This is a genomic window from Agromyces sp. Y782, from assembly GCF_059445405.1.
Genome location: NZ_JCAIUG010000001.1, coordinates 1,020,274 through 1,077,397, shown reverse-complemented (window position 1 = coordinate 1,077,397; position 57,124 = coordinate 1,020,274). Strand labels below are relative to the sequence as shown.

At 67.7% G+C, this 57,124-nt stretch carries 50 protein-coding genes and 1 pseudogene (2 of these 51 running past the window's edge); 35 read left to right on the top strand and 16 right to left on the bottom strand.

The annotated features are described in order from the left end of the window. Window positions 1–216: the 5' portion of a DUF5005 domain-containing protein gene (locus tag AC1C2S_RS05000; protein WP_495351431.1), read on the bottom strand. It extends 918 nt beyond the left edge of the window; only the first 216 of its 1,134 coding nucleotides appear in the window; it begins with the start codon at window positions 214–216; the stop codon falls past the left edge of the window. A gap of 291 nt (window positions 217–507) precedes the next feature. On the opposite strand from AC1C2S_RS05000, the gene AC1C2S_RS04995 reads away from it, so the two are divergent. The 5 genes from AC1C2S_RS04995 to AC1C2S_RS04975 are packed head-to-tail and all read left to right on the top strand — an operon-like array spanning window position 508 to window position 6,810. Continuing rightward, entirely contained in the window at window positions 508–1,761 is a 1,254-nt protein-coding gene (locus AC1C2S_RS04995) for an ABC transporter substrate-binding protein (protein WP_495351430.1), read from the top strand. 6 nt (window positions 1,762–1,767) lie between these two features. Next, window positions 1,768–2,643, top strand: a complete 876-nt coding sequence (locus AC1C2S_RS04990; protein ID WP_495351429.1) for a carbohydrate ABC transporter permease — start codon at window positions 1,768–1,770, stop codon at window positions 2,641–2,643. A gap of 2 nt (window positions 2,644–2,645) precedes the next feature. Next, a complete protein-coding gene (locus AC1C2S_RS04985) occupies window positions 2,646–3,458 on the top strand; it encodes a carbohydrate ABC transporter permease (protein ID WP_495351428.1) in 813 nt (270 codons plus the stop codon). An 8-nt stretch (window positions 3,459–3,466) separates the two neighbouring features. Continuing rightward, window positions 3,467–5,611, top strand: a complete 2,145-nt coding sequence (locus AC1C2S_RS04980) for a glucosidase family protein (protein WP_495351427.1) — start codon at window positions 3,467–3,469, stop codon at window positions 5,609–5,611. Next, entirely contained in the window at window positions 5,608–6,810 is a 1,203-nt protein-coding gene (locus tag AC1C2S_RS04975) for an SGNH/GDSL hydrolase family protein (RefSeq protein ID WP_495351426.1), read from the top strand. Before AC1C2S_RS04980 ends, AC1C2S_RS04975 begins: the two co-directional genes overlap by 4 nt. Before the next feature lie 25 nt (window positions 6,811–6,835). On the opposite strand, the gene AC1C2S_RS04970 is transcribed toward AC1C2S_RS04975, so the two are convergent. The 5 genes from AC1C2S_RS04970 to AC1C2S_RS04950 form a co-directional block, all read right to left on the bottom strand. Continuing rightward, on the bottom strand, window positions 6,836–8,035 hold the full coding sequence (locus tag AC1C2S_RS04970; RefSeq protein ID WP_495351425.1) for a Gfo/Idh/MocA family protein: 1,200 nt from the start codon (window positions 8,033–8,035) through the stop codon (window positions 6,836–6,838). Then, window positions 8,032–9,957, bottom strand: coding sequence for a DUF6807 family protein (locus tag AC1C2S_RS04965; RefSeq protein ID WP_495351424.1), 1,926 nt, complete (start codon window positions 9,955–9,957; stop codon window positions 8,032–8,034). Before AC1C2S_RS04965 ends, AC1C2S_RS04970 begins: the two co-directional genes overlap by 4 nt. A gap of 157 nt (window positions 9,958–10,114) precedes the next feature. Further along, window positions 10,115–11,446, bottom strand: coding sequence for an ABC transporter substrate-binding protein (locus AC1C2S_RS04960; RefSeq protein ID WP_495351423.1), 1,332 nt, complete (start codon window positions 11,444–11,446; stop codon window positions 10,115–10,117). Between the two features lie 87 nt (window positions 11,447–11,533). Then, the gene (locus AC1C2S_RS04955; protein WP_495353196.1) at window positions 11,534–12,304 is read right to left on the bottom strand and encodes a carbohydrate ABC transporter permease; all 771 of its coding nucleotides are present in this window, start codon (window positions 12,302–12,304) and stop codon (window positions 11,534–11,536) included. 151 nt (window positions 12,305–12,455) lie between these two features. Beyond that, the gene (locus tag AC1C2S_RS04950) at window positions 12,456–13,385 is read right to left on the bottom strand and encodes a carbohydrate ABC transporter permease (protein WP_495353195.1); all 930 of its coding nucleotides are present in this window, start codon (window positions 13,383–13,385) and stop codon (window positions 12,456–12,458) included. Window positions 13,386–13,626: 241 nt separating this feature from the next. Between AC1C2S_RS04950 and AC1C2S_RS04945 the strand changes: the two genes are divergently transcribed. Next, window positions 13,627–14,085, top strand: coding sequence for a MarR family winged helix-turn-helix transcriptional regulator (locus AC1C2S_RS04945; RefSeq protein ID WP_495351422.1), 459 nt, complete (start codon window positions 13,627–13,629; stop codon window positions 14,083–14,085). A gap of 25 nt (window positions 14,086–14,110) precedes the next feature. On the opposite strand, the gene AC1C2S_RS04940 is transcribed toward AC1C2S_RS04945, so the two are convergent. Next, on the bottom strand, window positions 14,111–14,233 hold the full coding sequence (locus AC1C2S_RS04940; RefSeq protein ID WP_495353259.1) for a hypothetical protein: 123 nt from the start codon (window positions 14,231–14,233) through the stop codon (window positions 14,111–14,113). Here AC1C2S_RS04940 and AC1C2S_RS04935 point away from each other — a divergent pair. Continuing rightward, window positions 14,175–15,130, top strand: a pseudogene (locus AC1C2S_RS04935) (MFS transporter). The gene AC1C2S_RS04940 and the pseudogene AC1C2S_RS04935 sit on opposite strands and share 59 nt — an antisense overlap. A gap of 27 nt (window positions 15,131–15,157) precedes the next feature. Here the strand turns inward: AC1C2S_RS04935 and AC1C2S_RS04930 are convergent. Beyond that, on the bottom strand, window positions 15,158–16,180 hold the full coding sequence (locus AC1C2S_RS04930) for a LacI family DNA-binding transcriptional regulator (RefSeq protein WP_495351421.1): 1,023 nt from the start codon (window positions 16,178–16,180) through the stop codon (window positions 15,158–15,160). Window positions 16,181–16,449: 269 nt separating this feature from the next. Here AC1C2S_RS04930 and AC1C2S_RS04925 point away from each other — a divergent pair, with 269 nt between their 5' ends. The 3 genes from AC1C2S_RS04925 to AC1C2S_RS04915 all read left to right on the top strand — a co-directional run bounded on the left by AC1C2S_RS04925 (window position 16,450) and on the right by AC1C2S_RS04915 (window position 19,877). After that, window positions 16,450–17,808: an ABC transporter substrate-binding protein gene (locus AC1C2S_RS04925; RefSeq protein ID WP_495351420.1), complete on the top strand. Its 1,359-nt coding sequence runs from the start codon at window positions 16,450–16,452 to the stop codon at window positions 17,806–17,808. 114 nt (window positions 17,809–17,922) lie between these two features. Continuing rightward, window positions 17,923–18,891 (top strand): carbohydrate ABC transporter permease, encoded by a 969-nt coding sequence (locus tag AC1C2S_RS04920; protein WP_495351419.1) that lies wholly within the window; start codon window positions 17,923–17,925, stop codon window positions 18,889–18,891. Further along, window positions 18,888–19,877: a carbohydrate ABC transporter permease gene (locus AC1C2S_RS04915; RefSeq protein WP_495351418.1), complete on the top strand. Its 990-nt coding sequence runs from the start codon at window positions 18,888–18,890 to the stop codon at window positions 19,875–19,877. Before AC1C2S_RS04920 ends, AC1C2S_RS04915 begins: the two co-directional genes overlap by 4 nt. A 357-nt stretch (window positions 19,878–20,234) precedes the next feature. Here AC1C2S_RS04915 and AC1C2S_RS04910 read toward each other — a convergent pair whose 3' ends face one another. Beyond that, window positions 20,235–21,089: an endonuclease domain-containing protein gene (locus AC1C2S_RS04910; protein ID WP_495351417.1), complete on the bottom strand. Its 855-nt coding sequence runs from the start codon at window positions 21,087–21,089 to the stop codon at window positions 20,235–20,237. Between the two features lie 335 nt (window positions 21,090–21,424). Between AC1C2S_RS04910 and AC1C2S_RS04905 the strand changes: the two genes are divergently transcribed. Further along, window positions 21,425–23,551 (top strand): ABC transporter ATP-binding protein, encoded by a 2,127-nt coding sequence (locus AC1C2S_RS04905; RefSeq protein ID WP_495353194.1) that lies wholly within the window; start codon window positions 21,425–21,427, stop codon window positions 23,549–23,551. 43 nt (window positions 23,552–23,594) lie between these two features. On the opposite strand, the gene AC1C2S_RS04900 is transcribed toward AC1C2S_RS04905, so the two are convergent. Then, a complete protein-coding gene (locus AC1C2S_RS04900) occupies window positions 23,595–24,191 on the bottom strand; it encodes a LysE family translocator (protein ID WP_495353193.1) in 597 nt (198 codons plus the stop codon). Between the two features lie 95 nt (window positions 24,192–24,286). On the opposite strand from AC1C2S_RS04900, the gene AC1C2S_RS04895 reads away from it, so the two are divergent. Continuing rightward, the gene (locus AC1C2S_RS04895) at window positions 24,287–24,841 is read left to right on the top strand and encodes a CGNR zinc finger domain-containing protein (protein WP_495351416.1); all 555 of its coding nucleotides are present in this window, start codon (window positions 24,287–24,289) and stop codon (window positions 24,839–24,841) included. Between the two features lie 37 nt (window positions 24,842–24,878). Here AC1C2S_RS04895 and AC1C2S_RS04890 read toward each other — a convergent pair whose 3' ends face one another. Beyond that, complete coding sequence (locus AC1C2S_RS04890) at window positions 24,879–25,592, bottom strand: DUF305 domain-containing protein (RefSeq protein ID WP_495351415.1); 714 nt, start codon at window positions 25,590–25,592, stop codon at window positions 24,879–24,881. Beyond that, on the bottom strand, window positions 25,589–26,272 hold the full coding sequence (locus AC1C2S_RS04885) for a thioredoxin-like domain-containing protein (protein ID WP_495351414.1): 684 nt from the start codon (window positions 26,270–26,272) through the stop codon (window positions 25,589–25,591). Before AC1C2S_RS04885 ends, AC1C2S_RS04890 begins: the two co-directional genes overlap by 4 nt. Before the next feature lie 237 nt (window positions 26,273–26,509). Here AC1C2S_RS04885 and AC1C2S_RS04880 point away from each other — a divergent pair, with 237 nt between their 5' ends. From AC1C2S_RS04880 to AC1C2S_RS04790, 19 genes are all read left to right on the top strand, one after another. Then, window positions 26,510–27,877, top strand: a complete 1,368-nt coding sequence (locus AC1C2S_RS04880; protein ID WP_495351413.1) for a cystathionine beta-synthase — start codon at window positions 26,510–26,512, stop codon at window positions 27,875–27,877. Window positions 27,878–27,929: 52 nt separating this feature from the next. Continuing rightward, window positions 27,930–29,111 (top strand): cystathionine gamma-synthase, encoded by a 1,182-nt coding sequence (locus AC1C2S_RS04875; protein ID WP_495351412.1) that lies wholly within the window; start codon window positions 27,930–27,932, stop codon window positions 29,109–29,111. A gap of 148 nt (window positions 29,112–29,259) precedes the next feature. Next, on the top strand, window positions 29,260–30,051 hold the full coding sequence (locus AC1C2S_RS04870; protein WP_495351411.1) for a slipin family protein: 792 nt from the start codon (window positions 29,260–29,262) through the stop codon (window positions 30,049–30,051). A gap of 177 nt (window positions 30,052–30,228) precedes the next feature. Beyond that, window positions 30,229–31,674: an APC family permease gene (locus AC1C2S_RS04865; RefSeq protein WP_495351410.1), complete on the top strand. Its 1,446-nt coding sequence runs from the start codon at window positions 30,229–30,231 to the stop codon at window positions 31,672–31,674. Then, window positions 31,671–32,627: a cyclase family protein gene (locus tag AC1C2S_RS04860; protein WP_495351409.1), complete on the top strand. Its 957-nt coding sequence runs from the start codon at window positions 31,671–31,673 to the stop codon at window positions 32,625–32,627. The genes AC1C2S_RS04865 and AC1C2S_RS04860 overlap by 4 nt, the downstream gene beginning before the upstream one ends. 109 nt (window positions 32,628–32,736) lie before the next feature. Then, window positions 32,737–33,567: an aldo/keto reductase gene (locus tag AC1C2S_RS04855; RefSeq protein WP_495351408.1), complete on the top strand. Its 831-nt coding sequence runs from the start codon at window positions 32,737–32,739 to the stop codon at window positions 33,565–33,567. A 79-nt stretch (window positions 33,568–33,646) separates the two neighbouring features. Beyond that, window positions 33,647–35,023 (top strand): phytase, encoded by a 1,377-nt coding sequence (locus AC1C2S_RS04850; RefSeq protein ID WP_495351407.1) that lies wholly within the window; start codon window positions 33,647–33,649, stop codon window positions 35,021–35,023. Between the two features lie 56 nt (window positions 35,024–35,079). Further along, entirely contained in the window at window positions 35,080–36,582 is a 1,503-nt protein-coding gene (locus tag AC1C2S_RS04845; RefSeq protein WP_495351406.1) for an MFS transporter, read from the top strand. Between the two features lie 129 nt (window positions 36,583–36,711). Beyond that, a complete protein-coding gene (locus AC1C2S_RS04840) occupies window positions 36,712–37,800 on the top strand; it encodes a LacI family DNA-binding transcriptional regulator (protein WP_495353192.1) in 1,089 nt (362 codons plus the stop codon). A 201-nt stretch (window positions 37,801–38,001) separates the two neighbouring features. Continuing rightward, a complete protein-coding gene (mmsA, locus tag AC1C2S_RS04835; RefSeq protein ID WP_495351405.1) occupies window positions 38,002–39,546 on the top strand; it encodes a multiple monosaccharide ABC transporter ATP-binding protein in 1,545 nt (514 codons plus the stop codon). Further along, window positions 39,543–40,898 (top strand): multiple monosaccharide ABC transporter permease, encoded by a 1,356-nt coding sequence (gene mmsB / locus AC1C2S_RS04830; protein ID WP_495351404.1) that lies wholly within the window; start codon window positions 39,543–39,545, stop codon window positions 40,896–40,898. The genes mmsA (AC1C2S_RS04835) and mmsB (AC1C2S_RS04830) overlap by 4 nt, the downstream gene beginning before the upstream one ends. 77 nt (window positions 40,899–40,975) lie before the next feature. Then, window positions 40,976–42,094 carry a substrate-binding domain-containing protein gene (locus tag AC1C2S_RS04825; RefSeq protein WP_495351403.1) on the top strand — a complete coding sequence of 373 codons (1,119 nt, stop codon included), beginning with the start codon at window positions 40,976–40,978 and terminating at the stop codon, window positions 42,092–42,094. 421 nt (window positions 42,095–42,515) lie between these two features. Next, window positions 42,516–43,322, top strand: coding sequence for an L-ribulose-5-phosphate 4-epimerase (locus AC1C2S_RS04820; protein ID WP_495351402.1), 807 nt, complete (start codon window positions 42,516–42,518; stop codon window positions 43,320–43,322). Next, window positions 43,322–44,938, top strand: a complete 1,617-nt coding sequence (locus AC1C2S_RS04815; protein ID WP_495351401.1) for a xylulokinase — start codon at window positions 43,322–43,324, stop codon at window positions 44,936–44,938. Before AC1C2S_RS04820 ends, AC1C2S_RS04815 begins: the two co-directional genes overlap by 1 nt. A gap of 44 nt (window positions 44,939–44,982) precedes the next feature. Continuing rightward, window positions 44,983–46,497 (top strand): L-arabinose isomerase, encoded by a 1,515-nt coding sequence (araA, locus tag AC1C2S_RS04810; RefSeq protein WP_495351400.1) that lies wholly within the window; start codon window positions 44,983–44,985, stop codon window positions 46,495–46,497. Between the two features lie 190 nt (window positions 46,498–46,687). Then, window positions 46,688–47,767 (top strand): multiple monosaccharide ABC transporter substrate-binding protein, encoded by a 1,080-nt coding sequence (chvE, locus tag AC1C2S_RS04805; protein WP_495353191.1) that lies wholly within the window; start codon window positions 46,688–46,690, stop codon window positions 47,765–47,767. 134 nt (window positions 47,768–47,901) lie between these two features. Next, window positions 47,902–49,428, top strand: coding sequence for a multiple monosaccharide ABC transporter ATP-binding protein (gene mmsA / locus AC1C2S_RS04800; RefSeq protein ID WP_495351399.1), 1,527 nt, complete (start codon window positions 47,902–47,904; stop codon window positions 49,426–49,428). Window positions 49,429–49,474: 46 nt separating this feature from the next. Next, on the top strand, window positions 49,475–50,719 hold the full coding sequence (mmsB, locus tag AC1C2S_RS04795) for a multiple monosaccharide ABC transporter permease (protein ID WP_495351398.1): 1,245 nt from the start codon (window positions 49,475–49,477) through the stop codon (window positions 50,717–50,719). Between the two features lie 27 nt (window positions 50,720–50,746). Next, window positions 50,747–51,802: a LacI family DNA-binding transcriptional regulator gene (locus AC1C2S_RS04790; protein WP_495351397.1), complete on the top strand. Its 1,056-nt coding sequence runs from the start codon at window positions 50,747–50,749 to the stop codon at window positions 51,800–51,802. Between the two features lie 8 nt (window positions 51,803–51,810). Here the strand turns inward: AC1C2S_RS04790 and AC1C2S_RS04785 are convergent, their stop codons facing one another. The 3 genes from AC1C2S_RS04785 to AC1C2S_RS04775 all read right to left on the bottom strand — a co-directional run bounded on the left by AC1C2S_RS04785 (window position 51,811) and on the right by AC1C2S_RS04775 (window position 53,516). Beyond that, the gene (locus AC1C2S_RS04785) at window positions 51,811–52,566 is read right to left on the bottom strand and encodes a hypothetical protein (RefSeq protein ID WP_495351396.1); all 756 of its coding nucleotides are present in this window, start codon (window positions 52,564–52,566) and stop codon (window positions 51,811–51,813) included. Window positions 52,567–52,890: 324 nt separating this feature from the next. Beyond that, complete coding sequence (locus AC1C2S_RS04780) at window positions 52,891–53,274, bottom strand: glyoxalase superfamily protein (RefSeq protein ID WP_495351395.1); 384 nt, start codon at window positions 53,272–53,274, stop codon at window positions 52,891–52,893. A gap of 50 nt (window positions 53,275–53,324) precedes the next feature. After that, a complete protein-coding gene (locus AC1C2S_RS04775; RefSeq protein WP_495351394.1) occupies window positions 53,325–53,516 on the bottom strand; it encodes a hypothetical protein in 192 nt (63 codons plus the stop codon). A gap of 50 nt (window positions 53,517–53,566) precedes the next feature. On the opposite strand from AC1C2S_RS04775, the gene AC1C2S_RS04770 reads away from it, so the two are divergent. Continuing rightward, window positions 53,567–54,142: an HhH-GPD-type base excision DNA repair protein gene (locus AC1C2S_RS04770; RefSeq protein WP_495351393.1), complete on the top strand. Its 576-nt coding sequence runs from the start codon at window positions 53,567–53,569 to the stop codon at window positions 54,140–54,142. A gap of 103 nt (window positions 54,143–54,245) precedes the next feature. Here the strand turns inward: AC1C2S_RS04770 and AC1C2S_RS04765 are convergent, their stop codons facing one another. Next, window positions 54,246–55,043, bottom strand: coding sequence for an alpha/beta fold hydrolase (locus AC1C2S_RS04765; RefSeq protein ID WP_495351392.1), 798 nt, complete (start codon window positions 55,041–55,043; stop codon window positions 54,246–54,248). A gap of 560 nt (window positions 55,044–55,603) precedes the next feature. Here AC1C2S_RS04765 and nrdH point away from each other — a divergent pair. The 3 genes from nrdH to nrdE all read left to right on the top strand — a co-directional run. Next, window positions 55,604–55,837, top strand: coding sequence for a glutaredoxin-like protein NrdH (gene nrdH / locus AC1C2S_RS04760; protein ID WP_056005481.1), 234 nt, complete (start codon window positions 55,604–55,606; stop codon window positions 55,835–55,837). 69 nt (window positions 55,838–55,906) lie between these two features. Next, complete coding sequence (nrdI, locus tag AC1C2S_RS04755) at window positions 55,907–56,329, top strand: class Ib ribonucleoside-diphosphate reductase assembly flavoprotein NrdI (RefSeq protein ID WP_495351391.1); 423 nt, start codon at window positions 55,907–55,909, stop codon at window positions 56,327–56,329. A 20-nt stretch (window positions 56,330–56,349) separates the two neighbouring features. Then, a protein-coding gene (gene nrdE, locus AC1C2S_RS04750; protein WP_495353190.1) for a class 1b ribonucleoside-diphosphate reductase subunit alpha crosses the window boundary here: on the top strand, window positions 56,350–57,124 show its 5' portion. It continues 1,331 nt past the right edge of the window; the window shows 775 of its 2,106 coding nt (coding positions 1–775); it begins with the start codon at window positions 56,350–56,352; the stop codon falls past the right edge of the window.

The following is a 57,124-nucleotide window of genomic DNA, read 5'->3' as shown; positions in this document are numbered from 1 at the left end:
CACGCTGTACGCCGAGTCGGCGCCGGTCCATCGCCCGGCGGTGTCACCGTAGTCGCCGAAGCGGTCGCGCAGTTCCTCGTTCACGGAGGCTGAAATGCGGGCGCACCCGTTGGCGGCGGTCGCGGTGAGCGGCGCCGCGGTGGCGGCGAGCACGATGGCTCCCGCCGCGGCGATCAGCCCGAGCCGACCCGCGCGCGGGGTGGTTCGTCGAAGCATGGTGGGGCTCCCTCCCGGCGTCGTCGCCGGATCTGGGGATCGGCTGCAGAACAACCGAATCCGTGTTAACGTTACCAATAGCGGAGCGTAGCAGCTCTGGTCCGCTTCCTTCCGGCCGAGATTCGTGACCCCGATGAGCGTGCGCTCTCGGTGCCGCGCGGGCTTGCACTTTCGATTCGCACAGCACCACACCACGAACCGTTGTCTTGCGGCGACTGGGCCAAAGTTGATACTTTGGCGAAGCGGTTGGTAACGATACCGAACCAGGGAGTTCCAGTGAATTCACGACGAATGAGAATCGCGGTCGGAGCGACCGCACTGGCCGCATCCGCGATGCTGCTCACCGCATGCTCGGGCGGCGCGGCCGATACCGGCGAGACGACCGGCACGCTCGACTTCTACACCAACAAGGCTGCGTGGGAGCCCGACTTCGACGAGCTCAACGGGGCCAGCGAGGCATCCGTCGACATCTCGCTCAACACGACCGGCTACTCGGATGCCGACCAGTACGACGCCTTCATCAAGCAGTCGTTTCGCACCTCGAAGAGTCCCGGGCTCTTCACCTGGCAGACCGGCAGCTCGCTCACCGAGCTCGTCGACGAAGGCCTCATCGCCGAGACGACCGACATCTGGTCGAACGCGGTGGACGAGGGCTGGGTCACCGAAGACCTGCGCGAGACGTACACGGTCGACGGCAAGCAGTACTGCGTGCCGATGAATATCGCCTACTGGGTCATGTACTACAACACGAAGATCTTCGAGGAGCAAGGCATCGAGGTGCCGGCGACCTGGGAGGAACTCGACGCCGCGGCCGAGAAGCTGACCTCGGCCGGCATCACGCCGTACTACCAGACGTCGACGCTCTTCACCTTCCAGTGGTTCCAGCAGATGGTCGCGGGCACCGATCCCGAACTCTACGAGGGTCTCTCCACGGGCGAGGTCAAGTACACCGACCCCGAGATCGTCGACATCATGAACCTCTGGCTCGAGCAGCAGGAGGCCGGCTGGTTCAGCGATGCGGGCAGTACGGTCGACCCCGCCGTCGGGCTCAAGCAGGGCGACTACGCCATGATCAACTTCGGCTCGTTCTTCAACGGATCCCTCGACGGGGCCGGCATGGTCTCGGGCGAGGACTACGACATGTTCGTGATCCCGAAGACGAACCCCGACCTCGAGCGCACCCCGGTCGCGGTCGAATCCGGACCGCTCTGCGTGGCCGAGAACTCCTCGCAGAAGGCGCTCGGCCTCGCATACTCCGAATGGTGGATGTCGGATGAGGCGCAGACCGCATGGAGCGAGGCACGCGGTGATGTGGCCTTCAATCCGAAGGCGACGGTCGCCGACCCGATGCTCGATGAGCTCGGCACCACGGTCGCCAGCGACGACTACCTCGTCTACGACCGCTACTTCGAGGCAACGCCCACGCCGATCCTCACGGTCGCACTCGAGCAATTCGGCGCCTTCATCGCCAACCCCGGCGACCCGCTGCCGTTCCTCGAGATCATCCAGGCCGAGGCCGACACGTACTGGGCCGACCAGGAGTAACGGCGTATGGCGACGCGCACAGCGCCGTACCAGTGGTCCGCCCGGGGCTTCATCGCCCCGGGCGTGATCATCATCGCGGTCCTCCTCTACCTTCCTTTACTCTGGACGACGTTCCTCAGCTTCACCGAGTACAACGGCCTCGGCGATCCCGACCTGATCGGATTCGGCAATTTCGTCGAGATGTTCGAGGACCCGGGCTTCATCGGTTCGCTCGCGAACACCGTGTTGTGGGTGGTCGGCACCCTGCTCATCCCGGTCGGCATCGGCCTCGCGCTCGCCCTCCTCACCTGGAACCTGCCGGGCGGCGTTTGGCTGCGGGTGCCGTTCCTCATTCCGTACGCGCTCTCGGGCATCGGCGTCGGCCTCATCTGGTCGTTCATCCTCTCGAGCAACGGCGCGCTCGATCAGGCACTCGGCGCGTTTGGCATCACCGACACCCCGCGGTGGCTCGTCGACGCGCCACTCAACACCGTGGTCATGATCATCGCTGCGTCGTGGCAAGGCGTGGGTGTGAACGCGCTGCTCTTCACGATCGGCCTCAACTCGATTCCGAAGGAGCCGCTCGAGGCCGCCCGCGTCGACGGTGCGACCGGCGTGCGCCTGTTCGGCAGCATCCTCTGGCCGATGCTGCGCCCGCTCACCGCGGTCGTGGTGGGACTCTCGATCGTTGCGAGCCTGAAGACCTTCGACCTCGTGCTGGGCATGACGAAGGGCGGTCCAGGCCGTGCATCGGAGACCCTCGCGCTCACGATGTACAAGGAGACCTTCGTGAACAGCGACTACGGTCTCGGTTCGGCGATCGCCGTGTTCCTGACGATCGTCACGATGATCGCCGCCATCCTGTACCTGCGCGAGCAGCTCTCGAAGAAACACGAGTTCTAGCCATGTCGAGAATCCTCCGCACCACCGTGCTCATCGTCTTCGGCGTGATCTGGCTGCTGCCGGTCTACCTGCTGCTCGTCAACGCGGCGAAGTCGCCCCTCACGTTCACCACGACCGAGTCGTGGATTCCGACCGATTTCTCGCTCTTCGGCAACATCGCCGAGGCGCTGCAGCTCTCGGGCCTCGGCGATAGCGTGCTGAGCACCCTGCTCTACGCGCTCGTGTCGCCGGCGATCGCCGTGCTCGTGGGCGCCGCCGCAGGGTTCGCGATCGTCGCGCTGCGCTTGAAGCATGGGTTCGCCTGGTTCGTCGTGATCTTCGGCGGCACGGTGTTCCCGCTGCAGATGGTGCTGCTGCCGCTCTTCGACGGCTACTCGCGGGTCGGTCTGTTCGACACGCAGTTCGGCATGATCCTCGTCTACACCGCGATCTCGATTCCGTTCTCGGCGTTCGTGATGCGCAACTTCTTCACAGGCGTCGCGCACAACGTATTCGAGGCGGCCGTGCTCGACGGTGCGACGACGTGGCGGATCTTCACTCGCCTCTACCTGCCGATGGCCTCGAGCGCGCTCGTCGCGATCTTCATCCTGCAGGCCACCTTCGTCTGGAACGACCTGCTGCTCGGCTTGACGCTCAGCCAGTCCGACAACGTGCGGCCGATCGTCACGACTCTCGCGGGCATGCAGAGCACCTACGGCGGCGCCCAGTTGTCGACGGTGCTCGCGGCGGGCGTGCTCGTCTCGCTGCCGACGGTCGTGCTGTTCCTCTTGACCCAGAAGTTCTTCGCCCGCGGCCTCGCGCTCGGGCAGTACTAGGAGACCGGATGTCCCTCATTCCCAAGGTTGTCGACCTCGCGGCCGACCCCGTCACGCACCACTACGACGACATGATCGCGCCGTCGGGCTTGACGAACTTCCTCGGCACGGTGCGCGTCGATCACGATCTCACCGCGGTGAGCGCGACGACGTACCCGCCCGTGTCGCAGGGCCTTGCGAAGACGGCGGTGCTCTTCGTCGACGGGCGCATCTTCGAGTCGTACGGCGCCCCGGTCACGCACGAATGGCGCGCAGATCGGGTCGTGCGGCGGGCGAGCCTGCCGGGGCTCGAACTCGAGACCGTCACGGTGTGCGCGCCCGGGCAGACCGCGCTGGCGATCGACGTGCGCATCACGAACACGGGTACGTCGCACCGCTCGCTGGAGTTGATGCTCACGCTCGCCGCGCGGGTCACTCGCGCGGCCGACGCCTGGCTCGACGCCGAGACGCCGAGCGAGCGCAATGCGGTCGAGACGGATGTCTCGCGCCTCGTGTTCTCGAACGATGCGGGCGATGCGTGGAGCGTGCAGGGCGTCGACGCCGAGGCATCCGTGCGACGGAGCGGGGTCGCTGAGACGCTCGACGAGTACGAGGTCGGAATCGGCGGCACCGGGCGGGGCGGCGACGTGACGGTCGTGCTCGAACTCGCCCCAGGGGAGACTGGCCGGTTCGGGTACGTGCACGCGATCGCGACGACTCGGGAGGCCGCGCTCGCCGCGTTCGACGCGACGGCGGCCGACGTGCCGGGCGTCGTGGCGGCATCCGAGCAATTCTGGAACACGCAGCTCGAGGCGGCCTTCACGCCCGGCAACGTCGAATTCTCGGGCCACCTGCCAGTGCTCGAGACCTCGTCTGAGCCGCTGCGCAAGCTCTATTGGTGGGGCGTACTCGGGGTCATCTGGTTCCGTCGCGACTTCGCCGGCAACGTGCTCGGCCGCAGCTACGACACGCTCATGCCGAACTACTGGGCGACGACGACGTTCATCTGGGACTACAGCTTGAGCTCGATCACGCACGCGCTGCTCGACCCCGAGCCGATGAAGCGGCAGCTCAGCCATTGGATCACGAGCGACACGCACTCGCACTTCGGCACCTCATCGCTGACCGGCGGGCCCGTCGGGCGCTGGTACTCGGTGAACGACTACGCGATGACCCGGCTCGTCAACGACTACGTGCGCTACACCGGCGATGCCGGTTACCTCGACGAGACGCCGGGGGAGGGGCAGCCGGTCGTCGACCACTTGCGGTACTGGTCACTCGCCTGGCAGCAACTCCGCGGCGACTCGCCCCTCGCCGACTACGGCGAAATCGACAACCTGCTCGAGTGCGTGAGCTCGTATACGCACGAGGTCGCGAGCTTCAACGCGGCCAACGTGTGGAACCTGCGCACGACGGCGGTGATCCTCGAGGCGCGCGGCGACGCGACGGGCGCCGCCGAGCTGCTCGCCGAGGCGGACGCGCTCGTGGAATTCGTCGTCGACCTGTACTTGCCGGGGCAGGGCTTCTTCGCGGCGCAGCAGCCCGACGGCTCGAGGCTGCCGGTGCGCCACTGCTACGACTTCAACATCGTCGGCACGACAATCGCGGGCGACCTCGACGAGACCACCCGGCGCGAGATGGTCTCGTTCTTCGAACGCGAGTTGCAGACTCCGTCGTGGCTGCGGTCGCTCTCCCCGTGGGATGCCGATGCGAGCTACAGCGTGCGGCCCGACCACCAGTGGAACGGTGCCTACCCGGCGTGGCCCGCGGATGCCGCGCGGTCGCTCGTCGCCCTCGGCGAACCGCAGCGCGCCCTCGACTGGCTGCCGGGCCTCGCCCGCTCGACGAACCAGGGGCCGCCCGCGCAGGCGCACTTCCAAGAGGAGGCGCAGCCGACGATCAACGGCGGTGCACGCAAGGCACCGCCTCAGCTGCCGTACATCATCGACTGGGCCTGTTCCTCGGCGGGCGCCTACGTCGCGCTCGTCATCGAGTCGCTCTTCGGTATCGACCCGTCGATCGGCGGACTCGGGACGGTGAACGGATGCGTCGGAGCGCTCGACCCCGATGCGGTGCTGCGCGGGCTCAGGGTCGGCGACCGGCTCGTCGACGTGCACGCGAGCGGCGACGTGGTCGTGGTCGCCGGGGCCGCCGGCGCGACTCGTCCGCGATGAACGAGATGAACGAGATGAACGAGGGTCGCCTGCACGACGTCTCACTCGACGACGTCGAGATCCGCGGCGCCATCACGGTCGAGCGAACCGACGGCGGGCTGTTGCCCAGGCGGCTTCCGGCGTGGGCGCGGGAGCAGATTCCCGACCCATTCATGGTGCAGACCACGGCGGAGAGTGCGGGCATCCGCCTCGCGATCCGCACCGCGGCATCCGTGCTCGAACTCGATGTGCGCGCGACCCGCATGGCTGCCGACGAGACGGTCGCTCTGCCGCCGAGCCACTACGACGTGACTTCGGACGGCATGCTGGTGGCGCGGGCTTCGGCCGTGGCCGGTTCACGGTACGTGTTCTCGTTCGAGCGGCCGCTCGGATACGTCGTCGGCGGGCCGGCGGCGACGGTGCGCATCGAGCTCGCAGGCACAGCCGCCGGCGGCGCGGCCGAGCGCGAACTCGAACTCTGGCTGCCGTTCACCGACGAGGTGGAGGTGCTTGCGTTGCGAGCGGATGCCCAGGTCTCGCGACCCGTGCCCACTCGTCGGCTGCGCTGGCTGCACCACGGAAGCTCGATCAGCCACGGCTACCGCGCCGACACCACGACCGGTACGTGGCCGGTGGTCGCGGCATTGCGCACCGGGGTCGACCTCACGAGCGTGGCCTTCTCGGGCAACGCGATGCTCGACCCCTTCACGGCGCGCACCATGCGCGACGCTTCGGCCGACCTCATCAGCCTGAAGATCGGCATCAACCTCGTGAACGGCGACGTCATGCGCATGCGGGCGTTCCGCCCCGCGGTGCACGGCTTCCTCGACACGATCCGCGACGGGCATCTTGAGACCCCGATCGTGGTCATCTCGCCGATCTGGTGCGCACCGGTCGAACACGCAGCCGGGCCGACCATGCAGGATCCGACGAAGGCGTACGAATGGTCGATCGCGGGCGGCACCCTCGAGGAGGTCGCGCAAGGCAAGCTCTCGCTCGCCGCGATCCGCGCCGAACTTCAGGACATCGTCACGCGACGTGCTGGGACCGACCCGAACCTGCACTACTTCGACGGCCTCGAACTCTATGGCGAGGCGGATGCCGCCGAGATGCCGCTACCCGACAACCTGCACCCTGGGGCCGACTCCCAGCGCCACATCGGCGAGCGGTTCGCCGCACTCGTACTCGAGCCGTTCGCCGTTCGCGCGACGACAGGCTGATCCGGCGTCAGGGGGCGGCGCCGTCTCAGGAGCCGCCGTTCGCCCAAGGCGCCCCGACTTCGGCGAACGTCCGGCCTTCGGTCACGACGCGTTCGCTCAACTGCTCGAGGTCGTGCACGACGAGGTGCTCGCCGTCATCATCGACGCGGCGATCGAAGTGGCGGGCATCGATCGGCGTCGCCGGCGGCCCCGTGCGCACCGCCTCCAACACCCGCATGAATGCGCCCGTCGACACCGCCGGCACGAGCAGTGGTGTGCCGTCGACGACGTGGTCGAGGAGGTTCGCCAGCAGCCCGCGCCGCGCATACGCGGTCGTTGTCGGAATGGCGGCGCCCGGTCGCATGAGCTGCACGATGTCGAGGGTGTACCAGAGCACGAGCCGGCCACGGGTGCCCTCGACGATGATGCTCGGCTCACTTCGCCGGGACGCGGTGAGGCTGAGCGCACTCGCCAGCCGGCGGCCGCCGATGAGATCGACCACGAGCGACGAGGTGTCGTCGGATTCGATGTCGTTGGCCCGGTACAGGTCGAGCTCGACGTTCGCGACGTCGGCCTCGAAAAGAGCCCCGGCGACAGCGAGCCCCGTCGCGACGGCATGGGCGAGCGGGTTCGTCACGACACCGTCGACCACGGGAACACCGTCGAGCGTGCGCCGACCCGCCCACGGCGCCCGACGCCAGTAGTCGACGGACCGCACCCACGTGCCGAGCGCACCGAACCTCAACGGCTCGCCGATCGCCCCGCCCTCGACGAGCTCGCGCATCGCCGGCACCGCTTCGGAGGCGAGACTCTGGAAACCGAGCTGCACGGCCCGCTCCGAGGCATCCGCTGCCTCGAGAAGTCGGTGGAAGTCGTCGAGGGTCGGAGTGGGCGGCTTCTCGAGCAGCACGTGCGCACCGGAGCCGAGCGCCTCGAGCGCGAGCGGCAGGTGGGTGTGCATCGGGGTGGAGAGCACGACGATGTCGAGGTCGGCGTTCGCGATCATCTCGCTCGCGTCGGCGAAGACCGCGACGTCGGCGGCGCCTGCGGCGCCTGCGGCGCCTGCAGCGCCTGAGGCGCCTGCGGCGCCTGAGGGGCCCGCGTGCCCGAGCGTCGGCGGCCGGTGATCGGCGAGCGCCACGAGCCGGGCTCGACCGTCGATTTCGAGCGCGCGGGCCGCCGCCACATGGCTCGCTCCATGCCCGTGCACCCCCGCGATGCCGATGCGCGGCACGGTCACGCTCATGCGCGTGGCTCGGGGTTCGCGAGCGCCGGGCGCACGTCGATGCCTTCGACGACGGCATTGGCGTTCGCGCCGAGCACGGCGGCGAGCCGCTCGAGTTCGTCGGGGTCGGTGACGGCCCGGTCGATCAGCAGCGCGTCGAGCCCGAGTTCGAGCGTGCCGCCCTCGGGCACCTCGACGAGTGCGTCCCAGGCGACGGCCGGGCCGATGCCGAGGTACTCGCCCACCCTGGCGAACCACGGCAACGGAGCGCGTTCACCGGGCTGGGCGAGCAGCACGGTCACGCGCCGTTCGGCGTCGGCGACCGCGAGCCACGGCGAGGTCGAGCCGTGCGCGACCGCTTCACCGACGCCATCGCGCGTGATGACCGTGGCATCCCACTTGGGGAAACGCCAGAACACGCCGCCGTACCCGGCGCCCTCGCGGCCGTTCGTCGCGGGCGAGCCGAAGGTGAGCGCGCCGAAGTTCGCGGCGAGCGTGGTGCGCCAGCCGAGCGTCCAGGCCTCGCGCTCGCCGATGCGGAGGGCGCGACCCGTGAGGACGCGCACCTCGCTGAGCTGGGCGACGTCTCGTTCGTCGATCCACGTGAGGCGCTCGACGAGCGCGTCGCCGTCGACGGAGAGCTCGTCGCGCCGCTGCCGGCCCTGGTTCTCGAGCATGATCGACCCGACGTCCTGCACGTAGGTGCGCCCGCCCCAGTACGAGGTGCCGTTCACGTCGGGCAGGGCCACGCCGATGCCGAAGTGGTGCAGATGGTCGGTCGGGTGGCTGTCGGTGACCCGCACCCCGGCGAGCGTCTCGACCGGGTGCAGGAACGGCCGCGGCGAGAGCACCGAGTCGATGCTCGTGCCCTCTTCGTAGCGTGCGACGACCCGGTCGCCGACGCGCAGCACGGGGCGGCCCGGGGAGAGCCAGCCTGCAGCTTCGGGGGCGGGGCCGGTACTGCCACGTGCTTCGAGGATGGCGCGATAGGAGAGCGGATGCGTCGCCGGCGTGCCGGCCATGGCATCACGGAGTCGGCGCCACGACTGCGCACCGAGCTCGACTCGCGGCACCGACATGGTCGTGAGCGTCGGAGCCGCGAAGCGGGCGAGCGGGATGTCGTCGATGCCGGTGACCGAGATCTCGCCGGGTACGTCGACGCCGAGTTCGCGCAGCCGGGCGAGGAGCCCGAGGGCGACGAGGTCGTTGAACGCGATGACCGCGGTCGACCCCGAGGAGAGAACATGTTCGGCCGCGCGATAGCCGTCTTCGACCTGCGAGCCGCCGGCGACGTCGTGCACGTCGAGGCCGTCGTGCCGAGCGACGAGCTCGGCGAGACCTCGACGACGCAGCCCGTCGGAGTATGCCTGGGGCGGTCCTGAAAGGTAGGCGATGCGCGAATGGCCGAGCGCGACGAGATGCTCGCCGAGCGTGCGCACCGCGTGCTCGTAGTCGACCGAGAGCTCGGCGGCGGGATCGCTCGCCACCGGGCGGTTCACGACGACGATCGGCCCCGAACGGGCGAGGAGCGCTTCGAGCCGTTCGGCGGGCATGCGGGGCGAGACCAGCACGAGCGCGTCGCACCGCGATCGGGCCTCGATCGCGATCTCCTCCTCGTCGGCGACGCGCTCGGCGGTGTCGGCCACGAGCACCCGGTACCCATCGCGAGCGGCCTCGCGGCTGAGTCCCTTCAGCACACCCTGGAACATCGGGTTCTCGAGATCGGGCACGACGAGCGCCACCGTGTTGCTGCGGCCCCGCACGAGATTCCGCGCCATCTGACTCGGCGAGTAGTTGAGTTTCTCGACGGCGTCGCGCACCTTCGCAGAGATGGCCGGGTCGACCGTCTGGATCCGGTTCAGCACCCGTGAGACCGACGCCTGCGAGACGCCGGCGTACTCGGCGACCTGGGCGATCGTGACCTGCCGGGGCGGGTTCTGCACGTGGACCTCCATCGAGAATGAATGCTGATTCCGACGCTACGCCGGGGCGGGCGGAACGTCGCGCCGACTCGGCGTCGGCGGAAGTTGAGCGGCTGCCACGCAGGCAATCGTGGCAGCCGCTCGGAGACGGGCCGGGAGGACCGTCGTTCGGGGTGGATCAGATGGCGGCGTCGTCGAGGGCCTGCTGCAGCTCCTCGATGAAGCTCGCAGCGGCCTCTTCGGGAGTCAGCTCGCCGAAGAGCACCAACTGGGTGTGCTGATCGATGATCGTCTCGATCATGCCGCCGCCCGGCGGGGTTGCCGGAGGTGCGTCGCCGACCTCGGGAGCGAGGTCGTCGAGGAATCCGACGACCGTCTGGTTGACCTCGTCGAGCTTCGGGGTGATGTACTCGCGGATCGCCTCGTTCGCCGGCACTCCGCGCTCGGCGAGCAGCAGATCGGCCGCATCCTCGCTGTTGGCGAGGTAGTCGAGGAAGAGTGCGACCTCTGCGGGGTGCTCGGTCTTCGCCGACGCCGACCAGAACATGGAGGGCTTGTAGTACGGCCAGCCCTCAGGGGCATCCGACGTCGACGGCACGCGAAGTGCGACGAGGTCTTGGCCGCTCGCGTCTCGCAGCGCCTGCACCTGGTTCGACCACCACGGGCCGAACGCCGACTGGTTCGTCGCGGTGAACGACTCGGCGAGTCCGCCCGATTCGCGCTCGATCGTGGCTGCCGGGTCGGGGGTCGCGCCGGCCTCGGTGGCGTCGAGCAGAAGCTGCCACCACGAAGCGAGGTCTTCCTCGGTCGCGGCGACCTCACCGTCGGTCGAGTAGAGCGAGCCGCCCTGTTGACGCAGCCAGTTGTTCAGGCCACCGTCTTCGAAGCCCCACGACTGCGAGCCGACGACGGTGCCGCCGCTCGCGGTCGAGACTTCTTCCGCTATCTCGAGGAAGTCGTCCCACGTCCACGTCTTGTCGTCGGGCAGGTCGATGCCGTACTGGTCGAGCAGATCGGCGTTGGCCATGATCGTGTACGAGTTGATGCCGACGGGAATGCCGTACTGAGTGCCGTCGAGCGCGCCGGTGCCGAGCACCGCTTCGGGGAACTCGCCGGTGTCGAGGTTCGTCGCGAGCGTGCCGAGGTCGAGCAGCACGCCGTTCGCGGCGTAGGTCGAGAGCTGCTTCTCGTCCATCTGGATCAGGTCGGGGGTGTCTCCCGCCGCAACCGTGGTCGAGAGCTTGTCCCAGTACCCCGCCCAGTCGGTGTACTGGGGCTCGATGGTGATGTTCGGGTTCTCCTCCTCGAAGGCCGCGATGAGCTCCTCCGTGATGGCGTGGCGGGTGTCGTTGCCCCACCAGGTGAACGAGAGCGTGACGGGCTCGTCGGAGAGCTCGAGCGTCTCAGGGGCCGCGGCCTCGCCGCCGCTTGCGCAGGCCGTGAGCGCGAGCATCGTCGCTGCGCCCAGGGCCGAGGCGACGCCGAGACGGCGTCGGAGTGTGCCTCGCATGGTGTTTCCTTCCTGCTGATGAAGTGGTGCTCGGGGTGGAACGGGTCGGGGACCGCAAGGTGCGCTCCCGGGACCGGCGGGGGCCGGTCACTTTCCTCCGGTGGTCGCGATGCCCTTGAGCAGGAATCGCTGGCCGAAGAGGAAGATGAGGAAGATGGGGATGAGCGAGACGACGCTCATTGCGAACATCTCTCCGTAGTCGGTGGCGCTCTGCGCGTCTTGGAACGCGTTCAGCGCCAGCGGCACCGTGTAGAGGTCGGGCTTCGTGAGGTAGATCAGCTGGCTGAAGAAGTCGTTCCACGTCCAGATGAAGGTGAAGATCGCCGTGGTCGCGAGCGCTGGCACCATGAGCGGCAGGATCACCTGCAGGAAGATGCGCGGATGCCCCGCACCGTCGATGCGGGCCGCCTCGTCGAGTTCGCGCGGGATGCCGCGGATGAACTGCACCATCAGGAAGATGAAGAACGCGTCGGTCGCGAGCAGCTTCGGCACGATCAGCGGCAGGAAGGTGTTCACCCAGCCGAGCGAGGAGAACATGACGTACTGCGGCACGATGATGACGTGGATCGGCAGCATGATGCTGAGCAGCATGATCGCGAACCAGAAGCGCTTGCCCGTGAACTCGAGCCTGGCGAACGCGTAGGCGGCGAGCGAGCACGACACGAGGTTGCCGACGATGCAGCCGAGCACGACGAGGCCCGAGTTCAGCAGGTAGACGTTGAACGGGTACGAGAGGGCGTTCCAGCCGTCGACGTAGTTCGCGACTTCGAAGCTGTCGAGCACGATGCCGGGTTCGCGGAAGATGAGCTCGTTCGGGCGCAACGAGCTGACGACCATCCAGATCACCGGGTACAGCATCAGCGCTGCGCTCACGATGAGGATGGCGTGCCGAATCAGGCTCGAGACGGGCTTTCGAAGCGGATGCCGCGTGCGGCGTGCGTTGCGGACCTGATCGTCGCCTGCTCCGGTCACGACCGACTCGGTGAGGGGCTCGCGGGTCACGGGGTCGTCAATCCTGGTCATCGTAGAACACCCAATACTTGGAGGCCCAGAAGTTCAGGGCGGTGAATGCGGCGATGATCACGAGCAGGAGCCAGGCCATCGCCGAGGCGTAGCCCATGTCGAGGTTCGCGAAGCCGCGTTGATACAGGTAGAGCGTGTAGAAGAGCGTCGAGTCGACCGGGCCGCCGGTGCCGCCCGAGACGATGAACGCCTGGGTGAACGACTGGAACGCGCCGATGATCTGCAGGATCAGGTTGAAGAAGATGATCGGCGTGAGCATCGGCAACGTGATGCGCCAGAACTGCTGCCACTTCGTGGCCCCGTCGACGGAGGCCGCCTCGTAGTACATCGCCGGGATCTGACGGAGCCCCGCGAGGAAGATCACCATGGGCGAGCCGAAGGTCCAGACGTTCAAAATCATGAGGGTGCCGAGCGCCGTATCGGGGTTGGAGATCCAGCCCTGCCCCTCGATGCCGAAGAAGCCGAGCACCTGGTTGATGAGCCCGTCGACGCCGAACAGCTGGCGCCACAGCATCGCGATCGCCACGCTCGCGCCGAGCAGCGACGGCAGGTAGAACGCGGAGCGGTAGAACGCGAGGCCCCGCAAGCCCCGGTCGAGGGCGATGGCGAGCACGAGGGCGAGACCGAGCTGCAGGGGCACCGAGATGAAGACGTACTGGAAGGTGACCCAGAGCGAGGTGTGGAGTCGTTCGTCTTCGAGCATGCGGGCGAAGTTGTCGAGACCGTTGAACTTCGGCGGGCTCAACAGGTTGTAGCGGGTGAACGAGAGCACGAGCGAGGCGACCATCGGCCCGACCGTGACGAGGGCGAGCCCGAGGAACCAGGGTGCGAGGAACAGGTACGCGGCGCGATTCTGCTTGCGTTGGGGTGCTGCGGCGCCCCCTTTGATGCGGCGCAGCTCGCCGAGGGCGCTCATCGCGGGCCTCGCCGGCGCCGCTGCGAGCGGGCCGCTCTTGCTGTGGGTGGTGCCACGTCGGTCTCCAGTCATCGTCGTTGATCACCGTCTGAGAAAGCGCTATCTCAGGTGCTGGAGACGTTTCTACCCCATGAGTTCAGCACCCCGCAAGCGTTTTCCGAGAATCTGTGCCGAAATCGCCCAATTGTTGAGAAAGGGCTTTCTCACCAATTTATATAGACCGGCTATGTATACTCGAGCTATGACGCAGCCCGACCTCCCTACGGTCATCGGAGATCTCGTCTCCGTGAACCACCGGCTCACCCGCCTCGCCGCGACCGTCACCGGCAGCACCGAATCACCCGCCGTCTGGCGCACCCTCAGCGTGCTCCGCGATCTCGGTCCGATGCGGCTGGGCGAACTCGCCCGAGTCAGCCGGGTCAGCCAGCCCACCATGACGAAGCTCGTGCACACCCTCGACGAGCGCGGCTGGATCCGCCGCATCGCCGACACGAGCGACGCCCGCGCCTGGCTCATCTCGGCCGATCCGCACGGCCTCGCTGCCCTCGACGCGTGGCGCGGTGCATTGGTCGACGCGCTCGCACCCACCTTCGCCGACCTCGACCCGGGCGAAGTCGACACGCTCGCCGCCGCCGTCGAGATCGTGCGCACGCGACTCGAGCGCGCGCGCGATGCCGCGAGCACCGGGGTCGTCGCGTGAGCGTCGACACCAGTGCCGTGCCCGTTCAGGCAGGCCACGAGGCATCCGCACCGTCGATGGCCACCGGGTACGGGGCATCCGGAGCCTCGATTCTGAAGCAGCCCAGGGCAGTCTGGGCCGTCGCGTTCGCCTGCGTCGTCGCGTTCATGGGCATCGGCCTCGTCGATCCGATCCTTCCCGCGATCGCCGCCGACCTGCAGGCGGCAGCAGCTCGGCGATCATCCTCTACGAGGCGGCCCTCGGCCTCGGCCTCGCGATCGGGCCGCTCGTCGGCGGAGTTCTCGGCTCGTGGAGCTGGCGCGGCCCGTTCTTCGGCACCGCGGCGCTCATGGCGGTCGGGTTCGTCGCGATCATCACGCTGCTGCGCACGAACGGGGTCGACAAGCCGGCCCCGACGAAGCTCTCGGCACCGTTCCGCGCGCTCGCCCGTCCCGCGCTCGGAATCCTCGCGGCTGTGGCCCTGTTCTACAACATCGGCTTCTTCGTGCTGCTCGCCTACACGCCGTTCGCACTCGTGCCGCTCGGCATCGACAGCGCCATCGCCCTCGGTTTCGTGTTCTTCGGATGGGGGCTCGCGGTCGCCGTGACCTCGGTCTGGGTCGCGCCGCTGCTCACTGCGCGCATGCGCCGTACCCGGGTGCTCTGGCTCGTGCTGCCGCTGCTCGCGCTCGATCTCGTCGCCCTCGCGATCTTCATCGACTCCGTCGTCGGGGTCGTGGTGTGCGTCGTGATCGGCGGACTCCTGCTCGGCGTGCTGAACACCGTGCTCACCGAATGCGTGATGGATGCGACCGACTTGCCCCGCTCGGTCGCGTCGAGCGCCTACTCGGGCGTGCGCTTCCTCGGCGGCGCGGTCGCCCCGCCCGCCGCAACCCTGCTCGCCGACACGGTGTCGCCGTCGAGCCCGTTCGTCGCGGGCGCGATCGCGGTGCTCATCGCCGCGGCGATCGTCGTGATCGGCCGCTCGAAGCTCGCGGCCGCCGACGGTGTCGCCGAGACTCCGACGGGCGAGGCGGAGGCGATCGGCCTCGGCGACGCCGCCTGAGCTGCGCGGCTGCGCGGCTGCGTCGGCTCAGCGCGGGGCCGCTGTCGAGCTCGCCCGCACGACGAGTCGGGTCGGCATCGGAGCACCGGAATCGGGTAGCGGGTCGGCCACGGTGCTGTCGCCGAGCAGCCGGAGCACGACGTCGACGACCGATCGGCCCTGCTCGCCGGGGTGCTGCTCGATGGTCGTCAGGTCGAACATCTCGGCGTACTCGTGCCCGTCGACGCCGACGATCGAGAGATCTCGAGGCACATCGATGCCGAGTCGTTCGGCGGCGCGCATGGCACCGAAGGCCACCTCGTCGGATGCCGCGAAGAGCGCTGTCGGGCGACGCCCGGGATGTCCGAGCAACTGCAGGGCGGCGCGGTAGCCGCCCGGCATGCTCATCTCGGTCTCGACGACATCGCCCGCCGACGGCGTCAGGCCCGCAGCGGTCATCGCCTCGAGGTATCCGTGCCGCCGAAGGCCCTGCACGCTCGAAGGGCGATCGATGGAGCCGCTACCGGCCAGGTGTGCGATGCGGGTGTGTCCCAGGTGCAGCAGGTGCTCGGTGGCGAGCATGCCGACTGCGCGGTCGTCGACCGAGAGTCGCGCCGCCGCTCCGCCAGTGCCGCCGAGGCAGGCCAGGGGCTTCTCGCGCCGGTCGAGCGACGACGCCTCGCGCTCGTCGAGGTCGACCCCCACGGCGATCACGGCATCGACCCGTTTGCGGGCGAGGAAGAAGTCGAAGACGCGATCGCGCTCGGGACCGGTGGCGGCGACGTTGTAGAGGGTGAGGTCATAGCCGGCGGCGAGCAGCGCGCGCTCGATGCCCTCGAGCACCTCGCCGAAGAACCACCGGTTGACGAACGGGATGACGACGCCGACGTTCTTCGTGCGCCCGGTGACGAGGCTGGCCGCGTCGGGAGAGACGATGTATCCGATCTTGCCCGCGGCCGCCTCGACGCGACGACGAGTGTCGTCGGCCACGTAGCCGCGGCCGCTGAGGGCCCGTGACGCCGTCGCCTTGGAGACGCCGGCGAGGCGCGCCACGTCGCCGATCACTGGCATCCGTGCCTCCCCTCCTCGGGCTGCTCCGCTGCAGAGTGTACTGCTCGAAGGAGCGAATGTGGAACCGTTTCCCGATAGCGCCGACACCGGTGAACGAACGTCGCGGGGCGCGTTGGGAGCGCTCTCTTCCAGTTTCGACGGCGTTCGGTCGTCAGTAGCCGAACCGTGACCTTCGATGACTTGTGAGGAGGGCGGCGGGTGACCTAGCGTGGAGGCTGGAACCGGTTCCCGGCTTCCCCTGCACCACACTCACTCAACGAGGAGATGACATGAGAATCAGACGGCATCGCCGTTGGATGGCCCCCGTGGTGGCGGCCGCAGCGGTCGGCCTCGCCCTGACGGGCTGTACTGGTGACATCGCGGACGAGGGTTCCGCCGACGTCGATTGCGGCCCTTACGAGGCGTACGGCACGTTCGAAGATGCCACGGTCACGGTCGCCGGTACGATCCTCGACCTCGAGGCGGATCGCCTCAATGAGTCGTGGGCCGACTTCGAGTCCTGCACGGGTATCGAGGTCGATTACCAGGGCTCCAGCGAGTTCGAGGCGCAGATCGCCGTGCTCGCCGAGGGCGGCAACGCCCCCGACGTGGGCATCGTTCCCCAGCCGGGCCTGCTCGCGCGTCTCGCTGCCGGTGGTTGGCTGATCCCGGCATCCCAGACCGTCGAAGACAACGTCGACGAATGGTGGTCCGAAGACTGGAAGCAGTACGGCAGCTTTGAAGACACCTTCTACGCCGCACCGCTCATGGCCAGCATCAAGGGCTACGTCTGGTACTCGCCGGCCGAGTTCGAGGAGAAGGGGTACGAGATCCCCAAGACCCTCGACGAGCTGACCGATCTCTCCGAGACGATCGCGGCTGAGGGCGACCACAAGCCGTGGTGCGTCGGCCTCGAGTCGGGCGACGCCACCGGCTGGCCGGGCACCGACTGGATCGAGGACTACATGCTGCGCCTGCACGGCGCCGACGTGTACGACCAGTGGGTCACGCACGGCATCCCGTTCAACGACCCGCAGGTCGCTGAGGCGTTCGACGCGGTCGGGGCGTACCTGAAGAACGAAGACATGGTCAACGGCGGCATCGGCAACGTGTCGACACAGGTCAGCGAAGCGTTCCAGACCGCCGGACTGCCGATCCTCGACGGGGAGTGCTCGCTGCACCACCAGGCGTCGTTCTACGAGACCTTCTGGAACCCCGAGGGAGGCGACGACGTGACGGTCGCGTCCGACGGCGACGTGTTCGCGTTCCTGCTTCCGCCGGTCAACGCCGACGACCCGCAAGCGGTCACCGGCGGCGGCGAGTTCCCGGTGGCGTTCCGCGACGCCGAAGAGGTCGAGGCGTTCCGCACGTACCTCTCGAGCGACACTTGGGCCAACAACCGGGTGAGTCTCGGCGGCGTGATCAGCGCGAACAAGGGGCTCGACCCCCAGGTCGCGTCGAGCGAGCTGCTGACGCAGTCGATCGAGATCCTCCAAGATCCCGAGACGACGTTCCGATTCGACGGTTCCGACCTGATGCCCGGCGCCGTGGGTGCCGACTCCTTCTGGAAGGGCATCGTCGCATGGGTCACGGGTGAAGACACCGTACAGGTGCTCGACACCATCGAGTCGAGCTGGCCCGCGAGCTAGCTGGCGCAACTCACGCCGATACCGGCATGATCGAGGGGCGGGGCTTTCAACCCCGCCCCTCGTCACCCGACTTCACGAACGACTCCGATTTCAACGAAGAACATGGGAGGCACCATGACCACGGCCGATCTGCTCGGCAAGCTCCTCCAGGTGGTGATGGGTCTCGCAATATTCGCCGCGGTGGTCGGTCTCCTCATCTTCTTCATCGACAAGGCCCCGAAGAAGGGCCGCGACTACTGGCAGCTCGTGTTGTTCCTGCTGCCGGCGATGCTCTTCATCGTGGTCGGGCTGGTGTATCCGGCGATCCGCACGAGCCTCTTGGCGTTCCAGGATTCGAGCGGCGACTGGACCTTCGACAACTTCGTCTGGACCTTCACGCAGCCCGCGGCCATCCGCACGCTGATCAATACGATCATCTGGGTGGCGCTCGTGCCGACGATCTCGACGGCCGTCGGCCTCGCGTACGCCGTATTCATCGACAAATCGCGGGGTGAGCGCTATTACAAGGTCATCCTGTTCATGCCGATCGCGATCTCCTTCGTCGGCGCGGGGGTCATCTGGCGCTTCGTCTACGAATACCGCGGGGGCGATCGTGAGCAGATCGGCCTGCTGAATGCGATCGTGACCGCCTTCGGTGGCGAACCGGTGCAGTGGTTGCAGTCCGACCCGATCAACACGATCCTGCTGATCGTCGTCATGATCTGGATCCAGACCGGGTTCGCCATGGTGCTCCTCAGCGCGGCTATCAAGGGCGTTCCGACCGAGCAGATCGAGGCGGCACAACTCGACGGCACGAACGGCTGGCAGCGTTTCTTGAACGTGACGGTGCCGGGCATCCGGGGCGCGCTCGTCGTGGTGCTCACGACGATCTCGATCGCCACGCTGAAGGTCTTCGACATCGTCCGCACGATGACCGCCGGAAACTTCAACACGAGCGTCATCGCGAACGAGATGTACACCCAGGCGTTCCGCGCGAGTGAAGTGGGTCGAGGTTCGGCGCTCGCGCTGATCCTGTTCGTGCTGGTGCTCCCGATCGTCATCTACAACGTCAATGTGCTTCGCAAGCAGAGGGAGATCCGATGAGCAGCGTCGCCCCCGCCGACCTCCCGACCGGCCAGAAGCTCGGCTCGATCGAGTCCGCGGAGGTGGCGGAGTACGGCACCAAGACCGCACGGGTCAAGAAGCGATTGACCTCCCGTACGGCGACGATCATCGCGCTCATCATCGCGGTGGTCTGGACGATCCCGACGTTCGGGCTGCTCGTCTCGTCGTTCCGGCCGGCTGAACTCATTCGCACCACCGGCTGGTGGACGATCTTCCAGAACCCGGGCTTCACGCTCGACAACTACGCCGACGTGCTCCTCTCGACGTCATCGTCGTCTCCGCAGCTCGGCGCGTACATCGTCAACTCGGTCGCGATCGCGCTGCTCGCCACGTTGATTCCGCTCGTGTTCGCATCGATGGCGGCGTATGCCTTCGCCTGGATCAGGTTCAAGTGGGTGAACTGGCTCTTCATCTTCGTGTTCGCGCTGCAGATCATCCCGCTGCAGATGGCGCTCGTGCCGCTGCTGCAGATCTTCTCGACCTGGCTTCGTCCGATGCAGGCGTGGCTGCACGACGTCGTGCCGATCATCCCCGAGCAGAACTACCTGCCGTTGTGGCTGGCGCACTCGATGTTCGCCCTGCCGCTCGCGATCTTCCTGCTGCACAACTTCATCTCCGAGATCCCGTCCGACGTCATCGAGGCGGCGCGGGTCGACGGCGCGACCCACGGGCAGATCTTCTTCCGCATCGTGCTGCCGCTCGCGACCCCGGCGCTCGCGTCGTTCGCGATCTTCCAGTTCATCTGGGTGTGGAACGACCTGCTCGTCGCCCTGATCTTCTCGGGCGGCACGCAAGACGTCGCACCACTCACCCAGCGATTGGCGGAGATGGTCGGCACGAGAGGTCAAGACTGGCAGCGGCTGACGGCCGCCGCGTTCATCTCGATCATCATCCCGCTTGGTGTGTTCTTCGGCCTGCAGCGTTACTTCGTGCGCGGCCTCCTGGCCGGCTCCACGAAGGGGTAGGCCCAGCGACGTCGCAGACGGGCAGGGGGCGACGGATGCCGCGGGCGGAGGCTCGCGGCATCCGTCGTGCCGACCGGCCTTCGCATCGCTCATGCTCCTCTGCTCCTCTGCTGCTCCTCTGTTCCTCTGTTCCTCTGTTCCTCTGTCCTCCTCCTCCTCATCTGCTCCTCACCTGCAGCAATTCAGGACGGGAGGTGTGTCGCGCTGTCCTGAGGCGTCCGCTGACGGGCGACACGCGCTCCCGGCCTGAATTGCTGCACGGCCCACGAGCAAGCAGGAACGCTGCGACGGCAGAGGTGGTGTTCGACTGCAGCTGGTGCGTGCGGCCGCAGGGCCCGCCTGAGGGCGGATCCCGGCTCAGAGCGCCGGGGCGGCGAGCGCGGCCCGCACGGCCGCGAGCACCACGTGCCAATCGTCCATGACAAGGCGATAGGAGAAACGCAGCGTGCGATAGCCCATGGTCGCGAGCAGGGCGTCTCTGCGGCAGTCCTCGTCTTGCTGCGCGGCAGTTCGGTGCGTACCGCCGTCCCATTCGATGACGAGCCGATCGCCGATGACGAGGTCGACCCGTCCGATGCCGGGGAAGTCGACCTGATGCTGGCCGGTGATACCGGCCTGTTCGAGCCTGATGCGCCCGATCGTCTCGAGAAAGCTGTGACAGAGCGCGTTTCTGGCGGGAAGCTCGCGAACCAGCCAGGCCGGCAAGGTGCTCAACCAGCTCTCGAGATCGCGGCTGCCGACGGGGTCGTCGTGCAGGAATGAGTCCAACGCGGCGATGGCGAACTCGGGCGGCAGGCAACTCACGATCTGGGTCACGGTCTCGAAGCGATCCGTCACGAGGCGCGGACGGGCGACAGCCGCCAGTGGAGACGTCCAATGCACCACGAGTGCGGGCGCGGCACTCGCGCCGATGCTCGCCGGCGATCTGAGCCTCGAACTGTTCTCGGGGACGCAGACGTGCAGCCCGTGGTGCTCCGGTGTCGCCCAGCCGTAGTGGGCCGCTGCCGAGACGCAGGCGAGCCTGCCACCGACCCGAATCGCCTGCCGGAGCTGGGTGTTCGTCTCGGGGAGCGCGTACCACCCACGACGCACACGCAGGAGACCGCCGCGGCGCACCGCCGCAGTCAGTGCGTGCGGCTCGATTCCGAGCGCGATGAGCTCGCGGGTTTCCGCGACACCGCCGAGCCGACGCACGAGTGGAATGGGATTCATCACTCTTGAGTAGCGCGGCGCCGAGGCATCCGTGGTTCGAAGACGGCGACCTGTGGATGTCTCGCCGCACGGCATCGCTGTGGAGGGCGGGTTGGCCGTCCTCCCCGCGCAGCAATCCCTCACTCCCACGCAGCAGTCCCTCACTCCCACGCAGCAATTCAGGACGGGAGGGCGTGTCGCTCGCCGAATCGGCGGTGGATGGCGCGCGACACCCCTCCCCTCCTGAATTGCTGAAGGGCGAGGGGGGAGGGAGGGCGAGGGGGAGAGGGCTCGAGTGCGAGGGGGAGGGGAGAGGGCTCGAGGGGGAGGGAGCGGAATAGGGTGAACAAATGAGTATGCACGGGGGAGCGCCTCGCGGCGGCGGCGGCGGAGGTCGCGGCGGCGGAGGTGGCGGCGGCGGAGGCGGAGGCGGCGGCTCGCGCCGCGTGTTCTCTGGCGATGAACAGGCCCAGCGCGTCGCGAATGCCGAGGCCCCGCGGGTGCCGCACCTGCTGCGCCGCATCTCCGAGTTGTTCGCCCCGCACAAACCCGCACTCATCACGACGGTCGTGCTCGTGCTCATCGGAGCGGGGCTCGCCATCATCCCGCCGCTGCTGACCCAGCGAGCGTTCGACGATGGACTGTTCCCGGTCGACGCGAGCGGCGAGGTATCCGGACCGAACCTGCCGGTGCTCATGTGGCTCGTCGTCGCGATGATCGCGGTGTACATCGTCTCGGCCCTGCTCGGGGTCTGGCAGACGTGGCTGACCGCGACGATCGGCAACAAGGTCATGGGTGCGCTGCGCGTGCGGCTCTTCACGCACCTGCAGGCGATGGAGCTCAGCTTCTTCACCCGCACGAAGACGGGCGTCATCCAGTCGCGGCTGCAGAACGATGTCGGCGGCGTCGCCGGCGTGCTGACGAACACCGTCTCGAGCGTGCTCGGCAACACGGTCACGGTGATCTCGGCGTTCATCGCGATGCTGATCCTCAACTGGCAGCTCACGATCATCGCGCTCGTGCTGATGCCGTTCATGGTCATCGCCCAGCGCCGAGTCGGCCAGGTGCGGGCGCGCATCGCGGGCAAGACGCAGGAGTCGCTGTCGGAGATGACGGCGATCACGCAAGAGACGCTATCGGTATCCGGCATCCTGCTGTCGAAGAGCTTCACTCGGCAGAAGAGCGAGATCGAGCGTTACGCCGACGAGAACCAGAACCAGATCCAGTTGCAGGTCAGGCAGCAGATGACGGGCCAGTGGTTCTTCGCGATGGTCAACATCTTCATGTCGTCGATTCCCGCGATCGTCTACCTGGTCGCGGGCTGGCTCGTCACCGGCGGCGTCGCGGATGTCACGGCGGGCACGATCGTCGCATTCACGACCGTGCAGGCGCGCCTGCTGTTCCCGCTCATGGGGCTCATGAGGGTCGCGCTCGACCTGCAGACCTCGAGTGCGCTGTTCGCCCGAATCTTCGAGTACCTCGACCTGAAGCCGGCGATCACCGACAAGCCCGATGCGATCGTGCTGTCGGCAGGGGGTCTCGATACGCGTCCTCCTTCGTCGGGCGCTACTCGACGGACGGATGCGGGTTCGTCGGGCGCTACTCGACCGACGGATGCGGGTTCGTCGGGCGCTACTCGACGGACGGATGCGGGTGCGTCGGGCGCTACTCGACCGACGGATGCGGGTGCGTCGGGCGCTACTCGACCGACGGATGCGGGCGGGATGCTCGGACGCGTGGAGTTCGACGAGGTCTCGTTCCGCTACCCCGACGCCGACGACGACTCCCGCCCCACGCTCGATCGGGTGAGCTTCACGATCGAGCCAGGCCAGTTCGCAGCATTCGTGGGTCCCTCGGGCGCGGGCAAGACGACGGTGTCGTATCTCGTGCCACGGCTGTACGAGGCATCCGCCGGTGCCGTGCGCTTCGCCGGTGTCGACGTGCGCGATCTCGTGCAGGAATCGCTCATCTCGCACATCGGCATCGTCAGTCAGGAGACCTACCTCTTCCACGCGACGATCGGCGAGAACCTGAGGTATGCGAAACCGGATGCTTCTGATGCCGAACTCGAGGCCGCGGCGCGCGCCGCGAACATCCACGAGACGATCGCCTCGTTCCCCGACGGCTATGACACCGTGGTGGGCGAACGCGGTTACCGCCTCTCCGGCGGCGAGAAGCAGCGCATCGCGATCGCGCGGGTGCTGCTGAAAGATCCGGCGGTGCTCGTGCTCGACGAGGCGACGAGCGCGCTCGACACGATCTCGGAGCGGGTCGTGCAGCAGGCGCTCGACGACGCCGCTCGCGGTCGAACGACCATCGCGATCGCCCACCGCCTCTCGACGGTGGTGGGCGCCGACGTGATTTTCGTGGTCGTCGCCGGCCGCATCGTCGAGCAGGGCACGCACGCCGAACTCGTCGGCGTCGAAGGCGTCTACGCCTCGCTGTACCGCCAGCAGGAGGAACGGCCGGTGCTGGAGAACTGAGTCGATCCGGCCGGCCGAAGCGAGCCGGCCGCCTCGGGCCGGGTCAGGCCTGTGCTCGCTCGGGTACTTCTCGCGCCAGGAGAACTGCCACTGCTCCGAGCATCGAGCCGGTGACGCGCCGTTGCCATTTCGTCCAGCTCGGCCGCCGGGAGAGGAAGCCCGAGATGGAGCCTGCGCCGAGGATGATCACTGCGTTCACCGCCATGCTCACGACGATCTGGATCGCACCGAGGATGAAGCCTTGCGCGGTCGTTCCGTCGTGACTCGGGTCGATGAACTGGGGGATGAGCGCGAGGTACATGACGGCGGTCTTCGGGTTCAAGAGGTTGGTGAGCAGACCGACCCGGAACAGCGTCGAGGGAGAATCCCGATACAGGGGCCGCACCTCGAACGGGCCGTGTCCGCCTGGTTTGAGCGCTTGCCACGCGAGGTGGATCAGGTAGAGGACTCCGGCGATCTTCAGGCCGGTGTACAGCCATGGCACGGCGACGAACACGATCGCGAGCCCGAGGTTCGCCATCGTCAGGTAGATCAGAAAGCCGGCTGCGGTGCCTCCGAGTGAGATCATTCCCGCCCGCCTCCCTTGGCTCACGCTTCGCGAGACGAGATACACCATGTTCGGGCCGGGTGTGAGGACCATTCCGAGGGCGGTCAGTGCCATGCCGCCCGCCGCCACCAGGGAGACGGCACTTCCGAAGAACATCATCATGGCGTCAACGATGATGTAATGTCGCTATGCATCTCAACCCTTACGGCGAGTACGCCGTACTGCTCGCTGCATCCCTGGCCAATGACTGGCCGGAAGACCGCGATGGCATCGTCGACCGCACGCGCGAGTTCGGCATGACCATGGACTTCCCCGTCGCCGATGACGACCATTCGCTGACCCGGCGTGTCGTCGACGAATGGCTCTCGGTGGTCGACGAACCCGATTCCCAGAACCGTTCACGACGACTGAATGCCCAGATGGCCTTTGCCGCCGCATACCCGCGCCTGACCGACCACGACAGCGAAGGCTGGCACCTGCACTATCGCGATCTCGATCAGCCGCTTCCGGAGGTCATGGTTGCCGTGATCAGCGTCGGAACCGCGCTGCACCTCAGTACCCGCGGCATGCAGCGGTTGAGCAGATGCGCAGCGGGGCGCACTGCGGGCGACCCGTGCAGCAATGTCGTGGTCGACGTGACCCGCAACGGCCGCCAACGGTACTGCTCGGTGCGCTGCGCGAATCGAGATGCCGTCCGCAGGCATCGTGCGCGTTCGGCGAAGCCCGCTGCCCGCGCCCACTGAGCGCTGAGTTCTCGACGGTGACGTCGAACGACGCCCGCTACCCGGCCGGCGTGCGATCCGCGAGCATCCCGGTCATGAGCTCGATCTCCGCGGTCTGGCTGTCGACGATCGAGCGTGCGAGCGCGACGACGACGTCGTTCGAGGAGCGCGCGAGCGCGGCATCCGCCATCTCGACCGCGCCCTGGTGGTGGGCGATCATGAGCTCGAGGAAGCGTCGTTCGGCTTCGACCCCGGTGAGTCCGCGCAGTTCCTCGACCTGGGCGGGCGTCGCGAGGCCGGGCATCGGCGCGCCCGGTGCGTGGGCGGCCGAGTCGCCGGCATCGGCGGTGTGCTCGCCATGCCCGGTCGCGCCGTCGGCGGCGGGCCGGGTCATCCACGTCATCGACGGTTCGCTGCCGGCTTGCGAGAGGCCCCATGCGGCGAGCCAGCCGTACATCTGCCCGGCCTGCTGGGCCTGCGTCGTCGCGATGTCGTAGCCGAGCAGGCGCACTTCGGCGTCGTCGGTCCCGTCGCGCACGATCATCGCGAGCTCGACGCCCTGCAGGTGGTGCACCTGCATGTCGCGGGCGAACCCCGCTTCGGCGCTCCTGTCGGTCGGCGTCGGCTCGGCGAGCGTCGAGAGCCGGCCGATCGAGAATGCCGCGATCGCGACGACGACGACGGCGATGGATGCCACGACGATGACCGCGACCCGTCCGCCGCGACGCGGCTCGGGGCCGGCGGACCCACCAGCAGTCTCGCCGGCGGTCACGACACCTTGCCGGGCGCGTCGTATGCGCCCGTGCAGGCCGCACCGGGCTCGGGCACGTTCTGGCTCTTCCAGAACTCCTCGAAGAACGCGGGGATGCGCGCATCGTCGGCGCTGTCGAGTGCGAGCTGCGTGTTCCAGCCGCTCAGGACGATCGGCGAGGGGAGGTCTTCGAAGGGGGAGAGCACGACGTACGTCGATGGCAGGTGCTTCTTGAGCGCTTCGAGCTCGCCGGCGGGCAGCTCGGAGTCGTAGGTCACCCAGATCGCGCCGTGCTCGAGCGAGTGCACGGCATTCTCGTTCGGCACGGGCTGCTCGTAGACGCCGCAGTTCAGCCACATCTGGTTGTGCTCGCCGCCCGCGGGTGGGGTCTGGGCGTAGTCGACGGTGCCCTCGACGTGGCCGGCGGGGTTGTCGAACGTCTCGACACCCTCGATCTCGGTGCCATCGCCGCCAGCGCTGTACGAGACCGGCTGCGGGGTCAGCACGATCGCCGCGACGAGCAGCCCGACGACGGCGACGCCGCCGACGACGGCCGACCAGATGCCGATGCGGCGGTTGCGCTTGGTGCGGGCCTCACGCTTCCGGAACTCCTCGAGCTTGCGCGCGCGCTCCTCGGCGCGCTGCTGCTTGATCGACAGCTGCTTCTTGACTGCGGGGGGAACGGGCGGGGTCGCGCTCACGCGTTGGCCTCTCTCGAAAGGTTGTCGGTTCAATCATACGAACGCATGCGCTGGGAGAACACCCTGATCGCGGCATCCACTCGTCTCTTCGACTCGATCGTACGAGCCGATAGAGTGGCTTCGTGATCCTCGCGCTGTGTTGTCGCTGACGCCGACAAGACCGACCCCGCACGCCCGATCGTTCGCCGCTCTCGTCCGCCCACGACGCGGATCGAGCCGACCAGCTAGGACACCAGCATGAAGTACGCAGAATCCATCGTCGATCTCGTCGGTGACACTCCTCTCGTGAAGTTGCAGCACGTCACGAAGGGGGTGACGGATGCCACGGTGCTGGTCAAGCTCGAATACCTGAACCCCGGCGGCTCATCGAAAGACCGCATCGCGGCCCGCATCATCGACGCGGCCGAACGCGAGGGCAAGCTGAAGCCCGGCGGCACGATCGTCGAACCGACCTCTGGCAACACCGGGGTGGGGCTCGCGCTCATCGCGCAGCAGCGCGGCTACCGCTGCGTGTTCGTGTGCCCCGACAAGGTCGGCGAAGACAAGCGCAACGTGCTCACCGCGTACGGCGCAGAGGTGGTCGTGACGCCGACCGCGGTCGCGCCCGACAGCCCCGAGTCGTACTACGGCGTCTCCGACCGGCTCGCCCGTGAGATCCCGGGGGCGTTCAAGCCCGACCAGTACTCCAACCCCAACGGGCCGCGTTCGCACTACGAGACGACCGGCCCCGAGATCTGGCGCGACACCGAGGGCAAGGTGACCCATTTCGTCGCCGGCGTCGGCACGGGCGGCACGATCACCGGCACCGGGCGGTATCTGCGTGAGGTGTCCGAAGATCGGGTGCGCATCATCGGCGCCGACCCTGAAGGCTCGGTGTACTCGGGCGGCACCGGCCGTCCGTACCTCGTCGAGGGTGTCGGCGAGGATTTCTGGCCGTCGGCGTACGACCCCGCGGTGCCGCACGAGATCATCGCCGTCTCCGACGCGGAGTCGTTCGACATGACCCGCCGGCTCGCTCGTGAAGAGGGCGTGCTCGTCGGCGGCTCGAGCGGCATGGCCGTCGTCGCGGCGCTCAAGGCCGCGGCATCCGCCGGCCCCGACGATGTGTTCGTAGTGCTGCTGCCCGACGGGGGTCGCGGCTACCTCGGCAAGATCTTCAACGACAAGTGGATGCGCGCCTACGGCTTCTCGAACGCCCCCGCCGGCCACACGATCGCCGAACTGCTCGCGGCGAAGGCCGACCGCACGGCACCCCTCGTCTACGTGCACCCGAACGACACCGTGCGTGAGGCGATCGACCGCATGACCGAGACCGGTGTCTCGCAGCTGCTCGTGCTGACCGCCGAGCCGCCCGTCGTGCTGGGCGAGGTGCTCGGTGCGCTGAACGAAGAGACGCTGCTCGACCTCGTGTTCTCGGGCCAGGCGAAGCTCACCGACAAGGTCTCGAGCGTGGTGGGCGAATCGCTGCCGCTCATCGGGGTCAATGAGCCCGTGGCATCCGCTCGCTCTGCGTTCGGGGCGGCGCCCGCGATGCTCGTGACCGATGGCGGCAAGGCTCTCGGCGTCGTCACCCGTACCGACCTGCTCAGCTACCTCTCGGCCTGACGGCCGCACGCTCGGTCTGACCGCCGTAACCGACGCAAGGAACCACCCGCACATGCTTCACGACGACGCTCGTTTCGACACCCGCGCGATTCACGCCGGGCAGGAGTTCGACCCGACCACCGGCGCGGTCATCCCGCCCATCTATGCGACGTCGACGTATGTGCAAGACGGCATAGGCGGCCTGCGCGGCGGTTACGAGTATTCGCGCGGCGGCAATCCGACCCGCACGGCGCTCGAGACCCAGCTCGCGGCACTCGAGGGCGGCGCACGCGGCCTGTCGTTCGCGTCGGGCCTCGCGGCAGAAGACGCCCTGCTGCGCACCGTGCTCGTGCCCGGCGATCATGTCGTCATCGGCAACGATGTGTACGGCGGCACGCACCGGCTGATTCGCCAGATCCACGGCGCATGGGGCGTGCGGCACACGACCGTCGACACGAGCGACCTCGATGCGGTGCGCGGGGCGATCGAGCCCGGCACGAAGGTGCTGTGGGTCGAGACGCCGTCGAACCCCCTCATGAAGATCTCGGATGTCGCGGCGCTCGCCGAGCTCGGTCGTGAGGCCGGTGTGCTCGTGGTCGTCGACAACACGTTCGCGTCACCCGCGCTGCAGCAGCCGCTCGCACTCGGCGCCGACGTCGTCGTGCACTCGACGACGAAGTACCTCGGCGGCCACTCCGATGTCGTCGGCGGCGCGCTCGTGTTCGGCTCGGAGACGGGCGCCGGTCGAGCCGAGTTCGCCGACCTGCCCGAGCGGGTGACGTTCACCCAGTTCGCGGCGGGGGCGGTCTCGGGGCCGTTCGATGCGTTCCTCACCTCGCGGGGCATCAAGACACTGGGCGTGCGCATGGAGCGGCACAGCCGGAACGCCCTCGCGATCGCGGAGCGTCTCGAGGGTCACGCGGGTGTCGAGCGTGTGTACTACCCGGGGCTCGAGTCGCATCCCGGACACGAGCTCGCCGCCCGGCAGATGTCTGGCTTCGGCGGCATGCTGTCGATCGCGCTCACCGGGGGTGCCGTGGCGGCACGACGATTCGCGGAGTCGACCGAGCTGTTCCAGCTCGCCGAGTCGCTCGGCGGCGTCGAGTCGCTCGTCAACTACCCCTCGGCGATGACGCACGCCTCGGTGAAGGGCACCGAGGCGGAGGTGCCCGAGTCGATCGTGCGTCTCTCGGTCGGCATCGAAGACGTCGCCGATCTGCTCGCCGACATCGACGGGGCGCTCGCGCGCCTGTAGCGGCATCCGCTCTCGCACGCGTCGCCCACGACCTTTTGCGGCGTGACGGGCGTCGCACAGCGCCGTCACGCGGCAAAGGGTCGTGGAACAGTGGGAGAATAGAGGTAGGCGCGCGGCACGTCACCGGCGCCGCAGGAGATGAGCCCTCATGGTTGCTCTCACCGTCACCCTGATCGTCGTCGGCATCGCCGCGATCATCCTCTTCTTCATGTCGGTGCGCATCGTGAAGCAGTACGAGCGCGGCGTGGTGCTGCGATTCGGCCGGCTGCACAACGTGCGCGATCCCGGCATCCGCTTCATCATTCCGATCGTCGACGTGATGACCAAGGTGTCACTGCGCATCGTGACCCTGCCCATCCAGTCGCAGGGCATCATCACGAGGGACAACGTGACGGTGGGGGTCTCGGCCGTCGCCTACTATCGCGTCGTCGAGCCCGTGAAGTCGGTGATCGCGATCGAGAACGTCACGTCGGCCATCGACCAGATCGCCCAGACGACGCTTCGCAAGGTCGTCGGCCAGCACCATCTCGACGAGACGCTTGCCGAGACGGCGACGTTGAACGCCAACATCCGGGTGATCTTGGATGTCACGACGGTCGAGTGGGGCGTCGAGGTCACGCTCGTCGAGCTGAAGGACATCCTGCTGCCCGACTCGATGAAGCGGGCGATGGCCAAGCAGGCCGAGGCCGAGCGCGAGAAGCGGGCGAAGATCATCGCGGCCGAGGGGGAGTCGCTTGCCGCCGCGCAGCTCGGGGTCGCATCGGACACGATGATGGCGCATCCGCTCGCCCTGCAACTGCGCACCCTGCAGACGCTCGTCGAAGTCGGCGTCGACAAGAACACGCTCGTGCTCTTCCCGGCACCGCTCATGACCTCGATCGGCGAGCTGACGAACTTCATCGATCGCGAGGCGGCCGTCGCTCAGGTGGGCGGGCACTGACACGGTGCGGGCGGCGCGCGACGCCTCGCCCGCAGTTCTCGTGTGCGAGTCGGCGGGCGAGCTCGTTGGGGCGCGCGGACGACGATCCCGCGAGTACTTCCCGCTTTGGCAGTTTATCGTCGGAGCATGTCAGGGCTGCCAGCGATGACGGTCGGTGGGATGCTCCAGAATGAGCTGGTGACTTCGAACGATACCTCCGTGGCGGCCGGCACCGCAGCCCCCGTCGGAGCTGCCGTCGGTACGCCGGCCGGCGAGCCGACCGGCGCCGCTTCCGCCCCGCACCCGCACCGCGGCACCCTCGGTCTCGTGCAGGGCACCGCGCTGTACATCGCGAGCGTGCTGGGCACGGGCATTCTCGTGCTCCCAGGGCTCGCAGCCGCGGCCGCCGGCCCCGCTTCGATCGTCGCTGTGGCTGCGGTGCTCGTGCTCTCCATCCCGCTCGCCGGCACCTTCGCGGCGCTCGCCTCGCGCTACCCCGACGCAGGCGGGGTCGCCAGTTACGTGCGACGTGCGCTCGGCGGCACCGCAGCACGCATGGCGGGCTACTGGTTCTTCTTCGGCGTGTGCGTGGGTGCGCCGGTGCTCGCGATCCTCGGCGGCGAGTACGTCGTCGCCGTGCTCGGCGTCGATCGTGCGGCAGTGCCGATCATCGGCTTCGCGGTCTTCGTGCCGCCGTTCATCGCCAACTGGTTCGGCATCCGCGTCGCCGGCTGGGTGCAGTTCGTGCTCACCGGGCTCTTGATCACCGTCGTGGTCGGTGTGGTCGCGGTCACGTTCCCGGCGGTCGACGCCGCCAACTTCGAGCCGTTCCTGCCCAACGGCTGGGGAGGGGTCGGCATCGCGATCAGCCTCTTCGTCTGGGCGTTCGCCGGCTGGGAGGTCGGCACCCACCTCGCCGGCGAGTTCAAGAACCCACGGCGCACGATCCCGCTCGCGACGGCGATCGCCGTCGTCGTGGTGGGCGCGGGCTACCTCGCGCTGCAATTCGTCACCGTCGCAGTGCTCGGCGATCGTGCCGGCAACGGGCAGGTGCCCCTGCTCGACCTCGTCGAGACGACCGCGCCCGGCATCGGGCCGGTGCTCGTCGCGATCATCGCCGCGATCGTCACGGTCGGCGTGATGAACGCGTACCTCCCCGCTTTCGGCAAGCTCGGTGCCGCGCTCGGGCGCGACGGCGACCTGCCACGGTTCTTCGCGAAAGGGGCGGCCGACGGCGAGGTGCCGCGCCGTGCCCTCGCGCTCACGGGTGTGCTCATCGTCGTCTACTTCGGGCTCATGCTGCTCAACGACCTCGACCTCACCGGCTTCATCCTCATCCACACGAGCAACATGGTCGCGATCTACGCCGTGGGCATGCTCGCCGCGACCCTGCTGCTGCGCCGCTGGTCGTTCGGCTGGTGGCTCGCGGTCGTCGCGACCGTCATGACCGCCGGGCTCCTCGTGCTCGCCTGGGCGAACCTCGTCGTGCCGCTCGTGCTCGCGCTCGCCGCCGTCATCGTGACGATCGTTCGCCGAGTGCGCACGCCGACGCGGCGCGCGCTCACGCCGACCACGACCACGACCACGACCGCAACCGCGACTGCAACCGCGACTGCGACCCCGACCGCAGAGGAACCCTGGTGACCGACTACAGAGCCCGCTTCGACGCCCAGATCGACTTCGTCAACGGGGGAGGCCTTCGCGCCGAGGCATTCCGACTCGACGTGCCGTCGGCCGAGCTCACCGAGGGAGAGATCGCCGAGCTCCTCGTGCGTCACCTCGGCCTCGCGCTCGTCGGAAGCATCGAACTCTCCAACCTCGAGATCGTCGAAGAAGCGCACCGCGGGTCTCGTGGCGTGGCCGATGCAGGTGGGCCTGCGAGTAAGACGGGCGCAGCGGCATCCGATCGGCTCGATGTCACGCGGCGCGGCCGGCTCGTCGACCTCAGCCACACGATCAGCGCGGGCCTCGTGACCTATCCCGGCCTTCCCGCGCCGACGATCACGCCGCATCTCACGCGCGAGGAGTCGCGCGAACGCTACGCACAGGGCACGGAGTTCGCGATGGACGTCATCACGATGATCGGCAACACGGGCACCTACCTCGACAGCCCCTTCCACCGCTACGCCGAGGGCGGTGACCTCGCGAGCCTGTCGCTCGAGACGCTCGTCGGCATCCCGGCCGAGGTGTTCAGGTTGACGGATGCCGCCGAGCGCGGCATCCCCGCCGAGGTCTTCTTCGACCGTGACCTCGCCGGCACGGCCGTGCTGCTGCACACCGGCTGGAGCCGTCACTTCGGCCGACCCGAGTACGCCGAAGGGTCGCCGTTCCTCACCGAGGCCGGCGCGCAGCACCTCGCCGACGCCCGAGTCGCGATCGTCGGCATCGACTCGCTCAACATCGACGACACCGAGTCCGGCGGCGAGCGGCCGGCGCACTCGATCCTGCTCGCGGCGGGCATCCACGTGGTGGAGCACCTCACCGCGCTGGCCGACGTGCCGCCCCGCGGGGCACGGTTCACGGCGGTGCCACCTCGCGTCGCAGGCTTCGGCACCTTCCCGGTGCGCGCCTTCGCGGAGCTTCCGGTCTCGTCGTAGCGGCGCCGGCGCACCTTCCCACCCCTCAGAAGCCGCGAATCGGCCGAATCGACCGAATCCACCGGGTCGGAGTGTTGGCACCATCCCGCGAGTGCGTGAGGATGGACAGATGATCGCACCCGAGTACTCCCTCCGCGACGGCAACACCATCCCGGCACTCGGGTTCGGCACCTACGGTCTCAACGATCAGACAGGCATCGACGCCATCACCGGTGCCATCGCCGATGGCTATCGCCTCATCGACACGGCGTACAACTACGGCAATGAAGAGGTCGTGGGCGAGGCGATCCGCCGCACCGACGTCGATCGCAGCGACCTCGTGATCACGACGAAGCTTCCGGGCCGTCATCACGGTTTCGACGAGACCATCGCGAGCTTCGAGGAGTCGCGCTCCCGCCTCGACCTCGACTGGGTCGACCTGTACCTCATCCACTGGCCGCTGCCGCGCATCGACAAGTTCGTCGACAGCTGGCGGGCGATGGTCTCGCTCCGCGAGAAGGGACTCGTGCGCGCGATCGGCGTCTCGAACTTCACCCCGGCGCAGCTCAGCCGCCTCATCAACGAGACCGGCGTCGTGCCCGTCGTCAACCAGGTCGAGCTGCACCCGTACTTCCCGCAGCGGGAGTTGCGCGCCTTCCACGACGAGCACGAGATCCGCACCGAGAGCTGGAGCCCGCTCGCCCGCCGCACCGAACTCCTCGAAGAGCCGGTCATCGCCGAGATCGCCGCCGCCCACGGCGTCTCGCCGGCGCAGGCGGTGCTGCGCTGGCACGTGGAACTCGAGTCGGTGCCGATTCCGAAGTCGTCGGATGCCGCGCGCCGACGTGAGAACCTTGACGTCTTCGGGTTCACGCTCACGACCGAAGAGGTCGACGCCATCTCGTCGCTCTCCCGCGGGCGCATCTGGGGCGCAGACCCCGACACGCACGAAGAGTTCTGAGGCGCGGCCTCACGCTCGTTCCGCCGGCGTTCATCGTGCGGTCACGCGCCGTTCCGCTGCATCCGTGAGCCTCTGACGCATGACCTCACTGCTGAGGGGTGCCGTCGCGGCATCCGTTGCCACCGTGCTTCTGCTCGCTGCACCGACGGTCGCCTCGGCGGCCCCGGGCACCTCGACCGCGGCTCGTGGCGGCCACGGCGCCGCCCCGGAGCCGGCCGTCGTCACGACCGACAACGAGACGCCGGTGCTCTACGACGATGAGCTCGGCGGCAACGCGGTCGGCGACGATCCGGCGATCTGGGTGCACCCGGGCGACCACGACGCCTCGATCGTGATCGTCACCGCCAAAGAGGGTGGTCTGCGCGTCTACGACCTCGACTCGAGCGAACTGCAGTCGCTGCCCGCGAGCGTCGCGCCCCGCGCCGACGGCGCGGCGGGCCGCTACAACAACGTCGACATCGCGTACGGCATCGAGTTGGGCGGTGACACCGTCGACGTCGCCGTCGTGTCGGACCGGTACAACGACCAGCTGCGCTTCTTCGCGATCGACCCCGCGGGCGACGCCGCGGCCACGCCGCTCGTCGAGGTGACCGCGGCCGAGCAGCCGTTCCTCTTCAGCGTCGACCGTGCGACGGTCGACGAGGAGCACACGGCCTACGGCCTCGCGATCTGGCAGCCGGAAGCCGGGGGCGAGGCTCACGCCGTCGTCACGCAGGAGGGCGCGACGACTCTCGCGACGGCTCGTCTCGTCGACCTCGACGGCGAGCTCGGGTACACGGATGTCACGACGACCATGATGCCCGCGTCGTTCCCCCTGCCCGACGGCACGACGTGGACGCCGTGCGACGAACCCGGCATCGAACCGCACCTCGAGGGACTCACCGTCGACCAGCGCACCGGCGTGCTCTACGCCGGACAGGAGGACGTCGGTCTCTGGCGCCTGCAGCTGCCGTTCGGCTCGGGGGAGCCGACCCTCATCGACCGGGTGAAGGACTTCGGCATCCACGACGTCTACGACCCCGAGACCGAGGAGTGCGCGCCGGTCGACCCAGAAGATGAGGGCTTCGGCGGTTCGGCACTCGAAGCCGATGCCGAGGGGCTCGACCTCTACTACGGCCCGGGCGCGACCGGCTACCTCATCGTCTCGAGCCAGGGCGACGACACCTTCTCGGTCTACGAGCGGCAGGGGCGCAACCGGTTCGTCGGCACATTCAGGATCGATGGGGTCGATGGAGCCGACGAGATCAACGGGTCCGACGGGCTCGCCGTCACGAACCGCCCCGTCGGCGGCTTCACCCGCGGCCTGCTCGTCACGCACGACGAACCCGAGACGGGCGCCGGTGTCGACCGCGAACGCGACGCCACGAACTTCTCGTATGTCGCATGGGAGGACATCGCGGCGGCGCTGCACCTGAAGGTGAGCACGGCCGAGCGCAACGACCCGCGATTCCGGTAGCGGACACGGTGGCGCGACTTGAGTTCAAGTCCGCTTGAAGTCGTAGGCTCGACAGAGTGACCGAACCGACCGCCGAGACGCCGACACCGACCGCCGAGACGCCGACACCGACCGCCGAGACACCGACACCGACTTCGACCGCAGATGATTCCGATGCTTCGCGAGGGGCGTCGGCCGAGGCATCCACCGCTGCCAAATCGCCGGTGCCGGCCAGTGGGCCGCTGGCGCTGCCCTACCGCTGGCTCTCGATCGGCATGTTCTCGCTGATCTTCCTCGCGGCGTTCGAGGCGATGGCGGTCACGACGATCATGCCGCTCGTGGCGGAACAGCTCGACGGCGAGTCGCTCTTCGCGCTCGCGTTCGCGGTGCCGCTCGCCGCGGGCATCATCGGCATGGTGCTCGCGGGCAACTGGACCGACCGGTCGGGGCCGATCCCGTCGCTCGTCACGGCGGCGGTGCTGTTCGTGATCGGCCTCGTGATCGCGGGCACCGCCGTGAACATGGAGGTGTTCATCGTCGGGCGCTTCGTGCACGGGCTCGCGGGTGCCGCGGTCATCGTGCCCCTCTACGTCATCGTCGGTCGGGTCTACCCCGAGGTGTTGCGGGCGCGCGTCTTCGCGGGCTTCGCTGCGGCGTGGGTCATTCCCTCGATCGTCGGGCCGGCGCTCGCGGGCGTCGTCGCCGAGGCGATCAGCTGGCACTGGGTGTTCCTCGGCGTGATCGTGCTGATGGTGCCGGCGGCCGCGATGATGCTGCGGCCGATGCTCCGGGTTCGCGACCAGGTGCAGGGCGACGCCTCGGTGCGCTGGAGCCTCGCGCGCGTCGGCTGGTCGGTGCTCACCGCCGCGGCCGCGCTCGCACTCTCGCTCTCGAAGGAGGTCGGGGAGCCGTGGCGCTGGGTCATCGCCGTCGTCGCCATCGTGCTCGTCGCCGTGGCCGTGCGACCGCTGCTGCCCGCCGGCACGTTGCGTGCCGCGCGCGGCATGCCGGCCACCGTGCTGCTCCGGCTCATCGTCGCCGGTGCATTCTTCGGCTCCGAGATCTACCTGCCGTACCTCTTCATCGAGCGATACGACTTCTCACCCAGCCTCGCCGGGGCGGTGCTCACCGGCGCGGGCGTCAGCTGGGCTGCCGCGTCGTGGCTGCAGGGCCGACTCGGCGACCGTGTGTCGAACACGCAGGCGGTACAGATCGGTGCCGCGCTGCTCACGGTGTCGCTGGCGATCGTGCTGCTCGTCGCGGCATTCACCCTGACGCCCGCGATCGCATTCGTCGCGTGGACCTTCGCGGGCGGCGCCATGGGCTTCATGTATCCGCGATTCTCGGTGGCGGTGTTGAAGCTCTCGCCGGTCTCGGCGCAGGGGTTCAACAGCGCGGCGCTGTCGATCGGCGAGTCGCTTGGGGCATCCGTCGCCCTCGCCGTCACGGCCCTCGTGACGAGCGCGATCGTGGGCGGCGCGTTCACCGCCGACTTCGCTGTGACCGTCGTGATCGCACTCGTGGCGGTGGTGCTCGCGTCGCGCGTGCGGCCGAGCGCCGAGGCATCCGTCGTGTCATGAGCGCCGTGCCGGGCGCCGACGTGCAGGCTCCGGGCTGAGTTCCGCGCGGGCGACGCCCCCCATGTGACTGTCACACGATCCGAATGCGCGGGAAGCGGTGCGCGCGTGCATAATGGAACCGCCGCCGATGTGAACGTGCACATCGGGGTGAACGGTCTGACATTGATACCTGAGACTCCCAAAGGGCGGGCGCCCAGCATCCGCGATGTGGCGCGCCTCGCCGAGGTGTCGCACCAGACGGTGTCGCGGGTGCTGAACGACCATCCGAGCATCCGCCCCGAGACCAAAGAGCGCGTGCTGCACGCGATGGAGACGCTCCAGTACCGCCCGAACCGCGCTGCGCGGGCGCTCGTCACGAGTCGTTCGCACACGATCGGGGTGCTGGCGGCGCGGAGCAGCGAGTACGGTCCGGCGACGAGCATCGCCTCGATCGAAGACGCGGCGCGCGAGCACGGGTATTACGTCAACACCGCGAACCTCACCGATGCCACACCAGAGGGCATCGCCGGCGCCCTCGAGCACCTCATGCTGCAGGCGATCGAGGGGCTCGTCGTCATCGCCCCGCAGGTGCGCGTCTTCGACGTGCTCGCCGCGTCGCCCATCGGCGTGCCGTTCGTGAGCCTCCAGTCCACTGGGCGCAGCGATCACCTGGCACTCTCGATCGATCAGGTCACGGGTGCGCGCCGTGCCACGCAGCACCTCGTGAGCCTCGGGCACCGCGAGATCGTGCACCTGGCCGGCCCGCAGGACTGGATCGAGGCCGAGGCCCGCATGCGCGGCTTCCTCGACGCGATCGACGACGCCGACCTCACGCTGCACCCTCCGATCCTCGGCGATTGGAGCGCCGACTTCGGGTATTTCGCGGGCCGAGAACTCAGCCGCCACCTCGACTTCACCGCGGTGTTCGCGGCGAACGACGTGATGGCGATCGGCCTCATGCACGCGTTCCGCGATGCCGGCCTCGACGTGCCGGGCGAGGTCAGCGTGGTCGGCTTCGACGACATTCCAGTGGCCCAGCACGTGTGGCCGCCGCTCACGACGGTGCACCAGGACTTCCACGAAGTCGGGCGCCGCGCGGTGGCGCTGCTTCTGAACCAGGTACACGGGCGCGAGATGCTCGAGGTCGAGGAGATCGTGCCGCGGCTCGTCACGCGAGGCTCGTCGGCAGCGGCATCCGGTCGGCGCCCCCGTTATGCAAGCGTGACTGACTCGGCTTGACAGAGAGGAAACTCAGATGCAGCATTGGTGTCGATGTGAACGGTCACACGTGGCCGAGCGCAGGTACCGCCCCGAACGATTGACATCGAGGTCGCACGTGAACCAGTCGCCGACGACACCCCTCGCGGACCCCCGCGAGACGGGATCGGTGCTCGCCATGCCCCTGGCCGCCCAGCGCGCCGCCGCCAGAGGAGGTCTCCGATGAGCCCGCAGCCCATTCTCGAGATGCGCTCCATCACCAAGGAGTTCCCCGGCGTCAAGGCGCTCGCGGATGTCTCGCTGACGGTCATGCCCGCCGAGATCCACGCGATCTGCGGTGAGAACGGCGCCGGCAAGTCCACCCTCATGAAGGTGCTCTCCGGGGTCTACCCCCACGGCACCTACACCGGGCAGATCATCTTCCGCGGCGAGGAGGTGGCGTTCAAGGACATCCGCCAGAGCGAACAGGCCGGCATCGCGATCATCCACCAGGAGCTCGCGCTCATTCCAGAGCTCTCGATCACCGAGAACATCTTCCTCGGCAACGAGATCAACCACGGCGGTCGCATCGATTGGCGCGCAGCGAAGGTGCGAGCCATCGACCTGCTCGCGCGCGTCGGCCTCTCCGAAGACCCCGACACGCAGATCAAGCACCTCGGCGTCGGCAAGCAGCAACTCGTCGAGATCGCCAAGGCGCTCGCGAAAGACGTGAAGCTCCTGATCCTCGACGAGCCCACCGCCGCCCTCAACGAAGACGACTCGCAGCACCTGCTCGACCTGATCCGCGGCCTCAAGGGCCGGGGCATCACCTCGATCATGATCTCGCACAAGCTCAACGAGATCGAAGAGGTCGCCGACGAGATCACGATCATTCGCGATGGCCACGCGATCGAGACGCTCGACGTCAGTTCCGGCGGGGTCGACGAAGACCGCATCATCCGCGGCATGGTCGGCCGCTCGCTCGAGAGCCGCTTCCCCGACCGCACGCCGCACATCGGCGAGGTGTTCTTCGAGGTCAAGGACTGGACGATCCAGCACCCGCAGGTGCCCGAACGGCTCGTCGCCAAGGGATCGAACCTGAACGTACGCCGCGGCGAGATCGTCGGGCTCGCCGGGCTCATGGGCGCCGGTCGCACCGAACTCGCGATGAGCATCTTCGGCCGTTCCTACGGCAACTACCTCGCTGGCACGATCGTGAAAGACGGCAAGGAGATCGTGCTGAAAGACGTCGAGTCGGCGATCAACCACGGCCTCGCGTACGTCAGCGAAGACCGCAAGCAGCTCGGCCTGAACCTGCTCGACACGGTCAAGCGCTCGATCGTCGCCGCGAAGCTCTCGAAGATCGCCAAGCGAGGCGTGATCGATGATTCGCAGGAGTTCGGCATCGCCGAGGACTACCGCAAGCAGTTGCGCATCAAGACGCCGAGCGTCGACGCCGGCGTGTCGAAGCTCTCGGGCGGCAACCAGCAGAAGGTCGTGCTCGCGAAGTGGATGTTCACCGACCCCGACCTGCTGATCCTCGATGAACCGACGCGCGGCATCGACGTCGGCGCCAAGTACGAGATCTACACGATCATCCAGGCGCTCGCCGCGCAGGGCAAGGGCGTGATCCTCATCTCGAGCGAGCTGCCCGAACTGCTCGGCATCGCCGACCGCATCTACACGGTGTTCGAAGGTCAGATCACCGACAACATCCCCGCATCCGAAGCAAACCCCGAGGCGCTCATGCGCAGCATGACCTCCACGAAGAAGAAGGCGAACGCATGAGCACGACGGCGAACGACCCGGCCGCCCAGAAGAAGGGCGGGCTCTCCGACATCCGCAAGATCTTCGGAGGCGGCCAGTCGAGCCTCCGCCAGTTCGGCATCCTCGGCAGCCTCATCCTCATCATCGTGATCTTCCAGATCTGGACGGGCGGGCTGACGCTCTCGCCGACGAACCTCATCAACGTCGTCAACCAGTACTCCTACATCCTGATCCTCGCGATCGGCATGGTGATGGTCATCATCATGGGCCACATCGACCTCTCGGTCGGGTCGGTCGCCGCCTTCACGGGCATCATCGTGGCGAAGTCGATGGCGGAGTGGAACTTCCCGTGGCCGCTCGCGATTCTGCTCGGCATCGCCGTCGGCGCGGCGATCGGCGCCTGGCAGGGCTTCTGGGTCGCGTTCGTCGGTGTGCCGGCGTTCATCGTGACCCTGGCCGGCATGCTCATCTTCCGTGGCGGCAACCAGTTCATCGGGCAGTCGACGACGACGCCCGTGCCGCCGGAGTTCGGCCAGATCGGTGCCGGTTACCTGCCCGAGCTCGCGTTGCCCCTGAACTTCAACGTGCTGACGATGCTGCTCGGCGTCATCGGTGCCGGCTGGATCGTCTGGAACGAGATCCACATGCGCCGTGTGCAGAAGAAGCTGGGCTCCGACTCGGCGCCCGTCTGGGTGAGCGTCGTGAAGGTCATCGTGCTCGCAGGCATCTTGCTTTGGGCGGCCTGGCTGTTCGCCACCGGGCGCCCCGGTACGAGCTTCCCGATCTCGGGCATCATCCTCGTGGTGCTCGTCATCCTGTACTCCTTCATCACGCGCAACACGATCTTCGGCCGTCACATCTACGCGGTCGGTGGCAACCGCCTCGCCGCGACGCTCTCGGGCGTCAAGGACCGACGCGTCGACTTCTTCGTCATGATGAACATGTCGGTGCTCGCTGCACTCGCGGGCATGATCTTCGTCGCCCGTTCGACGGCCTCGGGCCCGCAAGACGGCAACGGCTGGGAGCTCGACGCGATCGCCGCGGTCTTCATCGGCGGCGCGGCCGTCTCGGGCGGCATCGGCACCGTGATCGGCTCGATCGTCGGTGGTCTCGTGATGGCGTTCCTCAACAACGGCCTGCAACTCATCGGTGCCGGCGCCGACGTCGTGCAGATCATCAAGGGGCTCGTACTCCTCCTCGCCGTCGCGGTCGACGTCTGGAGCAAGCGCCAGGGCCGCCCGTCGATCCTCGGCATCTGGTCGACGCGGCGCAAGGCGCGGCTCGAGACGCAGGCGCCGGACGAGGCGCCGACGGTCGCTCCGACCGGGCCGTCCAACGTGTCGTCGCGGCCCGAGGACCTTTCACGGCGCTGAGGCCGCCGCCGCGGCATCCGCTCATTCGTCACCATCCAAGAGAAGTCCGACAATCCCAATCAGAAAGTGAATGATCAATGAAGAAAATCACTCTTGCGGCTACCGCGCTCGCTGCGGTCGCTGCACTCGCCCTCGCGGGTTGCGCGAGTGGCGACCGTGGCGGCGACACGGGCGAAGCATCCGACGCTGCCGGTTTCGCAGCCGATTCGACGATCGGTGTCGCACTGCCCGACAAGACGTCGGAGAACTGGGTACTGGCCGGCGGTCTGTTCGAAGACGGCCTGAAAGAGGCCGGCTTCAAGGGCGACGTGCAGTACGCGCCCGCCTCGAACACCGTCGCCGAGCAGCAGAACCAGATCTCGGCCATGGTCACCAACGGTGCGAAGGTCATCGTCATCGGTGCGAAGGACGGCAAGCAGCTCGGAACGCAGCTGCAGCAGGCTGCCGACGCCGGCGTCACGATCATCGCCTACGACCGTCTGATCGAGAACACGCCGAACGTCGACTACTACGTCGCGTTCGACAACTTCAAGGTCGGCCAGCTGCAGGGCGAGGCGCTCCTCGACGGTCTCGAGCAGCGCTCGGGCCACGGGGCTCCGTGGAACATCGAACTGTTCTCGGGCTCGCCCGATGACGCCAACGCCGCCGTGTTCTTCAACGGCGCCATGGAGGTTCTCCAGCCGAAGATCGACGACGGCACCCTCGTCGTCGCCTCGGGCCAGACCGACATCGCTCAGACGGCGACGCAGGGCTGGGAAGCCGAGAACGCTCAGAGCCGCATGGACTCGATCCTGACCTCGACGTACGGGACCGCCGCCATCGACGGTGTGCTCTCGCCGAACGACACGCTCGCTCGCGCGATCATCACGTCGGTGAATCAGGCCGGCAAGGACATCGCGACCATCACGGTCACCGGTCAGGACTCCGAGGTCGAGTCGGTCAAGTCGATCATGGCCGGGGAGCAGTTCTCGACCATCAACAAGGACACGACCCTCCTCGTGGAGCAGACGATCAAGATGATCCAGCAGCTCCAGAAGGGCGAAGAGGTCGAGGTCAACGACACCGAGCAGTACGACAACGGCGTGAAGATCGTTCCCGCCTACCTGCTCGCGCCGGTCATCGTGACGAAGGAGAACGCGGCTGAGGCATACGCCAACAACCCGAACCTCCTCGAGATCGTGAACGCGGCGGGCTAGTCACCCCACGCACGTCGGCCCTCGGTTCCTCGGGACCGGGGGCCTTCGTGCGGGTCACGGATGTTGCGTGGTGGCGGTTGCTGCGGCGGGTCACGGATGTTGCGTGGTGGCGGTTGCTGCGGCGGGTCACGGATGTTGCGGCGGGTGCGGGTGCTGCGTGGTGGCGGTTCGCCTGGACGCGGGCCCGGAGCGACCGTGCACAACTCCGGAGCAGGCGTGCCGACACGCCGTCAACGGCTCACGACCCGCCGGGCGAGGCATCCGTGGTCCGGAGTTGTGCACGGCGGCAGGGCGAGCGGATGCCGCGACATCCGCTCGCCTGAGTCGGACCCCGGCATCGTGAGCCGAGGTTTTGCAGCGGTCGTCGTGAGCGCTAACATAGGGCTTCGTTAGCGCTAACGTAATCGACGAAGGAGTCTCTATGAGCGGCACGGCGCCCGAGTTCGCGCCCGAGGTCCAGGCCTCGATTGCGCGGATTCGCGACGACGTCTCCGGGCTGCACGGCGAATTGACCCGCTACGGACTCGTCGTCTGGACGGGCGGCAACGTCTCTGGCCGGGTGCCGGGCGCCGACCTCTTCGTGATCAAGCCCTCAGGCGTTTCGTACGACGAGCTCGCACCCGAGAACATGATCCTGTGCGACCTCGACGGCAACGTGATTCCGGGCACGCCCGGCTCCGACCGCAGCCCCTCGAGCGATACTGCGGCGCACGCCTACGTGTACCGACACATGCCGGAGGTCGGCGGCGTTGTGCACACCCATTCGACCTTCGCCGTCGCGTGGGCAGCGCGAGGTGAAGAGATCCCGTGCGTCATCACGGCGATGGCCGACGAGTTCGGCGGGCCGGTGCCGGTCGGCCCGTTCGCGATCATCGGCGACGACTCGATCGGCCGCGGCATCGTCGAGACCCTGACGGGGCACCGTTCACCCGCGGTGCTCATGGCGAACCACGGGCCGTTCACGATCGGCGCCGATGCCAAGAGTGCAGTCAAGGCCGCCGTCATGGTCGAGGATGTCGCGCGCAGCGTGCACTTCGCCCGCGAGGCGGGGCCGCTCATCCCGATTCCGCAGGACGCGATCGACCGCCTCTACGACCGCTACCAGAACGTGTACGGGCAGACCGGGGATGCCCGTCCAGAAGGCGCAGCCGGGCAGACCGGGGATGCCCGTCCAGAAGGCGGAGCCGGGCAGATCGGCACAGCCGCGCAGGCGGGGGATGCGCGCTGATGGCCGAGCCGACGAACCAGCGGGCCCGTGCCGATGCAGCCGCGGCGATCCTCGAGGGACGCACCTCGCTCGGCATCGAGCTCGGTTCGACCCGCATCAAGGCGTGCCTGGTCGGCGAGGATCCGGCCGTCGTGCTCGCCACCGGGAGCCACGAGTGGGAGAACCGCTTCGTCGACCGCGTCTGGACCTATTCGCTCGAAGACGTCTGGTCGGGCTTGCAGGCGGCGTACGCAGACCTCGTCGCCGACGTGCGAGCGCGCTACGACGTCGTGCCGCAGTCCTTCGGCACCATCGGCATCTCGGCGATGATGCACGGCTACCTCGCGTTCGATTCGAACGACGAGCTGCTCGTGCCGTTCCGTACGTGGCGCAACACGTCGACCGGGCCGGCGGCCGCCGAGCTGAGCGAGCGGTTCGGCGTCAACATTCCGCTGCGGTGGTCGATCGCCCACCTGCACCAGGCGATCCTCGACGAGGAGCCGCACGTTCCCGCGATCAGCTTCCTCACCACTCTCGCCGGGTACGTGCACTGGCGGCTCACTGGCCGGAAGGCGATCGGCGTCGGCGATGCATCCGGGATGTTCCCGATCGATTCCGGGGCGCTCGACTACGACGGGCGGCTCCTCGCGAACTTCGACGAACTCGTCGCCGAGCGGGCGCCCGGCATGCGCGTCGCCGAACTGCTGCCGGAGGTACTCGTCGCCGGACGTGAGGCCGGACGGCTCACCGCCGAGGGCGCGGCACTCCTCGACTCCTCGGGAAGCCTGCAGCCGGGTGCGCCGCTGTGCCCTCCTGAGGGCGATGCCGGCACTGGCATGGTCGCGACGTGTTCGGTTGCGCCGCGAACGGGCAATGTCAGCGCAGGCACGAGCATCTTCGCAATGGTCGTGCTGGAGCGACCACTCCAGCACGCGCACCACGAACTCGACGTGGTCACGACCCCGGCGGGCGATCCCGTCGCCATGGTGCACTGCAACAACGGCGCGAGCGAGTTGGCGGCCTGGGTCGGCCTGTTCACCCGGTTCGCCGCGGCATCCGGGGCTGAAGCCGACACCGACGCCGTCTTCGAGGTGCTCTTCCGGGAGGCGCTCGATGGCGAGGCCGACGCAGGTGGGGTGCTCGCCTACAACCACCTGGCCGGGGAGCCGATCGCCGGGCTCACGGAGGGCCGACCCCTCGTCGTCCGCACTCCCGACAGTCGGCTCACGCTCGCCAACTTCATGCGCGCGCAGCTGTACGGCGTCTTCGGAACTCTCAGCCTCGGCATGCGCGTGCTCGCCGGTGAAGACGTCGCCATCGAGCGGATGTTCGCTCACGGTGGCATCTTCCGTACCGCCGGTGTCGCTCAGCGGTTGCTCGCCGGCGCACTCGACGCCCCGGTCGCCGTCGGCGAGACCGCCTCGGAAGGCGGTGCATGGGGCATCGCCGTGCTCGCTTCCTATCTCTCGGCTGCGCCCGACGCCGACCTCGGCGCCTACCTCGCCGAGAGCGTCTTCGCCCGGGCCGAGTTCGACACCGTGACGCCCGTCGAAGAGGACGTGGCCGGCTTCGCGGTGTTCCTCGACCGTTACCGGGCTGGCCTCTCGGCCGAGGCCGCCGCCGTCGAAGCACTCTGACCCGGCGCATCCGAATCCAACGAACCGACACAGGAAGACGACACATGACCCGCTCGCCCCTCACCACCTCCCTCGACGAGTACGAGGTCTGGTTCCTCACCGGGAGCCAGGGCCTCTACGGGGAGGAGACGCTCGCCCAGGTGGCCGAGCAGTCGCGCGCGATCGCCGACGAACTCGGCACGGGCGTTCCGGTGAAGGTCGTCTGGAAGCCGGTACTCACCGACTCGGATGCGATCCGCCGCCTCGCGCTCGAGGTCAATGCAGTCGACAAGGTCATCGGCGTCATCGCCTGGATGCACACCTTCAGCCCGGCCAAGATGTGGATCGCCGGCCTCGACGCACTGGCGAAGCCGCTGCTGCACCTGCACACCCAGGCCAACGTCGAGCTGCCGTGGGGCGAGATCGACTTCGACTTCATGAACCTCAACCAGGCGGCCCACGGCGACCGCGAGTTCGGCTACATCCAGACCCGCCTCGGCATCGCCCGCAAGACGGTCGTCGGCCACGTGTCGAACCCGGTCGTGCAGCAGCAGGTGGAGACCTGGCAGCGCGCAGCGGCCGGTTGGGCGGCATCGCGCAGCCTCAAGCTCGCCCGCTTCGGCGACAACATGCGCTACGTCGCGGTGACCGAGGGCGACAAGACCGAGGCCGAGCTGCGCTTCGGTGTGCAGGTCAACACCTGGGGCGTCAACGAACTGGCGGATGCCGTTGCCGCGGCATCCGAGACGGCCGTCGACGCGCTCGTGGCCGAGTACGAGGAGCTCTATGACGTCGTCCCCGAGCTGCGGAAGGGCGCCGAGCGCCACCAGAGCCTCCGCGACGGTGCGGCGATCGAGATCGGACTGCGTTCCTTCCTCGAGGAGGGCGGCTTCGGTGCCTTCACCACGAGCTTCGAAGACCTGGGCGCCCTCAAGCAGCTGCCCGGCCTCGCCGTGCAGCGACTCATGGCCGAGGGCTACGGCTTCGGCGCCGAGGGCGATTGGAAGACCGCCATCCTCGTGCGCGTCGCAAACGTGATGGGCGCAGGCCTCCCCGGTGGCGCGAGCCTCATGGAGGACTACACCTACGACCTCGTGCCCGGGCAGGAGCGAATCCTCGGGGCGCACATGCTCGAGGTGAGCCCGTCGCTGACGACGTCGAAGCCGACGCTCGAGATCCACGAGCTCGGCATCGGCGGCAAGGACGACCCCGTGCGTCTCGTCTTCACTGCCGACCCCGGCCCGGCCGTCGTCGTGGCGCTCTCCGACATGCGCGACCGCTTCCGCCTCACGGCGAACGTGGTCGAGAACGTGTCGGCGCCCGATCTGCCGAAACTGCCCGTCGGGCGCGCCGTCTGGAAGCCGGCGCCCGACTTCGCCACGAGTGCCGCATGCTGGCTGACCGCTGGTGCCGCGCACCACACCGTCATGTCGACCGCCGTGGGCGTCGACGTGTTCCGTGACTTCGCCGAGATTGCTCGCACCGAGCTGCTCGTGATCGATGAGACCACCACCCAGCGCGATTTCGCGCGCGAGGTGCGTTGGAACCAGGCGTACTACCGCCTGGCGCAAGGACTGTGACCAAGCACAGCCGAATCACACAACTGAACACCCGCCGTACGGCCGCTTCGGCCGTCGGCAGTGGATTCGATGCTTCATGGACGACATCGAAGCCGCACACCGCCCAGGTGAACAACGACGTCCATCAGTGAAAGGAAACACAGTGAAGACCACCAAGAAGGTTCTTCTCGCAACGCTGGCAGCGGGCTCGATGCTCGCGCTCGCGGCCTGCTCCGGCGGATCCGGTGACAACGCGGGCGACGGGGGCGGCGACGGCGGCCTCATCGGCGTCGCGATGCCCACCAAGAGCTCCGAACGCTGGATCCAGGACGGTAACGCCGTCAAGGAGCAGCTCGAGGAGCAGGGCTTCAAGGTCGACCTCCAGTACGCGGAGGACGACATCCCCACGCAGGTCTCGCAGATCGAGAACATGATCACCAAGGGCGCGGAGGCCCTGATCATCGCCTCGATCGACGGCACGACCCTCACGCAGGTGCTGCAGGATGCGGCTGACGCCGACATCCCGATCATCGCCTACGACCGTCTCATCCGCGACAGCGAGAACGTCGACTACTACGCCTCGTTCGACAACTACAAGGTCGGTGTGCAGCAGGCCACCTCGCTGCTCAGCGGCCTCGGCCTGACGGACCTCGAGGGCGAGCCGGTCGACGGTGCTCCCGCCGGCCCGTTCAACATCGAGCTGTTCGCCGGTTCGCCGGATGACAACAACGCCACCTTCTTCTGGGACGGCGCGATCGACACCCTCCAGCCCCTCATCGACGACGGAACGCTCGTCGTCAAGAGCGGCCAGACCGGCTTCGAGCAGGCGGCGACGCTGCGCTGGGACGGCGAGGTCGCCCAGAGCCGCATGGAGGACATCCTCACGAAGAGCTACTCCGACGGCTCCAAGGTGAACGCGGTGCTCTCGCCCTACGACGGCCTGTCGCGCGGCATCATCTCGGCTCTGACGGACGCGGGTTACACCGTGGGCGCCGAGTGGCCGATCATCTCCGGCCAGGACGCCGAGCTCGACTCGGTCAAGGCCATCAACTCCGGCGAGCAGTACGCCACCATCTTCAAGGACACCCGCCAGCTCGCGGTCGTGGCCGTGGACATGGCGACCGCCTTGCTCAATGGTGAAGAGCCCGAGGTGAACAACACCGAGGACTACGACAACGGCAAGAAGGTCGTTCCGTCGTACCTGCTCGAGTCGCAGATCGTCGTCAAGGACAACATCAACGAGATCCTCGTCGACAGCGGCTACTGGACCGAAGAAGAGATCACTGGCTGATCGCTCGGTCTTCCCGATCAGGCGCTGATCGACGGTCGCGTGCCGGGGCCCGGTGGCGAGTACTCTCGCACCAAGCCCCGGCACGCGGACGCCGCTGAGCAGTCCAGGCATCCGTCAAGGAAGCAGGAGAATCAATGACGAACATTCTCGAGATGCGCAGCATCACGAAGACTTTCCCGGGCGTGAAGGCGCTCTCGGACGTGACCCTCGAGGTCGCGCGCGGCGAGGTGCACGCCATCTGCGGCGAGAACGGCGCCGGCAAGTCCACCCTCATGAAGGTGCTCTCGGGGGTGTACGGCCACGGTACCTATGAAGGCGACATCGTCTTCGAAGACGAGGTGGTCGAGTTCAAGGAGATCACCGATAGCGAAGCCAAGGGCATCGTCATCATCCACCAGGAGCTCGCCCTCAGTCCCTTCCTCTCGATCGCCGAGAACATCTTCCTCAACAACGAGGTCAAGGGTCGCGGCGGGCTCATCGACTGGAACAAGACCAACCACGAAGCTCAGACGCTGCTGCACCGCGTCGGCCTCCGCGACAACCCGACGACGAAGATCATGAATATCGGGGTCGGCAAGCAGCAGCTGGTGGAGATCGCCAAGGCGCTCTCGAAGCGCGTGAAGCTGCTCATCCTCGACGAGCCGACCGCGGCGCTGAACGACGAGGACTCCGATCACCTGCTCGACCTGATCCTGCACCTCAAAGAGCAGGGCATCACGTCGATCATCATCAGCCACAAGCTCAACGAGATCAAGAAGATCGCCGACACGGTCACGGTCATCCGCGACGGCAAGACGATCGAGACCATCTCCAAGGCGGATGTCTCGGAAGAGCGCATCATCAAGGACATGGTGGGCCGCGACCTCGAGCACCGCTACCCCGAGCACACGCCGAACATCGGCGAAGAGCTGCTGCGGGTCGAGGACTGGACGGCGCACCACCCCCAGGACACCTCGCGCGTGATGGTCGACAACGTGAGCATCAACGTGCGTGCGGGCGAGATCGTCGGCATCGCCGGCCTCATGGGCGCCGGTCGCACCGAGTTCGCGATGAGCTTGTTCGGCCAGAGCTACGGATCGCGCATCTCGGGCAAGGTCTTCAAGCGCGGCCAGGAGATCAAGACGCGCACCGTGTCGGAGGCGATCGGCAACGGCATCGCCTACGCCACTGAAGACCGCAAGACCTTCGGTCTCAACCTCATCGACGACATCAAGCGCAACATCTCGATGGCGTCGCTCGGCAAACTCGAGAAGTTCGGCCTCGTGCACGACAACGAGGAGTTCAAGGTCGCCAACGAGTACCGCACCTCGATGAACATCAAGGCGCCGAGCGTGCTCGTGAAGACCGGAAAGCTCTCGGGCGGCAACCAGCAGAAGGTCGTGCTGTCGAAGTGGATCTACTCCGACCCCGATGTGCTCATCCTCGATGAGCCGACTCGCGGCATCGACGTCGGCGCGAAGTACGAGATCTACACGATCATCAACCGGCTCGCGGCAGCGGGCAAGGGCGTCATCGTGATCTCCTCCGAGCTGCCCGAGCTGCTCGGCATCTGCGACCGCATCTACGCCCTCTCCGAAGGACGCATCACGGGGGAGCTTCCCATCGAGGAAGCGAGCCCCGAATCGGTTCTCAAGCTCATGACCATGGAGAAGCCCCGCTAGCGCCGACGCTCGCGGCCCTTCCTTCCAGCCCCTCAGAGGAGACAAAATGTCAGACCCAACCACGCCGACCCAGACGGAGTCCGAGGCCGTCGGCGGCAACATCAACCCGGTCGAGAACAAATTCACCGACCGCCTGAGTCACATCCTGTCGGACCTCGGCAAGAACGGCATCTTCATCGCCCTCATCATCGTGGTGGTGCTGTTCTCCTTCCTGACCGACGGCATCCTGCTGCGACCGCAGAACATCTCGAACCTGATCGTGCAGAACGGCTACATCCTGGTTCTTGCGATCGGCATGGTGATGGTCATCATCGCCGGTCACATCGACCTGTCGGTGGGATCGGTCGCCGCCTTCGTGGGCGCCTGCTCCGGTCTCTTCGCCGTGACGTGGGGCCTCCCGTGGTGGCTCGCCGTCATCCTCTCGCTCGCGATCGGCGCCCTCGTCGGCGTCTGGCAGGGATTCTGGATCGCCTACGTCGGCATACCCGCGTTCATCGTGACGCTGGCCGGCATGCTCATCTTCCGTGGTCTCGCGCTCGTGGTGCTCGGCAACGCCAACATCGGCTCCTTCCCGACGGAGTACCGCGCCCTCGGCAACGGCTTCGTCAACGGCATCTTCGGCGAATCCGATCCCGACATCTTCACCCTCGGCATCGGCGTGATCGCCATCCTCGCGCTCATCGTGCAGCAGGCGCGCACTCGCCGCGGACGCCAGAAGTACGGCCAGGATGTCGAGCCCATCGTGTGGTTCGTCACGAAGCTCGTGCTCGTCTCGCTGGCCATCGGCTTCTTCGTCTACGCCCTCGCCTCGTACAAGGGCATCCCGGTGACGCTCATCATCCTGGCGGTGCTCGTGATGGTCTACGGCGTCGTGATGAACCGCTCGGTCTTCGGCCGCCACATCTACGCCATCGGCGGCAACCGTCACGCGGCCGAACTCTCGGGCATCAAGACCCGCCGCGTGGACTTCTGGCTGTTCGTCAACATGGGCTTCCTCGCCGCACTCGCCGGTCTCATCTTCACCGCCCGCCTCAACCTCGCCGGCCCGAAGGCCGGTGACGGCTTCGAACTCGAGGCCATCTCCGCCGCCTTCATCGGCGGGGCAGCGGTGCAGGGTGGCGTCGGCACGATCGGCGGCGCGATCATCGGTGGTCTCATCATCGGCGTGCTGAACAACGGCATGTCGATCATGGGCATCGGCATCGAGTGGCAGCAGGCGGTCAAGGGTCTCGTGCTGCTGCTCGCCGTCGCGTTCGACGTGTACAACAAGCGCCGCTCCGGCGGCGCGTAGATCCCGCGTGGTGGAGAGAGGGATGCCATGACGGATGCACCTGCGCCTCCCGCCGCGGCATCCGCGCGCCGTGATCAGCCGGCCACGATGTTCGACGTCGCCAAGCTCGCGGGTGTCTCGCACCAGACCGTCTCGCGGGTGCTCAACGACCTGCCCGGCGTGAGGGCCTCGACCCGCACGCGAGTGCAGCAGGCGATGGGCGAGCTGTCGTACACGCCATCGCCGGCCGCACGCACGCTGGCATCCCGCCGATCCCAGACGATCGGCCTCATCACGGCCGGCCGGCCGGACTACGGGCCGTCGAACGCAGCGCTCGGCTTCAACGAGGCCGCCCGCGAGGCGGAGTTCACGGTCACCCAGGTGGCGATGCGTGAAGTGGATGCGACCTCGTTGCGCGCCGCTGTCTCGATGATGGTGCGCCACAACGTCTCGGCGATCGTGCTGATCTCGGGCGAGCGGGCGGCGATTACCGCCACCCGCAGCATCGAGATCGAGGTGCCGCTCGTCGGGTTGGCTTCGGAGCCGGTCGACGGTATGCACCAGGTGGCCATGGACCAGTACGACGGCGCCCGCGTCGCCGTGGAGCATCTCATCGCCTTCGGGCATCGGCGCATCCGCCACGTCGCCGGGCTTCCCGATTCGATGGACGCCGGCGAGCGCGTGCGCGGCTGGGCCGCGGCCCTGCACGACCACGACCTCCCGGCGTCGGAGCCGGTGATGGGGGACTGGACGTCGGAGTCCGGCTATCGTGCCGGGCAGGCGCTCGCCGCGAACCGCGAGCTCGACGGCGGCGAATTCACGGCGGTATTCGTCGGCAACGACCAGATGGCGCTCGGCGTGCTGCACGCGTTCGGTGACGCAGGCATCCGCGTGCCCGAAGACGTGAGCGTGATCGGCTTCGACGACATTCCGGAAGCCGCGCACTTCGCCCCGCCGCTGACCACCATGCGGCAGGACTTCGAGGGGCTCGGGCGCGACATCATGGCGAACGTGCTCGACGTGCTCGGAGATGAGGAGCATGCTCCCGACCGCATCGCCCGACTTCCCGAGCTCGTGGTGCGCAGCAGTACGGCGCGAGTCTGAGTCGACGGTCAGCGCGGTGCGCTGCTGTTCCCGTTCGTCGCCCCGTCGCCGTCGGTGCTCGTATTGCCGTTGTCGGTGCTCAGGTCGCCGCGCGGATGCGGCGGCACGTCGCTGCGGTCGAAGAGGAACAGGAGCAGGCCGGCAGCCGTGTCGACGAGTTCGGGACCGCGGCCGAAGCTCCAGCCGGCATCCGTGGCGCGCAGCGAGTGGCCGCGGATGACGGCCTTGATCTCCACCGGCGCAGCCAGGGCGCGTCGCAGGGCGACGGCGCCGGTCGCCGCTGGAGGGAGGGCGAGTTCGATGCCGAGTGGCAGTGCGATGTCGAGGCCGCCGACGACGGTCGTCTCGAGTTGGCGGATGCCCATGCGGCCGGCGCCGGGCGCAGTGGCTGCCGTGGCGGAGGCGACGACGGCGGCGAGGGCGTCGAGCGTCTCCTCGGGGTTCGTCGCATCGGCTGCCTTCAGGGCGGAGGCCGCTTCGGCGGCGTTCCGGCTGAAGACGTGCTCGGCGAGGCCGAGGGCGGCGGCAGTGACGCGGCGCGTGACGGGAGTGGTGAGCTGTTGCACGATGAACGCGGCCGACATCCGTACCGTCCAGCCGCGGCGGAGCGTCGGGACGTGCCACGCTTCAGGCGGCTGCGTGCGGAGACCGTCGACCAGGGAACCGAGAACGGCGGCGAGTTCGGCATCCCAGTGCGAGGACACACCCGACTCGTCATGCTGCACGCGCTGGCTGAGCGGCAGGTGGCGCGAGAGGTCGGACATGCCGCCAGCCTACGCGCCGGCACTCCGGGCGGGAGGGGGGTCGGCTCCGCAGGGGCCGCGAATATGCGCGCTCAGAACGCGACACCATCGGCCGCGCCGCGCCGCGCCGCGCTGCGCCGGAGCGGGGGCCGGCTTGGTGCGCGATGCATCCCGTAATCGGTCTGGTATGAATCCGCACGTGCGAGCCAGTGGCCGCGACATCCGCCGCTCGCCGTGCACAACTCCGGAGTTCGCCGCTGACACGCCGCTCACCTGACGCGGCGCGCCGTGGTTGCGTCCGGATCTCCGGAGTTATGCACGGTCGCGGACGCCGCGACCGCGGTCTTACCCCTGCTGGCTCCAGTCCGGCAGCTGCTGCAGGGTCCAGGTGTTGCCGTCGGGGTCTTTCACCGTGACGAAACGACCCCACGCCTGCTCGTCAACGCCCTCGGCCTCGACGCCCTTCGCGCGGAGGTCGGCGAGCACGGCGTCGGCGTCGGCGATCACGACCTGGATCACGTCGAGCGTGCCGGGCTCGAGTGTGCCGCCGAGGCCTTCGCCGATGGCGATCGAGCAGGCCGATCCGGGCGGGGTCAGTTGCACGAAGCGCAGGCCCTCGCTGACCACCTGGTCGTGGTCGGCGTTGAAGCCGAGTTTGTTCACGTAGAAGTCCTTCGCGCGGTCGATGTCGGTGACGGGCACGTGGATGAGTTCGATCTTCCAGTCCATGGTGACTCCTCGGGGATTCGATGCGATCCGTTCCATCGAATCGCTTGCCTTCACGGTAGACAACGATGCGGCCAATTTCCGTCCGCATTCGAGCGCTGCGGATGCCGCGGCTCACGCCGCGCCACGAGGAGGAAGAGGAGCAAGAGGAGGAAGAGGAGCAAGAGGAGGAAGAGGAGGAAGAGGAGGAAGGAGAGCAAGAAGAAGAGAAAGAGGAGGAAGAGGAGGCGGTGGCGCGGAGGCATCCGTCTGGGCGACCCGTGCGGCATGCGCGCCCGGGTGGAAGGATGGGCGCATGGCATTGCACATCACTGGGGAGCAGGCCGCCGACGAGCTGCTCAGCGCCGACGCGTTCGCGCTGCTCACGGGAATGCTCCTCGATCAGCAGGTATCCATGGAGTCCGCATTCGCCGGGCCTGAGAAGATCCGTTCGCGCATCGGCTCGATCGACCCGGCGACGATCGCGGGCTACGAGCCCGAGGCGTTCGTCGAGGTGTTCAAGCAGACGCCGGCCGTGCACCGTTTTCCGGGTTCGATGGCCGGTCGCGTGCAAGGGCTCGCCGAGGCCGTCGTCGCCGACTGGGGCGGCGAGGCATCCGCGATCTGGACGCAAGGCGAACCCGACGGAGCCGAAGTGCTCGCGCGACTGAAGAAGCTGCCCGGCTTCGGTGACCAGAAGGCGCGCATCTTCCTCGCGCTGCTCGGCAAGCAATGCGGGCTCACGGCGCCGGGCTGGCGTGAGGCCGCGGGCGCGTACGGCGACGAGGGTGCGTTCCGCTCGGTCGCCGACATCGTCGACCCCGAGTCGCTCGCCAAGGTGCGCGCGACGAAGCAGGCGGCCAAGGCGGCGGCGAAGGCTGCGAAGGGCTGAGTCCCGGGGCGCGGGCGCCCTGAGTCTCGCGGGCGCGGGCGCCTGCGGGATCGGCCGACGAGGAACCCGCGACAGGCTGAGGCACCCGCGCACGCGCCACATCTCAGCCGACGAGGAACTCCGCGATCGTCAGTGCCATCGACTTCGGCTCCCAGGCGTGTTCGGCGGCGGGCACCGTGCCGGCCACCGCGTTCGGCAGGTTCGCGATGAGCGAGTCGGCTGCGGTGCGCATGGTTTCGAGGGTCTGCTCGCCGATGAGCACGAGCGTCGGTTGCGTGACGGCGGCCCAGAGCGACGCCCGAGGTGCACTCTGGGTCCAGGCGAGCGCCTCGGAGTCGGGCTCGAGGCTCGGCCCCATCGCGGTCATGATCGGCCAGCCGGGGCTCGCCTTCGACCCCGCGAGCCACTCGGGCGGCATGTCCTTCATGAAGTACTCGATGGTCGCGTCGCCGTCGCCGGCCGCGATGCGTTCGCGAAGACCGGCAAGAAACTGCTCGCCTTCGGTACCGAGTTCGGCGTTGAGCGGCACCTCCCACAGCACGAGCTTCGAGATCGACAGGCCGGCGGATGCCGCGGCGAGGGCGATCGCCCCACCTGACGAGCTGCCGAACAACGCGACGGCGTCGTCGGCGCCCTCGGTCGCCTCGTCGATGAGCGCGCGGAGGTCGTCGAGGGTCTGCTCGAGGGTGATCGGCGCCTCGGCGGGGCTCTCGCCGCGGCCGCGCCGGTCGTAGTGCACGACGGAGAAGCCGTGACCGGCGAGTTCCTTCGCCATCTCGGTCGTGGCCGGATCGAAGGCGCGGAACTGCAACGCCCCGTCGACGAGGATCACGGGCGGCCCCGAACCCTGCTGGTCGTAGGCGATGCGCGTGCCGTCGGCGGATGTCACGTACTCGGTCATCAGGCGGGCTCCTTCGCTCGGGGTCAGGTTACGCCGCGGGCCGAGGCGCGACAACGAGAGGGGGCTGGGCGCGGGTGGGTCTCGATACGCTCCTTCGTCGCTACTCGACCGACGGGTGCTGCGGGCGCGGGTGGGTCTCGATACGCTCCTTCGTCGCTACTCGACCGACGGGTGCGAGCTCCTTCGTCGCTACTCGACCGACGGGCCGCGCGGGAGTGTCGGTGGGTGGTGGCATCGTGGGGGTTACAACACCATATGTAGGGGTCGGCGGGGCGCATCGCCCCCAAGGGTTCCGATTCGCGACACGCCCGACATCCGTCCACAGGCCAAGAGATTTCGAACTCGGCGGGTGTGGATAACCCGGGTCGGAGCCCCGAGAATCCGCCGGTCGCAGTGGCATCCATTGTTCACAACCGGTGGATAACCCAGTGGATAACTACACGAATGTAACTACTGCATGTTGTGGCAGTCGAGTTCCGCGAACACTAGATGTAGTATTGAAGAACGAAAGAAACACCGGGGGACGGGCTCCTCCAGAGCCTGAGAACGAGGGGAAAACAATGACGGTCACGGTCTACACCAAGCCTTCTTGCGTGCAGTGCAATGCGACGTATCGCGCCCTCGACAGCAAAGGCATCGAGTACGAAGTGCTCGACCTCTCTGTCGACGAGAGCGCGCTTGCGCAGGTCAAGGAACTGGGGTACCTGCAAGCTCCGGTCGTCATCACCGATGAAGGCCACTGGTCGGGTTTCCGCCCCGACAAGATCGACGAACTCGCCTCGCGCCTCGCCTGAGCTCTCCCTGAGCCTGTCGAAGGAGCGGGGGTTCGCTTCGACAGGCTCAGCGAACGAGGGAGGGTAACCATGACGAATTTGGTCTACTTCTCGAGCGTTTCGGGCAACACGAAGCGTTTCATCGAAAAGCTCGGTCGCACTGCGGCCCGCATCCCGTTGCATGCTCGTGAAGAAGCACTGCACGTCGACGAGCCGTACGTGCTCGTCGTGCCGACCTATGGCGGCGGCGACGGCAACGGCGCCGTTCCGAAGCAGGTCATCCGCTTTCTCAACGATCCCGACAACCGCTCGAACATCCGCGGCGTGATCAGCGCCGGCAACACCAACTTCGGGTCGGCCTTCGGTCTTGCCGGCGACATCATCGCCACCAAGACCGGGGTGCCGCACCTCTACCGCTTCGAAGTATTCGGAACACCTGACGACGTTCGCGCCGTCGACGATGGATTGGACGCATTTTGGCGAACTCAGCAGTTACAGACGGTGTCGCAGTGATCGACGCACCTCGCACGGCGATGGATTACCACTCGCTCAACGCGATGCTCAACCTCTACGGCGAAGACGGCCAGATCCAGTTCGAGAAGGATCGCGAAGCCGCGCGGGAGTACTTCCTGCAGCACGTCAACCAGAACACCGTCTTCTTCCACTCGCTGAAAGAGCGGCTCGACTACCTCGTCGAGAAGGAGTACTACGAGCAGGCCGTGCTCGACCAGTACTCGTTCGAGTTCATCACGAAGCTCAACGACCTCGCGTACGCGAAGAAGTTCCGCTTCGAGACGTTCCTCGGTGCGTTCAAGTACTACACGAGCTACACGCTCAAGACGTTCGACGGCAAGCGCTACCTCGAGCGCTTCGAAGACCGCGTCGTGATGACCGCTCTCGGCCTCGCGCAGGGCGACGAGAAGCTCGCCGTGAACCTCGTCGAAGAGATCATCGGCGGCCGCTTCCAGCCGGCCACGCCGACCTTCCTCAACACGGGCAAGGCGCAGCGCGGCGAGCTCGTCTCCTGCTTCCTGCTGCGCATCGAAGACAACATGGAGTCGATCTCGCGCGGCATCAACTCCGCCCTGCAGCTGTCGAAGCGCGGCGGCGGTGTCGCTCTCTCGCTGAGCAACATCCGTGAGGCCGGCGCCCCGATCAAGCAGATCGAGAACCAGTCGAGCGGCATCATCCCCGTGATGAAGCTCCTCGAAGACTCCTTCAGCTACGCCAACCAGCTCGGTGCCCGCCAGGGTGCCGGTGCGGTGTACCTCAGCGCCCACCACCCCGACATCATGCGGTTCCTCGACA

Excerpts from the sequence above, each read along its gene's own strand:
- AC1C2S_RS04820 (WP_495351402.1), top strand. The coding sequence starts at position 42,516 with ATGAGCGGCACGGCGCCCGAGTTCGCGCCCGAGGTCCAGGCCTCGATT.
- AC1C2S_RS04895 (WP_495351416.1), top strand. The coding sequence starts at position 24,287 with ATGCATCTCAACCCTTACGGCGAGTACGCCGTACTGCTCGCTGCATCC.
- AC1C2S_RS04955 (WP_495353196.1), bottom strand. The coding sequence starts at position 12,304 with ATGCTGTACCCGGTGATCTGGATGGTCGTCAGCTCGTTGCGCCCGAAC.
- AC1C2S_RS04775 (WP_495351394.1), bottom strand. The coding sequence starts at position 53,516 with ATGCCTCCGCGCCACCGCCTCCTCTTCCTCCTCTTTCTCTTCTTCTTG.
- AC1C2S_RS04870 (WP_495351411.1), top strand. The coding sequence starts at position 29,260 with ATGGTTGCTCTCACCGTCACCCTGATCGTCGTCGGCATCGCCGCGATC.
- nrdH (WP_056005481.1), top strand. The coding sequence starts at position 55,604 with ATGACGGTCACGGTCTACACCAAGCCTTCTTGCGTGCAGTGCAATGCG.
- mmsA (WP_495351405.1), top strand. The coding sequence starts at position 38,002 with ATGAGCCCGCAGCCCATTCTCGAGATGCGCTCCATCACCAAGGAGTTC.
- AC1C2S_RS04875 (WP_495351412.1), top strand. The coding sequence starts at position 27,930 with ATGCTTCACGACGACGCTCGTTTCGACACCCGCGCGATTCACGCCGGG.
- AC1C2S_RS04900 (WP_495353193.1), bottom strand. The coding sequence starts at position 24,191 with ATGGTCCTCACACCCGGCCCGAACATGGTGTATCTCGTCTCGCGAAGC.
- AC1C2S_RS04905 (WP_495353194.1), top strand. The coding sequence starts at position 21,425 with ATGCACGGGGGAGCGCCTCGCGGCGGCGGCGGCGGAGGTCGCGGCGGC.
- AC1C2S_RS04785 (WP_495351396.1), bottom strand. The coding sequence starts at position 52,566 with ATGTCCGACCTCTCGCGCCACCTGCCGCTCAGCCAGCGCGTGCAGCAT.
- mmsB (WP_495351404.1), top strand. The coding sequence starts at position 39,543 with ATGAGCACGACGGCGAACGACCCGGCCGCCCAGAAGAAGGGCGGGCTC.
- AC1C2S_RS04995 (WP_495351430.1), top strand. The coding sequence starts at position 508 with ATGAGAATCGCGGTCGGAGCGACCGCACTGGCCGCATCCGCGATGCTG.
- mmsA (WP_495351399.1), top strand. The coding sequence starts at position 47,902 with ATGACGAACATTCTCGAGATGCGCAGCATCACGAAGACTTTCCCGGGC.
- nrdI (WP_495351391.1), top strand. The coding sequence starts at position 55,907 with ATGACGAATTTGGTCTACTTCTCGAGCGTTTCGGGCAACACGAAGCGT.
- AC1C2S_RS04975 (WP_495351426.1), top strand. The coding sequence starts at position 5,608 with ATGAACGAGATGAACGAGATGAACGAGGGTCGCCTGCACGACGTCTCA.
- AC1C2S_RS04780 (WP_495351395.1), bottom strand. The coding sequence starts at position 53,274 with ATGGACTGGAAGATCGAACTCATCCACGTGCCCGTCACCGACATCGAC.
- AC1C2S_RS04970 (WP_495351425.1), bottom strand. The coding sequence starts at position 8,035 with ATGAGCGTGACCGTGCCGCGCATCGGCATCGCGGGGGTGCACGGGCAT.
- AC1C2S_RS04880 (WP_495351413.1), top strand. The coding sequence starts at position 26,510 with ATGAAGTACGCAGAATCCATCGTCGATCTCGTCGGTGACACTCCTCTC.
- AC1C2S_RS04855 (WP_495351408.1), top strand. The coding sequence starts at position 32,737 with ATGATCGCACCCGAGTACTCCCTCCGCGACGGCAACACCATCCCGGCA.
- AC1C2S_RS04930 (WP_495351421.1), bottom strand. The coding sequence starts at position 16,180 with ATGCCAGTGATCGGCGACGTGGCGCGCCTCGCCGGCGTCTCCAAGGCG.
- AC1C2S_RS04815 (WP_495351401.1), top strand. The coding sequence starts at position 43,322 with ATGGCCGAGCCGACGAACCAGCGGGCCCGTGCCGATGCAGCCGCGGCG.
- AC1C2S_RS04960 (WP_495351423.1), bottom strand. The coding sequence starts at position 11,446 with ATGCGAGGCACACTCCGACGCCGTCTCGGCGTCGCCTCGGCCCTGGGC.
- AC1C2S_RS04790 (WP_495351397.1), top strand. The coding sequence starts at position 50,747 with ATGACGGATGCACCTGCGCCTCCCGCCGCGGCATCCGCGCGCCGTGAT.
- chvE (WP_495353191.1), top strand. The coding sequence starts at position 46,688 with ATGCTCGCGCTCGCGGCCTGCTCCGGCGGATCCGGTGACAACGCGGGC.
- AC1C2S_RS04770 (WP_495351393.1), top strand. The coding sequence starts at position 53,567 with ATGGCATTGCACATCACTGGGGAGCAGGCCGCCGACGAGCTGCTCAGC.
- AC1C2S_RS04990 (WP_495351429.1), top strand. The coding sequence starts at position 1,768 with ATGGCGACGCGCACAGCGCCGTACCAGTGGTCCGCCCGGGGCTTCATC.
- AC1C2S_RS04945 (WP_495351422.1), top strand. The coding sequence starts at position 13,627 with ATGACGCAGCCCGACCTCCCTACGGTCATCGGAGATCTCGTCTCCGTG.
- AC1C2S_RS04920 (WP_495351419.1), top strand. The coding sequence starts at position 17,923 with ATGACCACGGCCGATCTGCTCGGCAAGCTCCTCCAGGTGGTGATGGGT.
- AC1C2S_RS04980 (WP_495351427.1), top strand. The coding sequence starts at position 3,467 with ATGTCCCTCATTCCCAAGGTTGTCGACCTCGCGGCCGACCCCGTCACG.
- AC1C2S_RS04950 (WP_495353195.1), bottom strand. The coding sequence starts at position 13,385 with ATGAGCGCCCTCGGCGAGCTGCGCCGCATCAAAGGGGGCGCCGCAGCA.
- mmsB (WP_495351398.1), top strand. The coding sequence starts at position 49,475 with ATGTCAGACCCAACCACGCCGACCCAGACGGAGTCCGAGGCCGTCGGC.
- AC1C2S_RS04910 (WP_495351417.1), bottom strand. The coding sequence starts at position 21,089 with ATGAATCCCATTCCACTCGTGCGTCGGCTCGGCGGTGTCGCGGAAACC.
- AC1C2S_RS04825 (WP_495351403.1), top strand. The coding sequence starts at position 40,976 with ATGAAGAAAATCACTCTTGCGGCTACCGCGCTCGCTGCGGTCGCTGCA.
- AC1C2S_RS04940 (WP_495353259.1), bottom strand. The coding sequence starts at position 14,233 with ATGAACGCGACGACGCAGGCGAACGCGACGGCCCAGACTGCCCTGGGC.
- AC1C2S_RS04765 (WP_495351392.1), bottom strand. The coding sequence starts at position 55,043 with ATGACCGAGTACGTGACATCCGCCGACGGCACGCGCATCGCCTACGAC.
- AC1C2S_RS04925 (WP_495351420.1), top strand. The coding sequence starts at position 16,450 with ATGAGAATCAGACGGCATCGCCGTTGGATGGCCCCCGTGGTGGCGGCC.
- AC1C2S_RS04985 (WP_495351428.1), top strand. The coding sequence starts at position 2,646 with ATGTCGAGAATCCTCCGCACCACCGTGCTCATCGTCTTCGGCGTGATC.
- AC1C2S_RS04915 (WP_495351418.1), top strand. The coding sequence starts at position 18,888 with ATGAGCAGCGTCGCCCCCGCCGACCTCCCGACCGGCCAGAAGCTCGGC.
- araA (WP_495351400.1), top strand. The coding sequence starts at position 44,983 with ATGACCCGCTCGCCCCTCACCACCTCCCTCGACGAGTACGAGGTCTGG.
- AC1C2S_RS04850 (WP_495351407.1), top strand. The coding sequence starts at position 33,647 with ATGACCTCACTGCTGAGGGGTGCCGTCGCGGCATCCGTTGCCACCGTG.